The organism is Nocardioides aquaticus (assembly GCF_018459925.1).
GTDB classification, from domain to species: domain Bacteria; phylum Actinomycetota; class Actinomycetes; order Propionibacteriales; family Nocardioidaceae; genus Nocardioides; species Nocardioides aquaticus.
Genome location: NZ_CP075371.1, coordinates 2406777 through 2461845 on the forward strand (window position 1 = coordinate 2406777; position 55069 = coordinate 2461845).

At 73.5% G+C, this 55069-nt stretch carries 55 protein-coding genes and 2 pseudogenes (2 of these 57 only partly in view); 21 read left to right on the forward strand and 36 right to left on the reverse strand.

All coding sequences use genetic code 11. The features are described from left to right. On the forward strand, nucleotides 1-599 hold the 3' portion of the coding sequence (locus ENKNEFLB_RS11670; protein WP_214055594.1) for a class E sortase. The gene continues 130 nt to the left of window position 1, outside the view; the window shows 599 of its 729 coding nt (coding positions 131-729); its start codon lies beyond the left edge, outside the window; the stop codon is at nucleotides 597-599. A gap of 67 nt (nucleotides 600-666) precedes the next feature. Beyond that, complete coding sequence (galE, locus tag ENKNEFLB_RS11675) at nucleotides 667-1644, forward strand: UDP-glucose 4-epimerase GalE (RefSeq protein ID WP_214055595.1); 978 nt, start codon at nucleotides 667-669, stop codon at nucleotides 1642-1644. Here galE and ENKNEFLB_RS11680 read toward each other — a convergent pair. The 5 genes from ENKNEFLB_RS11680 to ENKNEFLB_RS11700 are packed head-to-tail and all read right to left on the reverse strand — an operon-like array spanning nucleotide 1632 to nucleotide 5398. Beyond that, nucleotides 1632-2366, reverse strand: a complete 735-nt coding sequence (locus ENKNEFLB_RS11680; protein ID WP_214055596.1) for an SGNH/GDSL hydrolase family protein — start codon at nucleotides 2364-2366, stop codon at nucleotides 1632-1634. The genes galE and ENKNEFLB_RS11680 overlap by 13 nt on opposite strands. A gap of 37 nt (nucleotides 2367-2403) precedes the next feature. Beyond that, entirely contained in the window at nucleotides 2404-3318 is a 915-nt protein-coding gene (locus ENKNEFLB_RS11685; RefSeq protein ID WP_246535490.1) for a phosphotransferase, read from the reverse strand. Then, nucleotides 3315-3962: a GNAT family N-acetyltransferase gene (locus ENKNEFLB_RS11690; RefSeq protein WP_214055597.1), complete on the reverse strand. Its 648-nt coding sequence runs from the start codon at nucleotides 3960-3962 to the stop codon at nucleotides 3315-3317. Before ENKNEFLB_RS11690 ends, ENKNEFLB_RS11685 begins: the two co-directional genes overlap by 4 nt. A 57-nt stretch (nucleotides 3963-4019) precedes the next feature. Continuing rightward, nucleotides 4020-4412 (reverse strand): HNH endonuclease signature motif containing protein, encoded by a 393-nt coding sequence (locus tag ENKNEFLB_RS11695; RefSeq protein WP_214055598.1) that lies wholly within the window; start codon nucleotides 4410-4412, stop codon nucleotides 4020-4022. A 20-nt stretch (nucleotides 4413-4432) separates the two neighbouring features. Beyond that, nucleotides 4433-5398: a hypothetical protein gene (locus ENKNEFLB_RS11700; protein WP_214055599.1), complete on the reverse strand. Its 966-nt coding sequence runs from the start codon at nucleotides 5396-5398 to the stop codon at nucleotides 4433-4435. A gap of 174 nt (nucleotides 5399-5572) precedes the next feature. On the opposite strand from ENKNEFLB_RS11700, the gene ENKNEFLB_RS11705 reads away from it, so the two are divergent. The 3 genes from ENKNEFLB_RS11705 (at nucleotide 5573) to ENKNEFLB_RS11715 (ending at nucleotide 9433) form a co-directional block, all read left to right on the forward strand. Then, nucleotides 5573-6232, forward strand: coding sequence for a DUF1684 domain-containing protein (locus tag ENKNEFLB_RS11705; RefSeq protein WP_214055600.1), 660 nt, complete (start codon nucleotides 5573-5575; stop codon nucleotides 6230-6232). Nucleotides 6233-6407: 175 nt separating this feature from the next. Next, a complete protein-coding gene (locus tag ENKNEFLB_RS11710) occupies nucleotides 6408-8252 on the forward strand; it encodes an L-lactate permease (RefSeq protein ID WP_214055601.1) in 1845 nt (614 codons plus the stop codon). Nucleotides 8253-8305: 53 nt separating this feature from the next. Next, complete coding sequence (locus ENKNEFLB_RS11715; protein WP_214055602.1) at nucleotides 8306-9433, forward strand: ATP-binding protein; 1128 nt, start codon at nucleotides 8306-8308, stop codon at nucleotides 9431-9433. Between the two features lie 10 nt (nucleotides 9434-9443). Here ENKNEFLB_RS11715 and ENKNEFLB_RS11720 read toward each other — a convergent pair whose 3' ends face one another. Then, nucleotides 9444-10061, reverse strand: a complete 618-nt coding sequence (locus ENKNEFLB_RS11720; RefSeq protein ID WP_246535491.1) for a hypothetical protein — start codon at nucleotides 10059-10061, stop codon at nucleotides 9444-9446. 10 nt (nucleotides 10062-10071) lie between these two features. After that, entirely contained in the window at nucleotides 10072-10599 is a 528-nt protein-coding gene (locus ENKNEFLB_RS11725; RefSeq protein ID WP_214055603.1) for a hypothetical protein, read from the reverse strand. A gap of 150 nt (nucleotides 10600-10749) precedes the next feature. On the opposite strand from ENKNEFLB_RS11725, the gene ENKNEFLB_RS11730 reads away from it, so the two are divergent. Beyond that, on the forward strand, nucleotides 10750-11016 hold the full coding sequence (locus tag ENKNEFLB_RS11730; RefSeq protein ID WP_420830501.1) for a VOC family protein: 267 nt from the start codon (nucleotides 10750-10752) through the stop codon (nucleotides 11014-11016). Between the two features lie 107 nt (nucleotides 11017-11123). On the opposite strand, the gene ENKNEFLB_RS11735 is transcribed toward ENKNEFLB_RS11730, so the two are convergent. Continuing rightward, nucleotides 11124-11297, reverse strand: a complete 174-nt coding sequence (locus ENKNEFLB_RS11735; protein ID WP_214055604.1) for a CsbD family protein — start codon at nucleotides 11295-11297, stop codon at nucleotides 11124-11126. 300 nt (nucleotides 11298-11597) lie between these two features. Here ENKNEFLB_RS11735 and ENKNEFLB_RS11740 point away from each other — a divergent pair, with 300 nt between their 5' ends. Together ENKNEFLB_RS11740 and ENKNEFLB_RS11745 are read left to right on the forward strand one after the other, a co-directional pair. Further along, nucleotides 11598-12089: a hypothetical protein gene (locus ENKNEFLB_RS11740; protein ID WP_214055605.1), complete on the forward strand. Its 492-nt coding sequence runs from the start codon at nucleotides 11598-11600 to the stop codon at nucleotides 12087-12089. A gap of 133 nt (nucleotides 12090-12222) precedes the next feature. Beyond that, nucleotides 12223-12624, forward strand: coding sequence for a hypothetical protein (locus ENKNEFLB_RS11745; protein ID WP_214055606.1), 402 nt, complete (start codon nucleotides 12223-12225; stop codon nucleotides 12622-12624). Nucleotides 12625-12829: 205 nt separating this feature from the next. On the opposite strand, the gene ENKNEFLB_RS11750 is transcribed toward ENKNEFLB_RS11745, so the two are convergent. The 4 genes from ENKNEFLB_RS11750 to ENKNEFLB_RS11765 all read right to left on the reverse strand — a co-directional run bounded on the left by ENKNEFLB_RS11750 (nucleotide 12830) and on the right by ENKNEFLB_RS11765 (nucleotide 15433). Beyond that, entirely contained in the window at nucleotides 12830-13018 is a 189-nt protein-coding gene (locus ENKNEFLB_RS11750) for a hypothetical protein (protein WP_214055607.1), read from the reverse strand. A gap of 117 nt (nucleotides 13019-13135) precedes the next feature. After that, complete coding sequence (locus tag ENKNEFLB_RS11755; RefSeq protein ID WP_214055608.1) at nucleotides 13136-13660, reverse strand: SGNH/GDSL hydrolase family protein; 525 nt, start codon at nucleotides 13658-13660, stop codon at nucleotides 13136-13138. A 25-nt stretch (nucleotides 13661-13685) separates the two neighbouring features. Beyond that, nucleotides 13686-14858, reverse strand: a complete 1173-nt coding sequence (locus ENKNEFLB_RS11760; RefSeq protein WP_214055609.1) for a GDSL-type esterase/lipase family protein — start codon at nucleotides 14856-14858, stop codon at nucleotides 13686-13688. Beyond that, the gene (locus ENKNEFLB_RS11765) at nucleotides 14855-15433 is read right to left on the reverse strand and encodes a TetR/AcrR family transcriptional regulator (RefSeq protein ID WP_214055610.1); all 579 of its coding nucleotides are present in this window, start codon (nucleotides 15431-15433) and stop codon (nucleotides 14855-14857) included. The genes ENKNEFLB_RS11760 and ENKNEFLB_RS11765 overlap by 4 nt, the downstream gene beginning before the upstream one ends. A gap of 67 nt (nucleotides 15434-15500) precedes the next feature. Here ENKNEFLB_RS11765 and ENKNEFLB_RS11770 point away from each other — a divergent pair, with 67 nt between their 5' ends. Further along, nucleotides 15501-16070 carry a GNAT family N-acetyltransferase gene (locus ENKNEFLB_RS11770; RefSeq protein WP_214055611.1) on the forward strand — a complete coding sequence of 190 codons (570 nt, stop codon included), beginning with the start codon at nucleotides 15501-15503 and terminating at the stop codon, nucleotides 16068-16070. Nucleotides 16071-16094: 24 nt separating this feature from the next. On the opposite strand, the pseudogene ENKNEFLB_RS23175 reads toward ENKNEFLB_RS11770, so the two are convergent. Beyond that, nucleotides 16095-16912: pseudogene (locus tag ENKNEFLB_RS23175) on the reverse strand (alpha/beta fold hydrolase). 59 nt (nucleotides 16913-16971) lie between these two features. Between ENKNEFLB_RS23175 and ENKNEFLB_RS11780 the strand changes: the two are divergent. Beyond that, nucleotides 16972-17805 carry a class I SAM-dependent methyltransferase gene (locus ENKNEFLB_RS11780; protein ID WP_214055612.1) on the forward strand — a complete coding sequence of 278 codons (834 nt, stop codon included), beginning with the start codon at nucleotides 16972-16974 and terminating at the stop codon, nucleotides 17803-17805. 15 nt (nucleotides 17806-17820) lie between these two features. Here ENKNEFLB_RS11780 and ENKNEFLB_RS11785 read toward each other — a convergent pair whose 3' ends face one another. Further along, nucleotides 17821-18702 carry an aldo/keto reductase gene (locus ENKNEFLB_RS11785; RefSeq protein WP_214055613.1) on the reverse strand — a complete coding sequence of 294 codons (882 nt, stop codon included), beginning with the start codon at nucleotides 18700-18702 and terminating at the stop codon, nucleotides 17821-17823. Between the two features lie 324 nt (nucleotides 18703-19026). Between ENKNEFLB_RS11785 and ENKNEFLB_RS11790 the strand changes: the two genes are divergently transcribed. The 3 genes from ENKNEFLB_RS11790 (at nucleotide 19027) to ENKNEFLB_RS11800 (ending at nucleotide 24045) form a co-directional block, all read left to right on the forward strand. Next, nucleotides 19027-21207, forward strand: coding sequence for an ATP-binding protein (locus ENKNEFLB_RS11790; RefSeq protein WP_214055614.1), 2181 nt, complete (start codon nucleotides 19027-19029; stop codon nucleotides 21205-21207). A gap of 130 nt (nucleotides 21208-21337) precedes the next feature. Next, on the forward strand, nucleotides 21338-22756 hold the full coding sequence (locus ENKNEFLB_RS11795; RefSeq protein WP_214055615.1) for a DUF1800 domain-containing protein: 1419 nt from the start codon (nucleotides 21338-21340) through the stop codon (nucleotides 22754-22756). Nucleotides 22757-22761: 5 nt separating this feature from the next. Beyond that, nucleotides 22762-24045: a DUF1501 domain-containing protein gene (locus ENKNEFLB_RS11800; RefSeq protein ID WP_214055616.1), complete on the forward strand. Its 1284-nt coding sequence runs from the start codon at nucleotides 22762-22764 to the stop codon at nucleotides 24043-24045. Nucleotides 24046-24077: 32 nt separating this feature from the next. Here ENKNEFLB_RS11800 and ENKNEFLB_RS11805 read toward each other — a convergent pair whose 3' ends face one another. Further along, nucleotides 24078-25106, reverse strand: a complete 1029-nt coding sequence (locus ENKNEFLB_RS11805) for a zinc-dependent alcohol dehydrogenase family protein (protein ID WP_214055617.1) — start codon at nucleotides 25104-25106, stop codon at nucleotides 24078-24080. 92 nt (nucleotides 25107-25198) lie between these two features. Between ENKNEFLB_RS11805 and ENKNEFLB_RS11810 the strand changes: the two are divergent. Then, nucleotides 25199-26724 (forward strand): annotated as a pseudogene (locus ENKNEFLB_RS11810) (helix-turn-helix domain-containing protein). A gap of 27 nt (nucleotides 26725-26751) precedes the next feature. Here the strand turns inward: ENKNEFLB_RS11810 and ENKNEFLB_RS11815 are convergent. Further along, on the reverse strand, nucleotides 26752-27651 hold the full coding sequence (locus tag ENKNEFLB_RS11815) for an alpha/beta fold hydrolase (RefSeq protein WP_214055618.1): 900 nt from the start codon (nucleotides 27649-27651) through the stop codon (nucleotides 26752-26754). Then, complete coding sequence (locus ENKNEFLB_RS11820) at nucleotides 27648-28397, reverse strand: 3-hydroxybutyrate dehydrogenase (RefSeq protein ID WP_214055619.1); 750 nt, start codon at nucleotides 28395-28397, stop codon at nucleotides 27648-27650. Before ENKNEFLB_RS11820 ends, ENKNEFLB_RS11815 begins: the two co-directional genes overlap by 4 nt. 136 nt (nucleotides 28398-28533) lie before the next feature. Between ENKNEFLB_RS11820 and ENKNEFLB_RS11825 the strand changes: the two genes are divergently transcribed. From ENKNEFLB_RS11825 to ENKNEFLB_RS11835, 3 genes are all read left to right on the forward strand, one after another. Next, complete coding sequence (locus ENKNEFLB_RS11825) at nucleotides 28534-29322, forward strand: glycerophosphodiester phosphodiesterase family protein (RefSeq protein ID WP_246535495.1); 789 nt, start codon at nucleotides 28534-28536, stop codon at nucleotides 29320-29322. Next, nucleotides 29319-30647, forward strand: coding sequence for an MFS transporter (locus tag ENKNEFLB_RS11830; protein ID WP_214055620.1), 1329 nt, complete (start codon nucleotides 29319-29321; stop codon nucleotides 30645-30647). The genes ENKNEFLB_RS11825 and ENKNEFLB_RS11830 overlap by 4 nt, the downstream gene beginning before the upstream one ends. 181 nt (nucleotides 30648-30828) lie before the next feature. Continuing rightward, nucleotides 30829-31215, forward strand: coding sequence for an RNA polymerase-binding protein RbpA (locus ENKNEFLB_RS11835; protein WP_214055621.1), 387 nt, complete (start codon nucleotides 30829-30831; stop codon nucleotides 31213-31215). Nucleotides 31216-31244: 29 nt separating this feature from the next. Here the strand turns inward: ENKNEFLB_RS11835 and ENKNEFLB_RS22900 are convergent, their stop codons facing one another. The 7 genes from ENKNEFLB_RS22900 to kdd all read right to left on the reverse strand — a co-directional run bounded on the left by ENKNEFLB_RS22900 (nucleotide 31245) and on the right by kdd (nucleotide 38678). After that, a complete protein-coding gene (locus tag ENKNEFLB_RS22900; RefSeq protein ID WP_214055622.1) occupies nucleotides 31245-31871 on the reverse strand; it encodes an FxsA family protein in 627 nt (208 codons plus the stop codon). Beyond that, nucleotides 31868-32695: a polyprenol monophosphomannose synthase gene (locus ENKNEFLB_RS11845; protein WP_246535496.1), complete on the reverse strand. Its 828-nt coding sequence runs from the start codon at nucleotides 32693-32695 to the stop codon at nucleotides 31868-31870. Before ENKNEFLB_RS11845 ends, ENKNEFLB_RS22900 begins: the two co-directional genes overlap by 4 nt. 11 nt (nucleotides 32696-32706) lie before the next feature. Beyond that, nucleotides 32707-34320 (reverse strand): apolipoprotein N-acyltransferase, encoded by a 1614-nt coding sequence (lnt, locus tag ENKNEFLB_RS11850; protein WP_214055623.1) that lies wholly within the window; start codon nucleotides 34318-34320, stop codon nucleotides 32707-32709. Nucleotides 34321-34781: 461 nt separating this feature from the next. Further along, nucleotides 34782-35189 (reverse strand): 3-aminobutyryl-CoA ammonia lyase, encoded by a 408-nt coding sequence (gene kal / locus ENKNEFLB_RS11855; RefSeq protein ID WP_214055624.1) that lies wholly within the window; start codon nucleotides 35187-35189, stop codon nucleotides 34782-34784. Continuing rightward, nucleotides 35186-35950: a lysine 5,6-aminomutase subunit beta gene (gene kamE, locus ENKNEFLB_RS11860; protein ID WP_214055625.1), complete on the reverse strand. Its 765-nt coding sequence runs from the start codon at nucleotides 35948-35950 to the stop codon at nucleotides 35186-35188. The genes kal and kamE overlap by 4 nt, the downstream gene beginning before the upstream one ends. Beyond that, complete coding sequence (gene kamD / locus ENKNEFLB_RS11865; RefSeq protein WP_214055626.1) at nucleotides 35947-37599, reverse strand: lysine 5,6-aminomutase subunit alpha; 1653 nt, start codon at nucleotides 37597-37599, stop codon at nucleotides 35947-35949. Before kamD ends, kamE begins: the two co-directional genes overlap by 4 nt. Next, nucleotides 37596-38678 (reverse strand): L-erythro-3,5-diaminohexanoate dehydrogenase, encoded by a 1083-nt coding sequence (gene kdd / locus ENKNEFLB_RS11870; protein ID WP_214055627.1) that lies wholly within the window; start codon nucleotides 38676-38678, stop codon nucleotides 37596-37598. The genes kamD and kdd overlap by 4 nt, the downstream gene beginning before the upstream one ends. Before the next feature lie 176 nt (nucleotides 38679-38854). Here kdd and ENKNEFLB_RS11875 point away from each other — a divergent pair, with 176 nt between their 5' ends. Further along, on the forward strand, nucleotides 38855-40309 hold the full coding sequence (locus ENKNEFLB_RS11875) for a KamA family radical SAM protein (protein WP_214055628.1): 1455 nt from the start codon (nucleotides 38855-38857) through the stop codon (nucleotides 40307-40309). Nucleotides 40310-40315: 6 nt separating this feature from the next. On the opposite strand, the gene ENKNEFLB_RS11880 is transcribed toward ENKNEFLB_RS11875, so the two are convergent. Next, a complete protein-coding gene (locus tag ENKNEFLB_RS11880) occupies nucleotides 40316-40774 on the reverse strand; it encodes an Lrp/AsnC family transcriptional regulator (protein ID WP_246535497.1) in 459 nt (152 codons plus the stop codon). 81 nt (nucleotides 40775-40855) lie between these two features. Between ENKNEFLB_RS11880 and ENKNEFLB_RS11885 the strand changes: the two genes are divergently transcribed. From ENKNEFLB_RS11885 to ENKNEFLB_RS11895, 3 genes are all read left to right on the forward strand, one after another. Further along, entirely contained in the window at nucleotides 40856-41131 is a 276-nt protein-coding gene (locus tag ENKNEFLB_RS11885) for a hypothetical protein (RefSeq protein WP_214055629.1), read from the forward strand. Then, nucleotides 41128-42057 carry a 5'-3' exonuclease gene (locus tag ENKNEFLB_RS11890; protein ID WP_246535498.1) on the forward strand — a complete coding sequence of 310 codons (930 nt, stop codon included), beginning with the start codon at nucleotides 41128-41130 and terminating at the stop codon, nucleotides 42055-42057. Before ENKNEFLB_RS11885 ends, ENKNEFLB_RS11890 begins: the two co-directional genes overlap by 4 nt. 179 nt (nucleotides 42058-42236) lie before the next feature. Next, nucleotides 42237-43781: an HNH endonuclease signature motif containing protein gene (locus ENKNEFLB_RS11895; protein ID WP_214055630.1), complete on the forward strand. Its 1545-nt coding sequence runs from the start codon at nucleotides 42237-42239 to the stop codon at nucleotides 43779-43781. 232 nt (nucleotides 43782-44013) lie between these two features. Here ENKNEFLB_RS11895 and ENKNEFLB_RS11900 read toward each other — a convergent pair whose 3' ends face one another. The 11 genes from ENKNEFLB_RS11900 to prcB all read right to left on the reverse strand — a co-directional run. Next, complete coding sequence (locus tag ENKNEFLB_RS11900) at nucleotides 44014-46848, reverse strand: DEAD/DEAH box helicase (RefSeq protein ID WP_214055631.1); 2835 nt, start codon at nucleotides 46846-46848, stop codon at nucleotides 44014-44016. After that, on the reverse strand, nucleotides 46845-47741 hold the full coding sequence (locus ENKNEFLB_RS11905; protein WP_214055632.1) for a YegS/Rv2252/BmrU family lipid kinase: 897 nt from the start codon (nucleotides 47739-47741) through the stop codon (nucleotides 46845-46847). The genes ENKNEFLB_RS11900 and ENKNEFLB_RS11905 overlap by 4 nt, the downstream gene beginning before the upstream one ends. A 51-nt stretch (nucleotides 47742-47792) precedes the next feature. Next, entirely contained in the window at nucleotides 47793-48209 is a 417-nt protein-coding gene (locus tag ENKNEFLB_RS11910; RefSeq protein ID WP_214055633.1) for a hypothetical protein, read from the reverse strand. Further along, the gene (tatC, locus tag ENKNEFLB_RS11915) at nucleotides 48206-49030 is read right to left on the reverse strand and encodes a twin-arginine translocase subunit TatC (protein WP_214055634.1); all 825 of its coding nucleotides are present in this window, start codon (nucleotides 49028-49030) and stop codon (nucleotides 48206-48208) included. Before tatC ends, ENKNEFLB_RS11910 begins: the two co-directional genes overlap by 4 nt. A gap of 14 nt (nucleotides 49031-49044) precedes the next feature. After that, a complete protein-coding gene (gene tatA, locus ENKNEFLB_RS11920; protein ID WP_214055635.1) occupies nucleotides 49045-49356 on the reverse strand; it encodes a Sec-independent protein translocase subunit TatA in 312 nt (103 codons plus the stop codon). A 132-nt stretch (nucleotides 49357-49488) separates the two neighbouring features. Next, on the reverse strand, nucleotides 49489-50523 hold the full coding sequence (locus ENKNEFLB_RS11925) for a helix-turn-helix transcriptional regulator (protein ID WP_214055636.1): 1035 nt from the start codon (nucleotides 50521-50523) through the stop codon (nucleotides 49489-49491). Beyond that, nucleotides 50520-51515 (reverse strand): helix-turn-helix transcriptional regulator, encoded by a 996-nt coding sequence (locus tag ENKNEFLB_RS11930; RefSeq protein ID WP_246535499.1) that lies wholly within the window; start codon nucleotides 51513-51515, stop codon nucleotides 50520-50522. Before ENKNEFLB_RS11930 ends, ENKNEFLB_RS11925 begins: the two co-directional genes overlap by 4 nt. An 18-nt stretch (nucleotides 51516-51533) precedes the next feature. Continuing rightward, nucleotides 51534-52526 carry an FKBP-type peptidyl-prolyl cis-trans isomerase gene (locus tag ENKNEFLB_RS11935; protein ID WP_246535500.1) on the reverse strand — a complete coding sequence of 331 codons (993 nt, stop codon included), beginning with the start codon at nucleotides 52524-52526 and terminating at the stop codon, nucleotides 51534-51536. 46 nt (nucleotides 52527-52572) lie between these two features. After that, nucleotides 52573-53934, reverse strand: a complete 1362-nt coding sequence (gene pafA, locus ENKNEFLB_RS11940) for a Pup--protein ligase (protein WP_214055637.1) — start codon at nucleotides 53932-53934, stop codon at nucleotides 52573-52575. Between the two features lie 48 nt (nucleotides 53935-53982). Then, on the reverse strand, nucleotides 53983-54786 hold the full coding sequence (gene prcA / locus ENKNEFLB_RS11945) for a proteasome subunit alpha (RefSeq protein ID WP_214055638.1): 804 nt from the start codon (nucleotides 54784-54786) through the stop codon (nucleotides 53983-53985). Then, nucleotides 54783-55069 carry the 3' end of a proteasome subunit beta gene (gene prcB, locus ENKNEFLB_RS11950; protein ID WP_214055639.1) on the reverse strand. The gene runs 586 nt beyond the window's last position, so the window shows 287 of its 873 coding nt (coding positions 587-873); its start codon lies beyond the right edge, outside the window; it ends in the stop codon at nucleotides 54783-54785. Before prcB ends, prcA begins: the two co-directional genes overlap by 4 nt.

The window sequence follows — 55069 nt, forward strand, 5'->3', positions numbered from 1 at the left end:
CCGGGGCGTCGACGCCACCGGCGCCGCAGGCGGACCCCGAGGCGGGGCAGCGCCTGGAGCCGACCGGCCCGGTCACCTCCGACGGCACCCCGCGCGCGGCGACGTTGAGCGTGCCCGACCTCGGGCTGCGTGACTTCCCGGTGCAGGCCTACCGGGGGACCACCGACGACGTGGCCGGCACGGTGATCCAGGACGCCGGCGACCTGGCCAGCCCGTACGGGCCCGACGGCGGCGTCGGGCCGGGCGGGGTCGGCAACTACCTGGTCACCGGGCACCGGTTGTCGTCGACCGAGCCGTTCCTGGAGCTGCCGTCGCTGGAGCGCGGGGACCGGGTGACGGTCACGGCCGACGGGACCGACTACGTCTACGAGGTGCGGACGACGCGCGAGACGTCGTTCCGGGAGCCGGCGTCGCTGGCGGCCCAGCGCGCCGCCGTCCCGGGGCGGCCGGGCGCCGAGCCGACGCGGGCGATGATCACGCTGTCGACCTGCGCGACGCCGGAGGACCACGCCGAAGGCAACTACTGGTCCGACGAGAACGGCAACCCCGAGCACCGGATCGACAAGATCGGCGTCCTCGTGGCGTCGCGCCCGGCCTGAGCGTCCGCCTCCGCTAGCGTCTGCGGGTCACACGCACGACGTCGACGAGGATGAGGGAGCAGGACGGATGACCTGGTTGGTGACCGGAGGGGCGGGCTACATCGGCTCGCACGTCGTACGGGCCTTCCAGGCCGCGGACATCCCGGTGGTGGTCCTCGACGACCTCTCCTCGGGCTTCGAGCAGTTCCTGCCGGCGGGGGTCCCCTTCGAGCACGGCAGCGTGCTGGACGCCAAGCTGGTCGACCACACGCTGCAGGAGCACCAGGTCGAGGGGGTCGTGCACGTCGCGGGCTTCAAGTACGCCGGGGTGTCGATGCAGCGGCCGCTGCACACCTACGAGCAGAACGTGTCGGCGATGGTGATCCTGATGCAGTGCATGGAGGCCGTGGGTGCCGACAAGCTCGTCTTCTCCTCCAGCGCGGCCACCTTCGGCACGCCCGACGTCGACCTGGTCACCGAGACGACCCCGACGATGCCGGAGTCGCCGTACGGCGAGACCAAGCTGATCGGGGAGTGGATGCTGCGCGCCGCCGGGCGCGCGACGGGGCTGAAGCACACCAGCCTGCGCTACTTCAACGTCGTCGGCTCCGGGTCGCCGGACCTGTTCGACACCAGCCCGCACAACCTGTTCCCGCTGGTCTTCGACATGCTCGTGCGCGGCGACAACCCGCGGATCAACGGCGACGACTACGCCACGCCGGACGGCACCTGCGTCCGCGACTACATCCACGTCGCCGACCTCGCCGAGGCCCACGTGGCGGCCGCGCGGCGGCTGGCGGCCGACGAGCCGGTGGAGCGGGTCTACAACCTCGGCAGCGGCGGCGGGACGTCGGTCCGCGAGATCATGGACACCATCCGCGAGGTGACCGGCATCGACTTCACGCCGGACGTCGCGCCGCGCCGCGCCGGCGACCCCGACCGCATCGTCGCCTCCGGCGAGCTGGCCGCGCGCGACCTCGACTGGCAGATGCGGCACACGCTGCACGAGATGGTCTCGTCGGCCTGGCAGGCCCGCCAGGCCGCGGGGGACGCCTACCCGCGCTGACCCGCCCGCAGCACCGCGCGCACCCCGGGCTCGAGGGCGTCGGCCATCGCGGCGTACCCGAGGTCGTTGGGGTGGAAGAAGTCCGGCGCGAGCCGGCCCCGCCACGAGGTCGGGCCGGTCTCGCGCAGGTCGACCAGCACGACCCGGCCCCGGGCAGCGGCGCGGACGACGTGCTCGTTGGCGAGGTCGGCGGCCGCCGACGGCTGGGGGAGCGTGGGCACCAGCGACCCCGCCGGCAGCCGGTCGACCAGCTCGGCCATCGCGCTCGGCAGCGCCGCGCGCGCCTCGCGTCCGCCGAAGAGGTCGTTGGAGCCGACCAGCACCGTGACCAGGGCGGCCGGGGTGCCGTCCGGCTGGGTGGGCAGGCTCTCCAGCACGGGCAGCTGGCGGTCGAGGACGTCGCGGGTGCGGGCGCCGGTCGCGGACAGGTTGAGCACGGCCAGGTCGTGGCCGTCCGCGCGCAGGCGCTGGTCGAGCTGTCCGACCCAGCCGGCGTCGTGCGCCGAGGCGCCGACGCCCTGCGACATCGAGTCGCCGAGCACGACCCAGCGCCGACGGGGCTCCCGGACGGCGCGAGCGTTGTGGTCGCGCCACGCGGCGGCGTACCGGTCCACCTGCGCCCGCACCCGGCGCACCCCGGGGACGACGGCGTTGAGCAGCCGCATCGCGGGCCCGGGCGTACGGCCGGTGCTGGTGTCCCAGTCGGGCTCGGTCGCGGTCACGGATCCCAGTGTGCCGACCGGGTGCACGGGCGTGGCCTCACCCGGCGAGCACGCGAGCGAGGGTCCGGCGCCCGACGCGGCTGATGGCCGGGTGCGACCCGGCGTAGTACCAGACCAGGCCGAGGGCCTGCTGGAGCGCCCAGGCGCGACCGCGGGCCCACTCGAGGTCCGTGCATCCGAGGCGTCCGCGGAGCACGGCACGGGCCGGGGCGCCGAGCAGGTGCCACGCCGCGACGAGGTCCAGGGCACGGTCGGCGGGTCCGAAACCGCCGGTGTCGAGCAGCCCGCCGAGGCGGCCGTCGGTGACGACGACGTTGCCGGGCATCAGGTCGCCGTGGGTCATCACGTCCGGGCCGGCGGGCGGCAGGTCGCGCAGGTCGTCCCAGAGCGCGCCGAGCGAGGCGGTGTCGAGGTCGTGACCCACGCTCTGCGCGAGACAGTGGTCCACCCACTCGTCGTGGTCGGGCAGGTGCCCGCCACGCCCGTCCCGCCGCTCACCGACGAAGGTCCGTCCGCCGGTGCCCGAGGCGCGGAAGGCGTCGATGACGACCCCCAGGTCCTCGGCGAACGCAGCCGACCCGGCCGGGTCCTCGACGAGGGCGTCGTGGCCGGGCACCCAGGTCTGGACCGACCAGGGGAGGGGGTAGCCGTGGCCGGGACGGCCGAGGACGACGGGCAGTGGTGCCGGGACCGGGCAGACGACCGCGAGCGCCGCCGACGCCCTCGCCTCGGCCTGGAGAGCGGCCCCGACCTGGACGGCGTCGTCGCCGGTGAGGGGAAGTCGGACCGTCAGGTCCTCGCCGAGCCGGAAGACGGCGCACACGGTCCCGCCGCCGGCCACCGGACGGAGGGGCAGGGAGCGGTGCTGCGGGAGCTGGTCCTCGACGAGTCGCCTGACGAGGCCGGCGGTCACCGGCAGCTGGCCCTCGTGCAGCGGCCCCTCGTCGGTCACGTCGCCCCGAGCAGCCCGCGGCAGGCGTCCAGCCCGGTGACGGTGACGCCGGGCTCGCGCACCTCGGCCCAGTCGGCGGCGTCGAGACGGAGCCGGTCGGAGACGAGCACCTCGTCACCGCGGGCGTCGCGGGTGGTGCCGTCCGGGCGGTAGCCGAGGCTCCGCGAGACGCCTTGGGAGGCTTGGTTGTCGGGGAAGACGAAGGAGAGCGCGGAGGCGGCGGCGAGGTGGTCGAAGGCCAGGGACAGCACCCCGCGTCGGGCCTCGGTCCCGAGGCCCCGGCCCTGGTGCTCCAACCCCAGCCAGGTGTAGGTCGTGACCTCGCGGACGACGCCGAAGTCGCGGGCCGCCAGCCTGATGGCGCCGACCGGTTCGCCGTCGGTGGTGAAGACGCCGAGGCCCAGACGCCAGTCGTCGGGTGACCACGAGGCGAGGCGGTCCCAGTGCTCGAGCAGCACGAAGCGCGCCCGTTCCTCCGGCGTGCCCTCGGCCCAGGGCGTCAGGAACGGTCGTTCGTCGGGAGGGTGCACGCCGCGCGCGGCGAGGTCGGCCAGTGCGCCCAGCTCGTGCTCCCGGGGCAGGCGCAGGCGTAGTGAGGGGGTCGACACCTCGAGGCCGAACAGGGGCCAGTGGTCGTCGATCACGGGTGGAGCCTGCCAGCAGCGAGGGCCGGGGTCATCGGGTTATCCGGGCGGGCCGGCCTACCGCCTGATCTTCTTCAGGACGTACTCGCGTCCTCGGTGCCTGCGCATCTCGTAGGCGGGGTCGTGGGCCTTGCGGTGGTGGTGTCCGCACAGCGGGAGGGCGTTGGCCAGGTCGGTGGGTCCGCCCTTGGACCACTCGGTGAGGTGGTGCAGCTCGCACCACGCGAAGGGCCTCTCGCAGCCCGCGATACCGCAGGTGTCGTGCAGGACCGCGAGGGCGTGGGACTGGTGGCGGGTGAACCTGCGCCGGGACTTTCCGACGTCGACGGGCATCGACTCGCCACCGAGGACCACCGGCAGGTGGCCGGCGTTGCAGGCCAGGCGCCGGATCGAGCGGATGCTGATCGCTTCGCCGGTGGCCAGGGTCCCGGTCCCGAGGCCGGCGGCCATCTGGTCCAGGGCTGCGGTGATCAGCAGGCCGATGGTGTTGCCGTGGTCGAAACCTTGGGTGGGCAGGTGCTCGATGAGCTCGCAGAACCCCGCCCCGATCTTCTCCCCGTAGGAGGTGCCGTGCTGGGCGGGCTCATCAGTGATCGGGGCCCCGGTCGAGTCCTTGGTGTGGCGCCGGGGGCGGTGAGGCGCTCGAGGGCTGCTTGCAGGATCCGGCCGTGCAGGGTCGGGATCACGAACGTCCCACGGAAGGTCCCATCACCCCGGTCGTTGAGGGAGAGGTAGCACTCCCGGGCCGCGTCGTCCTCCTCAGCAGCCAGATCGTCGCCTTCCGCGGCGTCCGCTTCCTCCTTCGCCGGGAGCATGTTCGCGAAGACCCGCCGAGCCTCGTCACGCAGCCGTGCCGCGGTCATGGGTCGGCCCTTGGTGTTCGTGGGTGACGACTCGCCGGTCGCGGTGAGGACGAGGGATTCCTCGGCTGCGGTGATCTGCTCGGCCGTCAGGGCTTTGGGGGCGCGTTCGGCGGCACGGACGAGGACCTTGGCCTGCGAGAGACGCAGGGTTCCGGCCTCCAGCGCACGGCGGGTGTGGTGGTACTTGGTCTGGAGGAGTCGGGCGATCCAGAGCCCGCCGCGCAGGACCTCGGTGGGGTCGCCGGTCAGCTTCGCCAACCACGCCGCGGGGTCGGGGTCTGCCTCATCGCCCACGGGCCCGTGCTGGCCGCGGTCGCGCGCCTCGGCGAGGACCGCGAGCTTGTAGGCAGCGACCTGCGACTCCAGGGCGGTGATCTCGTGGGCGGCGGTGGTCAGGTCGGCGTTCGACAACGCCGTGGTCGACACCCCCGCCGCGGCCGAGACCGCACCCCGGGCGTCGAGCAGGGCACCGGTGACACGGACCCCGGGACGTACCGGCGCCGGGGCCGGCTCCCACGGTCCCTCGCACCCGAGGTCGGCGGCCTCGGTGTGGGTGTCGTGGGTGGTGGTCATGGGTCTACTCAAGCACTCGCCGCCGACATCGGTGCTGCTGAAACGGGGTTATCCACCCACGCCAGAGCAACAGTAGAACAAAGGTTCGCCTACAGTCGTGGGAGGGTGGTGGTGGGTGTCCGCGAGCGTCACCTCGAGGCGCCGCAAGCGTCATCTCGGCGTAGCGTGCCGGCGGTGACCAGCCCCACCGACGAGCCCACCGACGAGCCCACCGACCAGCACGCCGACCAGCACCTCGAGCTGGTCGACTGGCGCCACCGGATGGGCGCCGCCTTCGGGCTCGCCCGTGACGCCGCGGCGGCGGGGGAGGCGGCCCGCGGCCACGCCGCCTGGCGGGCAGCGCGCGACGAGCTGTTCCGCAGCCACCCCCAGTCGCCGCTGCCGGTCGACGACCCGCTGCGCGAGACCGGCCTGCCCTGGTTCGACTACGACCCGACGTACCGCTTCTCGGTCCCGGTCCGGCCGGCGCCCCAGGAGGTGCGGCCGGTCGTGGTGGGGGAGGACGGGACCCTCGAGCTGCGACGGATCGGGGTCGTCGACCTGCCGGACCCGGCCGGGGCGAGCCTCGACGTCTGGAGCCTCGCGCAGTACGGCGGGGGACTGTTCGTGCCGCTGCGCGACGGGACGGCGGGGCAGGAGACGTACGGCGGGGGCCGTTACCTGCTCGACACCGCCAAGGGTGCGTGGCTGGGCGGGCACGGCGACGAGATCGTGCTGGACCTGAACTTCGCCTACCACCCGTCGTGCCGCTACGACCCACGCTGGCAGTGCCCGCTGGCGCCGGAGGGAAACACCGTCAGCGCACGCGTCGAGGCGGGCGAGCGGCTGTCCTGAGGCACGCCCCGGTCGGCCGGACGCACCTCAGATGTGTCGCTTGACACATACCGGGCCGTTCGGCACCCTGTGGGCTCTACGCCGCACGTTTCCGCACTACGGAAACCTGTTCTCGCACGCCGGTACGACCTGCCGGCCGGTCCAACCAGCCTCCTCCCGCAACGAAGGATCCTCGATGGACAGCCTCCTCGTGCTCAGCCTGTTCGCCCTCGCCCCGATCGCGGTCATCGGCGTGCTGATCGCCGGCCTGCGATGGCCGGCCAAGCACGCGATGCCGATCGGCTTCGTCGTGGTCGTGGTGATCGCCCTGACGGTGTGGGACATGGACTCTGTCGCCGTCGCCGCGGCGAGCGTCCAGGGGCTGATCATCGCGCTGACGCTGCTCTGGATCGTCTTCGGGGCGCTGCTGCTGCTCGAGACGCTGACCAAGAGCGGCGCGATGTCCACCATCCGCGCCGGCTTCACCACCATCAGCCCGGACCGTCGCGTCCAGGCGATCATCATCGGCTGGCTCTTCGGCAGCTTCATCGAGGGCGCCTCCGGCTTCGGCACCCCGGCCGCCGTCGTGGCGCCGCTGCTGCTGGCTCTGGGCTTCCCGGCCATGGCTGCGGTGATGGTCGGTCTGATCATCCAGAGCACCCCGGTGAGCTTCGGGGCCGTCGGCACGCCGATGGTCGTGGGCATCGGCGAGGGTCTCGCCGGCGCCCCCGGGGTCGAGGACCGGATCTCGGTGCTCGGCGTGACCATGCCCGACTACGTCTCCCGGGTCGCTCTCGAGGTCGCCTCGATGCACGCGATCATCGGGTTCCTGATCCCGATGTTCCTGGTCTGCCTGCTGTGCGGCTTCTTCGGGGAGAACAAGCGCTTCGCGGACGGGCTGAAGGTCTGGAAGTTCGCCCTCTACGCGGCGCTGGCGATGACCGTCCCGTACGTCCTGGTCGCCGCGACGCTCGGCCCGGAGTTCCCCTCCCTCATCGGTGGGGCGGTCGGCCTGGCGCTGGTCATGTTCACCTCCAGCAGGGGCTTCCTGATGCCCGAGGAGACGTGGGACTTCCCGGCGCGCGAGCGCTGGGACTCCCGCTGGACCGGGAACATCGAGCCCGACGCCACGGTCCGCGCCGGCGGCAAGATGTCGATCGTGATGGCCTGGACCCCGTACGCCGTGGTCGCGGTGCTGCTCGTGATGACCCGCACCGTGCCGCCGCTGACCACCTTCTTGGACACCACCACCGCGATCCCGATCGAGAACATCTTCGGCACCGCGATCAGCCAGACCGTCCAGCCGCTCTTCCTGCCCGGCACGGTGTTCCTGGTGGTCTGCCTGCTGACCAACGTCCTCCACCGGATGTCGGTCGACCAGGTCAAGCAGTCCTGGAAGGTCGCCGGCAGCCAGATCGCCGGCGCCGGGGTCGCGCTGCTCTTCGCACTGCCGCTGGTGCGGGTGTTCATCAACTCCGGCGCCGACTTCAACGCCTCGGGCATGGCGAGCATGCCGCTGGTCCTCGCCGAGGGCGCCGCGGCGCTGACCGGTCAGGGATGGCCGATCATCGCACCCTGGATCGGCGCGCTCGGCGCCTTCGTGGCCGGCAGCAACACCGTCAGCAACCTGACCTTCTCGCTCTTCCAGTTCTCCACCGCGACGGAGATCGGAGTGAGCCCGGAGACCGTCGTGGCCACCCAGGCCGTCGGTGGCGCTGCGGGCAACATGATCACGATCCACAACATCGTGGCCGCCTCCGCGACGGTCGGGCTGCTCGGGCGCGAGGGCGACCTGATCCGCAAGACGATCATCCCGACCGTCTACTACTGCCTGGCCGCCGGTGCGATCTCGTTCGTCTGGATCAACGGGTTCGGCCTGAACGCCGGGTCGTTCCTGCTGGTCGCCGTGCTCCTCGGACTCGCGGCCCTGGTCGTGCTGATGCGTCGCCAGCCCGTCCGGTCGCACGCGGACGGTGCCGGCCGGGCCGGGGGAGACGGGCCCGCCGCGGGTTCCGGGGCAGGCGGTCGGCGTCGATCTTGATGAAGGTCGATGAAAGCATCGACGTTTGATGAACGTTGATGAAGGATGGGCGGATGGCCCCGCCGCGTAGCCCGTTCCGCCCGTCCTTCGGCACCAGCCCCCCGCTGGTGTCGGGGCGCGACGCGATCCTGGCCGAGCTCGGTGACGCGCTCGACGCCGGTCCCGGCGCGGCCGGGCGGGCGGCGCTGCTGACCGGCAACCGCGGCATCGGCAAGACGGTCGTGCTCAACGAGGCCGAGGCGCTGGCCCGCGAGCGCGGCTGGCTGGTGGTCTCGGAGACTGCGACGGCCGGGCTGCTGGACCGGTTGACCCACGACGGTCTGCCCGAGCTGGCCGACCTGATGCGCCAGGCACCGTCCTCGCGCCGTCGCGTCCGCGGCTTCTCGCTGCCCTCGGGCCTCGGCGGGCTCGAGTTCGAGCTGCCGGCCGAGACCGGCCCCGGCGGCCTGCGCCGCCAGCTCAACGCCCTCACCGACGTCCTCGACGAGCACGGGACCGGGGTGCTCGTCACGCTCGACGAGGTGCACGCCCGTGACGGCCGCGCCGACGTCGCCCAGCTCTGCGCCGTGGTCCAGCACGCGTTCCGCGAGGAGCGCCCGGTCGCCTTCGCCGCCGCCGGGCTGCCGGCCGCGGTCCAGGACCTGCTGGCCTCCGACGTCTCCACCTTCCTGCGCCGCGCCCGCCGGTTCGTCCTCGAACCACTGACGCCCGTCGCCGCCGAGGAGGCGCTGCGGGTGCCGATCCTGCAGGCGGGTCGCGAGGTCGCCGAGGCCGAGGTGGCGGCGATGGCGCTGGCCACGCACGGGTACCCGTACCTCGTCCAGGTGATCGGCGACCAGGTCTGGCGCCAGGACCCGGCGGCGCCGCGGATCACCGCGGACCACGTACGCGCCGGGGTCGCCGCCGCGGTCCGCGAGGCCGGGTTCGCGCTCCACGAACCCGCGATCAACGACCTCTCCGAGGGCGACCGGGCGTTCGTCCGGGCGATGGCCGAGGACGACACGGGGGAGTCCTCGATCGCCGACGTCGAGCGGCGGATGGGGCGCGACCACGGGTACGTCTCCCGCTACCGCGCCCGGCTGATCGTCGCCGGACTCGTCGAGCCGAGCCGGCGCGGCTACCTGCGGTTCACCATCCCGTACCTGCGCGAGTTCCTGCAGTCGCGACCCGACCACTTCTGACAGGGTCTCCTCACGCGCGGAGCCGGGCGATCCACGGGTGCCCGGGATGGGCGAGGGCGAGCGCGTCGACCAGCCATGCGCGGGGCTCGGCGTCCAGCAGCGGCAGGCAGGCCGCCAGGTCCTGGTCGTCCTTCGGCCGCCGACCGCGCGCCTTGTGGAGCAGCTGCACCTCGGGGCGCAGGTAGTCGATGCCGTCCCGGGCGACCAGGATCTCCTCCAGCGGGCGGGTGATGCGGCCGTCGCGCTTGAACGTCCAGGTCTCCTCGGTGGCGTCCATCAGGATCACGTCGTACTCCCACGGAGCTGCCCCGCCGTCCCTCAGCCACAGGTTCTCGCAGGAGCGGGGGAGCACGTCGTCGGTGGCGCTCAGCAGCGGCCACATCGTCCCGCTGTCCGCCGCCCAGACGTCGAGGCGGCCCCGCAGGTGCTCGCGCAGGAGACCGACGTCGGCGCGGGGGATGCTCGGATCGACGTCACCGTGCTCCCGGAGGACTCCCGTGTACGTCTCGATCGCCCACCCTCCGGCGATCCACCACCGCCCCGGGTAGTCGGCGAGGAGTGCCGCGGCATCGGCGGGCGTGCGAGGCGCCCAGGGCCCGAACAGGCGGACGGACTCGTCATGGTCCACGGCCGGCCGGTCAGCCGCGGGGGATCCAGCCCGAGGTGCCACGGTCGGGGGCGATGTCGGAGTCGGCTCCGTTCTCGGTGAGGACCGAGAACCGGACCGCCCCGTAGTCACCGTCGTGCAGGCAGGCCGACGGCATCGCCAGCCGGGCGACGTCCTCGGCCCACCGCACCCGCAGCCCGCGGCACGGGGTGGGCCGATCGATGTCACCGCGGTCGGTGAACGCACCGGGGAGGATCTGCTCGCGGACCGAGCCGTCGGCCTTCTTCGTGGCGATCAACCGCAGGCCCGAGTCGCCGCGCGGGTCGAGGCTCACGATGATGTCGCCCTTCTCGTCCTCAGCGAGGTTGACCCGGGCTACGACAAGACGGTCCTTGTTGTGCACCGTGGCGCGGGTGACGTCGAGGCGCTGAGGACCACCGGCGTCACCGACCGGGTCGCTCACCACCCCCGTCGCGGCGTGGACGGGAGGAGCGAGGCCCAGGGGAGCGGCCACGCCGAGGACCAGGGTGGCGGCGACGGCCGCCTTCGAGATGCGCATGCCCCTTGATCCCACACTGTGTGCGCCACGTCACGCGACCCGCCGTGAGGTGGGGTACAACGGAGTGGTGGAGCACCCGCGCCTGATGCACACCGCCCTGGACGCCAACGACGCCCGCGGACTCGCCGAGTTCTACCGCGAGCTCATGGGTTGGGGGTACCGACCGGGCGTCGTACGGTCGCCGTGCAGCGCGTCGACGAGCCCCTTGCCCGACCGACCTGGCCGACCCACCAGGTGCCGATGCAGCTTCACCTGGACTTCTCGGTGGGCGGCCGCGCGGAGCTCGAGCGGCACAAGGACCGGGCCGTCTCGCTCGGCGCTGCGGTGCTGCTCGACCGCTCCCACGATCAGGACGAGGCGCTCTACGTGCTGGCCGACCCGGCGGGCCACCCGTTCTGCCTGCTGACGACCGCGTGACGACGAACGCCTGACGACGACCGTCGGCCGGGGGAGCCGGGACGACGACGACCCGCCCCGGCGATCCGGGACGGGTCGTACGGATGCGGGCCGGAGCCCGTGATGCGTCAGTTCTTGAAGACGTCCTTGACGTCCTCGCCGGTCTGCTTCGCCGACGCCTTCGTCTGGTCGGACTTGCCCTCGGCCTTGAGCTTGTCGTTGTCGGTCACGTCGCCGGCGACCTCCTTGGCCTTGCCGAGCGCGTCCTGAGCGGCGTTCTTGGCCTTGTCAGCGATACCCATGGTGATTCCTCCTTGAATCGATGTGGTGACTGCTTCGAACACTGGGTAGTCGTGTGCTCACGCAGTGTCGTCACACCATTCGTGGGTGACCTGCACCACGTGGATCCAGTGGCTTCCGCACCGGCGCCCGGCCGCGGCCACGCACGCTGCCGAAGAATGGCGGTCGTTCTGCAGCCTCCAGGAGGCGGCGTCTAGTAGGAATGCGCCAACGCTCCTCGGACACCCGGGTGACGAGCACCGATTCCAGACGGAGGACCAGGAATGTCGCGGAGAGCCGCCCTCCGATCCAGGGGGTTGGCCGTGGGCGTGGTCCTCACCGGCCTCGTGGCCGCGGGCTGCACAGTCGCCACGCTGGGCGACGCCGATCCCGGTCCCTTGGCAGTCACGGAGGGCAGCGGCGAGTGGTGCCTGCCCGATTTCGAGACCGCCGGTGATGTCGTGCATGGAAGCGAGGTGCTCTACAACGAATCTGATGCCGTCCTGCAGATCACGGACGTGTCGCTCGTCGATGCCCGGAACCTCGAGATCAAAGGCAGCTATCAGGGCCCACTGAGAAACCTACTGGTGGGCACACTGCTGGGATGGCCCTCCGCCGAGCGCTTGCAGAAGCGGGGTTTCGAGCCTGTCGGGAGGATCGACCCGAACTCGCAGGCCAACCTCGTCGTTCTCCTTCGCTCCGGGGATGACGCGGATTCAGCAGACATCTCGGGTGTCCGGATCGAGTACGAGGCGGACGGTGAGACCTTCTGGGTCACGACCGGCTACTCGGTGATCTGGCGAAAGCGGTGCTGAGCTGTCACTCGGCAGTGGTGGAGGTCCGTGATCGAGGCGAGTCGCAGGCCACTCGACGTGGCACTGCCGCACGGCGCTTGGCGTCGGTCGTGACGACATCATCGGTCGTTGCACCGTACGTAGAGTGCGCGCCGTGGAGTCGATCGCGCGAAACCGACACCGTTGGGCCGCCGGGCTCTGGGTGGTCGTGGTCCTGCTGAACCTCGAGGCCCTCGCGAACGGTTGGCGCGGCGCGGTGTCGTTCGTCGGCAGCGCCATGGTCTACGGGGTCATCGCGTACATGGTGGGCTCGCGGCAGGACCGCGACCACGTGACGTTCTGGCGGCCACTGCTGGTGGTGTGGGTGTTCATCGTGGCCGCGACCGTCGCATGGACGATCTATCTCTCGGTCGCCGACGGCGAGATCGCGTGGCGCGCGGCCGAGTCGCTGATCCTCCAGGGGCTGCTGATGGCTCTGGTCATCTCTGCCTACCGACGGACCAATGCGGGTCGGCCCTGGCGGTCGACGCCGAACGGGGCTCCGACCGGAGCCTGAGTGACGACACCGTTGTCATTCACGGTCGGGGCCCAAGAGGAGTGCCAGCCTGACCTGATCTGACATAATGTCACTTATCGGCACTGCGGGTCGTCAGGTCAGGGCGCCTGGGCCGGGCGTCCGCGGGACCAGAGGTAGGCGACGTACGCCGCAGCTCCGAGTGCTCCGAAGCCGGTGACAGCCGCGACGAGCTCCTGGCCGCCTCTCACTGCCCGGACAGCAGCCACGACGAGGCTGACGAGCGCCAGCGCGACCGGGACAACCCGGGCTCGTGTGCTGACCTCCACCGGCGGGTCGGTGTTCTCGGCCTGCCCTTCCTGCCCTGGACGACCAGGACCAGGACGGCGACCACCACCAGGGCGGTGGTCACAGCAATGAAGGTCGGCTCGATCATCGCTCAGGCCTGGTCCTCTCTCGTAGGGCGTATGAGGCGGCGCGCCGGGTCAGTGATGACATAACGTGCACGCAGGGTCGGGGTCATGGAGCCCGCCGCGGACCTGCCACCGCCGGCTCAGCCGACGGCATCCTCGACCGCGTCCGCGATCGCCGGCACCAGCAGCGCGTACCCGGCCGCGGACAAGTGGACGCCGTCGTCGACGAACGCCTCCGACCCCAGCCGCGAGAGCACCCGCGGGGTGTCCACCAGCTCCGCACCCGCGTCGCCGAGGACGACTCCCCCGATCCGCTGGTAGCGCGCGACCAGCTCGTTGGTGCGGTCCACCTCGCGCTCCATCCGCAGCTCGTCGACCCCGGGCGGCGCGACGTGCACCCAGCGGTACGGCTGCACCTGCTCGACCAGCCGCTCCAGCTGCGCCCGGAAGTCGTCCGGGTCCACCTGCTTCCAGGGAGCGGCGTCGTTGGTGCCGACCGAGACCACCGCGACGTCGCGCGGGCCGACCCCGACCGCGTCGGCCTGGGCGAGCACGTCCGCAGCCACCGAGCCGCCCACTGCGGCGTTCACGACGTCGTCACCGATCCGGTCGAGGTCGTCGGTGATCCGGGCGAGGTGGCTGTCGCCGAGCAGCACGATGCGCATCGCCGGACCGTACCGACCCCGGGCCTCAGGGCGCGAACGCGCCGCCGTCGCCGAAGGCCAGCGCCGCGAACCGCTCACCGATCGTCCGGTGCGCCTCCGGGCCGGGGTGCAGTCCGTCGGCCAGCGGCATCGCGTCGTGCTCGGCAGGTCCGTAGAGGTCGAGCCCGCTGACCAGGTGGAGGTGCGGGTCCTCGCGCCGGCGCTGGGCGACGACCGCCGCCAGCTCCTCGCGCACGACCCGCAGCGTCAACCGGCCCGAGGCGACGTCGGCCGGGTCACCGGTGGCCACGAAGCCCGCCCGGCCCTCCGCGAAGGCGGCCGGGTCCGGCGCCGCCGGACCGGGGGTGTCCTCGTGGATCGGCGCCAGCACCGGCGTGACGACGACCAGCGGCACGTCGGGGTGCCCGTCGCGGATCGTGTCCAGGAACCCGTGGACCGCCGGGCCGAACGCCCGCCGTCGCATCAGGTCGAGGTTCACCACGTTGATGCCGAGCTTCACGCTGAGCAGGTCCGCCGGGGTGTCGCGCATCGCCCGGGCCGTGAACGGGTCCAGCAGCGCGCTCCCGCCGAGCCCCAGGTTGACCAGCTCCACGCCACCGCGCCGCGCGGCGACCACCGGCCAGGTCCCCATCGGGCTGGTGGCGTTCGACCCGTGGCTGATCGAGCTGCCGTGGTGCAGCCAGGTCCGCCGACCCGACGGCGACAGCGGCGCGACCGGGGCGTCGGAGCGCAGCGTCCCGACGACCGTGGTCTCGTCGTGGGGCAGCCAGATCTCGACGTCCTTCTCCCCCGCGCCCAGCCCGTCGATGCGCAGCGTGCCGGCCGGTCCTTCCCGCAGCGCGACCTGGCCCGTCCTCATGTCGATCTCGAGGACGTCACCCCCGCTCACGCTCCCCTGCACGACGAGCCGCCCGTCGACCACCACGTCGTAGACGCCGTCCGGACGAGGCGGCAGCCCCGTGTAGACACGCTTGGTCGGCACCGTGTCGAGCTCGAGGACGGTCGCGGTCGTCCGCAGCGCCAGGCGTACGCCGGCCGGCTGGCTCTCGGCCAGCGCCAGCTGCGGGTCCGCGCACTGCGCCCGGGCCCGAGCCGGCAACCGGTGCGGGAGGATCCCTCGCGGCGTCTGCTCGACCTCGAGCGCACCGCGGAGCAGCGCGGCGGTGACCGGGGTCGTCACCCACGTCTGGTCCGTCATCGCTGCTCCTCCCCCGGCCAGGTCCGCAGCAGGTGGTCGACCGCGTCGACGACCCGCTCCCAGCTGGTGCCGGCGTCGGGCGCGCTGTGGTCGAACCCGCCGGCCAGCTCCAGGCTGCTCCACCCGTGGAACAGGCTGCCGAGCAGGCGTACGGCGTGCGTGGAGTCCGGCTCCGTGAGGTCGTAGCCGCGCAGCAGCGCGCGCGTCATCGCGGCGTGCCGCGGCCCGGCACTGGCCGCGGCGGTGGTGGTGTCCATCGGCAGCCGGGCGGCGGCGTACCGGCCGGGGTGCTCCCGGGCGTAGGTCCGGTAGCTGCTGCCCAGCGCGGCCAGGGCCTCCCGGCCCGACCTGCCCGCCAGCGCCTCCGCCGACCGGTCGGCCATCTCCTCCAGCGCCAGCAGCGCGATCTGCGTGCGGAGCCCGGTCGACCCGGCCACGTGGGAGTACAGGCTCGGGGTCGCCACCTCAAGCCGTCGGGCCAGGTCCGAGACGGTGACCCGGTCGAAGCCCACCTCGTCGGCCAGCTCCGCCCCCGCCTCGGCCACCCGTCGGGTGCTCAGTCCTGCTCGCTCCATGCCGCGATCCTAACACCCTTAGGTGATTGCCGATGACCCTGAGGAACGCCCGGGTTACGGTCGCTCGATGGAGGTCACGATCCGTCCCGCCCAACGCTTCCCCGACGTGGCGGCCGTCCTCGGCCCCCGCAACCCGACGTCCTCGGTGTGCTGGTGCCTCAGCCACCGCCTCGACTCCCGGACGAACAACGCCCTCGTCGGACCCGAGCGTGGGGCGTACGTCGAGCGGCTGCTCGAGCAGGTCGTGGCGCCCGGGGTGCTGGCCTACGACGGGGACGAGGTCGTCGGCTGGGCGGCGGTCGCGCCCCGCTCGACCCTGCCGTTCGCCCGCTCCCGCACGATCCCCCACGTCGACGACCTCCCCGCCTGGTCCCTGTGGTGCGTGAAGGTGCGGGCCGGGTTCCGTGGCCGCGGCATCGCGCCCCACCTGGTGACCGGGGCGGCCGACTACGCCGAGAGCCAGGGCGCCCCCGCCGTCGAGGGCTACCCGGTGGACAACCGGGGGGCGAAGGTCGACCTGACCATGGCCTACGTCGGCACGCTCGCGCTGTTCGAGTCGGCCGGCTTCACCAAGGTGGCCGACACCGACGCCGTCTCGGGCGGCTTCCCCCGGGTGGTCGTGCGGCGACCCGCCTGAGCGCCGAGGCGGGACCGACCGGGTTCAGCGGTCGCCGGCCGTGAGGAAGACCCGCAGCGCCGACACGAACGCCTCCGGCTTCTCCGAGTGCACCCAGTGCCCGGCGCCCTTGATGGTGACCTGGGTGGTGCGGGGGAACAGGCGCCGCATCGCCGGCTCGTGCTCGGGCAGCACGTAGCGCGACCGCTCCCCCGCCATCCACAGCACCGGGTGGTCGAAGGCCGCCTCCAGGTCGGGGAAGCCCCCGATGTCGGCCAGCTCGCGGCGGAGCAGGTCCAGGTTCGCCTGCCAGCGGAAGCCGCCGCCCTCCGAGCCGGAGCCGGAGCGCAGGTTCTGCAGCAGGAAGCCGCGGACCCGCTCGTCGTCGATCGCCTCCCGCAGCTGCTCGTCGGCGTCACCGCGCCGCTCCAGCGTCGTCAGGTCGACGCCGGCCAGCGCCCCGAGCAGGTGCTCGAACTCGCCCGCGCCGTCGCTGGTCGCCGGCGAGATGTCCACCACGACCAGCCGGTCGACGAGGTCGGGGTGGCTCAGCGCCAGCACCATCGCCACCTTGCCCCCATCGAGTGGCCCACGAGGTGCACCGGCTCCCCGCCGTACGTCGTCCGCAGCCAGGTGGCGACCACCTCGGCGACCACGACGTAGTCGGCCTCCTCCGTCCACGCGGAGCGGCCGTGGTTGGGCAGGTCGACCAGCACCGAGCGCAGGTCGGGCACCAGCGCCTTCGCGGCCTGGGTGAAGTTGCGGCCCTGGCCGAAGAGACCGTGCAGGAAGACCACCCGCGGGCCGGTGTCGCCGACCTCGGTGGCGTGGATGGTCGGCGTCTGGTCCTCGGCGCTGCTCACCGGCCCAGCCTAGTGAGACGCCACCCGTCGCCCCGGACCCGCGGTCCTAGCCTCGACGCATGACCCCGGAGCACGTCTACACCCACGGCCACCACGAGTCCGTCCTGCGCTCGCACCGCTGGCGCACCGCCGAGAACTCCGCCGGCCACCTCCTGGCGGTGCTGCCGGAGCTCGCGCAGCGGGTCGCCGGCACCGACGGTCTGCACCTGCTCGACGTCGGCAGCGGGCCGGGCACGATCACCGCCGACCTGGCGCGGGCGGTGGCTCCGGGCCGGGTCACCGCGCTCGAGGTCGGCGAGGACGCCCTCGACCTGACCCGCCGCGAGCTCACGGCCCAGGGCGTCACCGGGGTGGAGCTCGTCGTCGGCGACGTCCACGCCCTCGACCTGCCCGACGACAGCGTCGACGTCGTCCACGCCCACCAGGTGCTGCAGCACGTCGCCGACCCCGTGCAGGCGCTGCGCGAGATGCGTCGGGTCACGCGGCCCGGTGGCCTGGTCGCCGTGCGGGACAGCGACTACGCCGCCTTCACCTGGTGGCCGCGCGTGCCCGAGCTCGACGAGTGGCTGGTCCTGTACCGCGACGCGGCGCGGGCCAACGGCGGCGAGCCGGACGCGGGCCGCCGGCTGCTGTCATGGGCCCGCGCCGCGGGACTCACCGACCTGCGCCCGTCCTCGAGCACCTGGTGCTTCGCCACCCCCGAGGACCGGGCCTGGTGGGGCGGGCTGTGGGCCGACCGGATCACCGCCTCGGCGCTGGCCGAGCAGCTGGTCTCCGAGGGCCGGGCCACCCGCGACGACCTCGAGCGGGTCGCCGCGGGCTGGCGCACCTGGGCGGCCGACCCGGACGGGTGGCTGTCCCTGCTGCACGGCGAGCTGCTGGCCGTGGTCTGAGCCCCGGGGACGGGCTCAGTCGGCGTCGAGACGGCGCAGCTCGTCGGCGCTCAGGACCAGGTCGGCCGCCGCGGCCGAGCTCTTCACCGACTGCGGGCGCTTGGCGCCGGGGATCGGGATGACGCAGTCGGACTGCGCCAGGGACCAGGCCAGCGCCACCTGCTGGGCGCTCGCCCCGCGCTCCTCGGCGACCTCGGCGAAGGCCGGGTGCTTCTGCGCGAGCTCCTTGGCGTCGTTGAGCCCGCCCAGCGGGCTCCACGGCAGGAAGGCCAGCCCGAGCTCCTCGCAGACCGTGATCTCGGGTCGGCTGCTGCGGAACTTCGGCGAGAACTGGTTCTGCACGCTCACCAGGCCGCTGCCGACGACCTCGTGCGCCAGCCGGATCTGGTCGGGGTCGGCGTTCGAGAGGCCGACCATCGCGACCTTGCCGGACTCGTGGATCTCCCGCAGGGTGCCCACGACCTCCTCGTAGGGCACGTCCGGGTCGGGCCGGTGGTGCTGCCACAGCGCGATCTGCTCCACCCCGAGGCGCTGCAGGCTCGCGTCGACGGCCGCGCGCAGGTGCTCCGGCGAGGAGTCGAGACCCCAGTCGCCGCCCTCCGTGCGCACGTGGCCGCCCTTGGTGGCCAGGAGGACCCGGTCGCGCACGCCGAGCTCGTCGAGCAGGCCCGCGACCAGGGTCTCGTTCTGGCCCTGGGCGTCGGCGCCCGCGTCACCGTGGCCGTAGGCGTCGGCGGTGTCGAAGAGGGTCACGCCGTGGTCGAGGGCGGTACGGACCGTGTCGAGCAGCTGCTCACGCGGAGCGGCCCCGGACTGGTCGAAGGTCATCAGGCCCAGCCCGATCGCGCCCACCTCGACCCGGCCGACGGAGTCGTTGCCGATGTGTCGTGTCTTCATGCCCCCGTCCTACCGCGCGACCCCCGGTGCCGCCTCACCCGGGTGCCGGCTCCACGAGGGGCGGTCGACCCTGGTCGGGAGGACCCCCCGTGCGTCATGATGTCGCCGTCCCGGCGCCGTGGCACCCCTCCCAGCGACAGGCAGTCCATGACGATCCTCAGTGCACGCCCGCGGTGGCGTGGCAGGCCCCCCGACCCGGGGTCGACGACGGGGTCGAGCACGGGGTCGACCGCGGCGCCCCCCGGGCGCCAGGCGGAGGTCCCCGGTCTCACCGACCCCGCGCAGCCGGCACCGGCGTACGCCGCCGGAGGGCCCGCGGCGGCCGTGCCCGCGGCCCCGTCGACGTCCTCGGCGGAGTCCCCGTCGACCGGCGCGGGCCAGGCCGCAGCGGCCTGGCCACCGCGGAGCGGCCCCGGTCGGTGGGCCGTCACCGCGGCCGGTGCGCTCGGCTACCTGTTCTTCGCCTACCTCGGCCGTCTCACCGTGCCGGAGGGCGGGTCGCTGGCCCTGATCTGGCCGGCCAACGGCGTCATCGCGGTCTGGTTCGCGATGCTCGGGTGGCGACGCTCCCTGGTCGTCGACTCGGCCGTCCTCTTCGCCGCCGCCGCCGGCGTCAACCTCGCCACGGGCGCACCCTGGGCCCTCGCCCGCGACCTGGGTCTGGTCGCGGTGGCGCTCGGCCTGGTGTTCGGGGGCGTGCTCGGGCTGGTCGCACCCCGGTTGCGGGGCCCGCGCTCGGCCGCCGACGGACCGACCCTGCGGGCCGGCCGGGACGTCGCCTACGTCCTGCTCGCCGGGGTCTCGGCCTGCCTGGTCTCGGCCCTGGTGGCCGTCGAGATCACCTGGGTGCCGCTGCTGCGCGGGAGCACGGCCCCCGGGCTCGAGCTCGCCGTCCGCAACCTCGCGGGCGTCATCGCGATCGTCCCGGTGGTGCTGCTCGCCCGTGACCGCTGGCAGCAGCACCGCGCGGGACGGGGTGCGGAGGGCGGCCACGACGACCCGCGGGGCGCCGTGCGCGACAGCCCCGTCGAGGTGCTCGCCCTGTACGCCGTCACGGCGCTGGCGGTCCTGGTGGTCCTCACCACCCACGACCGGCTGTCGCTGTCGTTCCTGGTGCTGGCGACCAGCGTCTGGGCCGGGCTGCGGCTCAGCCCGCTCGGGGCGAACGTCCACGCCGTGCTCCTCGCCAGCACGGTCGTCGTCACGGCGGTCCTCGGGCTCGGCGGCTTCGTCCCGCAGGGCGCGGCACGCGACGCCGCCTCGGTCACCCAGCTCTGGGTGGCGTTCGTGGTCGCACTGACGATGGTCCTGGCCCTGGACGCCGCCGAGCGACGTCGTCTCCACGCCGACCTCGACCTCGCCCGGTCCGGCGCCTCGGACCAGGCCGAGACCCTGACCCGGGTGCTGGGGGCGATGGCGGAGGGCGTCGTGCTGATCGGCGACGACGGGACCGTGCTGCTGCGCAACGACGCCGGCGCGAGGCTGACCGGGGGCGGCGCGGCCGCGGTCGGCACCCACGTCGACCACCGCCGGATGAAGGTGCTGCGACCCGACGGGCAGGAGACGACCGTCGACAGCCTGCTGCGCGGCCGGGCCGCGCGGGACGCCGACGAGCCCGACGGCGTCTCGCCGCCCCGGGACCTCCTCGTGGTCCCGGCCGACGGCGGGGAGGCACGCCGCCTGGAGGTCCGGGCCAGCGCGGTCCGCGTCGGCGGCGGTCGCCCGGCCACGCTCGTCGTCTACCACGACGTGACGGCCGAGCGCCGCGAGCGCGACGGCCTGGCCTCCTTCGCCGGGGTCGTGGCGCACGACCTCGTCAGCCCCCTGAGCACGGTCTCGGGCTGGACCGAGGTGCTGGCCACCCAGGTCGCCACGATGGCCGGTGACGGCCCCGTGCCGCCGACCGCGTCGCGCGCGCTGGCCCGGATCGGGGTGGCGACCACCGGGATGCGCGACCTGATCGACGACCTGCTGACGTTCGTCACCGCGCGCGACGCCACCCTGGCCCACGACGCGGTGGACCTCGGCGCGATCGCCGTCGAGGTCGCGGCCCGGTGGTCGGAGGAGCCGGTGGGCGGCGGCCGGCCCCGGATCGAGGTCGGGGCGCTCCCCCCGGTCGCCGGGGACGCCGGCCAGCTGCGGCAGGTCCTCGACAACCTCGTCGGGAACGCGGTCAAGTACGTCGCCCCCGGCGTGGTCCCGGTCGTCACGGTCCAGGGACGCCGCACCGAGGACGTGGTCGTCGTCGAGGTCACCGACAACGGCATCGGCATCCCCCACGACCAGCTCGACGCCGTCTTCGACTCCTTCCACCGCGCCCACCGCGGCGACTACCGCGGCACGGGCCTCGGGCTGTCCATCGTCCGCAGCACCGTGGAGCGGCACGGCGGGACGGTCGTGGCCGACCGGGTCCCGGGCGGTGGCACCGTCTTCCGGCTGACGCTTCCCGCGGCCCCCGACGGTGTCACCCCCACAGGTGAGGGCTCCCGCGCGCACCCCGCCTGACCTGGACCGCGACCGGTCCCACCTCGGGCACGCCCGGGCTCAACATGGGCCCTCGCGGTGCCGATGACTCCTGCGTCCCCCCGTCAGCGGTCCCCACCCGCCACCCCCCGCCGGAGTCCCCGTGAAATTGTTGCCTCCTGAGCAGCGTCTGCTCGCCGCCCGGTTCTCCTACGGGCTGACCCCGGCCCTCGCCAAGCAGGTCCGCCGAGCCGGGGGCGCGCGGTCCTGGTTCGACCGGCAGCTCGCCACCCCGGTCGGGGACCCCGCCGCCGACGAGTGCGCCGGCTGGTGGCCCCACCTGTCCTGGGACCCGGTCAAGCTGTGGCGCGACAGCAGCAGCCACGAGTTCGCCAACGACTACCAGCGCTACACGCTCGCCCGCCGGGTGCGCGCGGACCGCCAGGTCCGCGAGGTGATGACGGAGTTCTGGGAGCAGCTGCTCAACGTCCCCACCGTCGGCGGCGAGAGCGCCTACGTCCACCGTCGCGACTACGGCGAGACGCTGCGGTCGCTGGCGTTCTCGTCGTTCGGGGAGATCCTGAGGGCCGCGGTCCTGCACCCCGCGATGCTGGTGTTCCTCGACAACGCCCGCTCCACGGCCCGGCAGCCCAACGAGAACCTGGGCCGCGAGCTGCTGGAGCTGCACACCGTCGGGCTGGGCGCCTACACCGAGGCCGAGGTCAAGGACTCCGCCCGCATCCTCACCGGCTGGGCGGTCGACACGATCGAGGGCAACTCCAAGCCCAGCTGGTCCGCCTCCTACCGCACCGACTACCACGCGACCGGCGCGGTGTCCGTGCTCGGGTTCACCCACCCCAACCGCAGCGCCGACGGCCGTGCGATGACCGAGCTGTACCTCGCCCACCTGGCCCGGCACCCGCTCACGGCCCGCCGGCTGGCCCGCCGGCTGGCGGTCAAGTTCGTGCGCGACGACCCCTCCGAGGCGCTCGTCGCTCGGCTGGCCCAGGTCTACCTGGAGCACGACACCGCGATCGTGCCGGTCCTCCAGGCCCTGGTCGACTCCGCCGAGTTCCTCGGTTCCGCCGGCCGCAAGGTGCGCGACCCCGCCGAGGACCTGGTCGCGACGTACCGGGTCACGCGGGCCCGGATCGCCCGGCCGACCCAGCAGAAGTCGGCCGCGAACGCCATGCTCTACCAGTCCCGCCAGATGGGCCTGATGCCGCTGGGCTGGCCGCGGCCGGACGGCGCCCCGATCACCAACGACGCGTGGTGCAACCCGGCCCGGATGCTGGCCTCCTACCGGATCCACCACGTCGTCGGCGGCGGTCACTACCCCGACGTCGACGTCACCTACCGACGCGAGCTGGCCTGGCTGCCCCCGTTGCCCGCCACCTTCGCGCAGGTGGTGGACCACATCGCCCACCAGCTCCTGCACCGGGACGCCTCCCCGGCGCTGGTCCGGGCCTGCTGCCAGGTGATGAGCTCGACCCCCGACGAGAGGGTCACCCGTGACCACAAGCTCCTGCGCTACGGCATGCCCCGCGTGCTGCTGACCGTCCTCGACTCCCCCGACCACTTCCTCCGGTGACCCCCATGACGACGACCGCTTCCTTCCCCTCCACCCCCGGCGAGTGCGGCTGCCCGGAGTACGCCGGGCTCTCGCGCCGCGGCGTGCTCGGCCTCGGCGCCGGCCTGATCGGGGCCACCACCGCCACGACGATGGTCGGGGACGCCGTCCTGCAGACCGCGCGCGCCGCCAGCGGCACCGCCCGCAGCACCCTGGTCGTGCTGTCCCTGCGCGGTGCCGCGGACGGCCTGTCGATGGTGGTGCCCCACGGTGACCCCGCCTACTACCGGGCGCGACCCAAGATCGGGATCCCGGCGAACACGCTCTGGGGCAGCGACGGGTTCTTCGGGTGGCACCCGGCCCTCAGACCGCTCCAGGGCCTGTGGAACCAGGGTCGCCTCGCCGCGGTCCAGGCCGTCGGCCTGCCCGCCCCCAACCGGTCGCACTTCTCGGCCATGGAGGAGGTCGAGGACGCCGCTCCCGGCTCGACCACCCGGGCCGGCTGGCTGAACCGGCTGGTGGGGCTGGAGGACCGGACCACCCCGCTGCGGGCGATCAACCTCGACGCCGGCGCCCTCCCCTCGAGCCTGGTCGGCCCGACCCCTGCGATGAGCACCTCCTCGGTCGACAGCGTCGTGGTGGCGGGCGGCGTGAACCCCCGCGAGCGCGAGGCCTCGCTGCGGACGCTGTGGGGCGGCCGGGACGACGGCCTGGGCCGTGCGGCCCAGATGGCGCTGGGTGCGGTCGCCGACTTCGCCCCGGCCCGTCGTACCTCGGCGAAGCCGCTGAACGGCGCGCGCTACCCCTCCGGCGACCTCGGCGGCGCGATGGCCACCGCGGCGCGCATCATCCGGGGCGACGTCGGCACCGAGGTGCTCACCGTCGACCACGGCAGCTGGGACATGCACTCCGGGATGGGCAACATCGAGTCCGGTCTGATGCAGCGTAGCTGCACCGAGCTGGCCCAGTCCATCGCGGCGTTCTTCACCGACCTCGGCCCGCGGGCCGACACGGTGACCCTGGTGACGCTGACCGAGTTCGGTCGCCGCATCGTGGAGAACCCCAACCGGGGCCTGGACCACGGCTTCGGCAGCATGATGATGCTGGCCGGCGCGGGCGTGCGCGGCGGCCGGTTCTACGGCCGCTTCCCCGACCTCGGCGTCCAGGGCGACTCCGACCTCACCGTCACCACGGACTACCGCAGCGTCCTGGCCGAGGTCGTCTCCACCCGCTTCGGCGCCAGCACGGCCTCGGTGTTCCCCGGGTTCAGCGGTCCCTCGCTGGGCGCGATGAGCAGCATGCCGGGCTGAACCGGCAGGGGTCAGGGGTCAGGGGTCAGGGGTCAGGGGCGGAGCATGACCTTGACCGCGCGGCGCTCGTCCATCGCGCGGTAGCCCTCGGCGACGTCGGCCAGCGGCAGGGTCAGGTCGAAGACCAGGCCCGGGTCGATCTCGCGGGAGCCGACCAGGTCGAGCAGCTGCGGCAGGTAGCGCCGCACGGGCGCCATCCCGCCGGCCAGGCCGACGTTCTTGGAGAACATCCGGCGTATGGGCAGCTCCACGCCGTGGGGCACCCCGACGAACCCGACGGTCGAGCCCGGTCGGGCCACGTCGAAGGCCGTGCGCATCGCCTGGTCGGTGCCGACGCACTCGAGCACCGCGTCGGCGCCGACGCCGCCGGTGATCTCCCGCACCGCCTCGAGCGCCTCGTCGCCGCGCCCGGCGACCACGTGGGTCGCGCCGAAGGCGCGGGCGATGTCCTGGCGGGGCTGGTGCCGCGACAGCGCGACCACCTGCTCCGCACCCATCACCGAGGCCGCCAGCACCCCGCACAGGCCGACCGCGCCGTCGCCGACGACGACGGCCGTACCGCCCTGCGTGACGCCCGCGCTGACCGCGGCGTGCCACCCGGTCGGCATCACGTCGGACAGCGCGAGCAGCGAGGGCAGCAGCTCCTCGTCGACGTCGCCGTCGGAGGCGCCGGGCACGGCGACCAGGCTGCCGTCGGCCTGGGTGACACGGGCCAGCTCGGCCTGGCCGCTGCGGGTGACCCCGAGGTTGGTGCACGCCGACTGGACGCCGGCCCGGCAGTGCACGCAGGTGTTGTCGCAGTGGCAGAACGGCACGACCACCACGTCACCGACGCCGAACGACCGCACGTCCGCGCCGACCTCCTCGACCACGCCCACGCACTCGTGGCCGATGGTGGCGCCCTCGGTGATGTCGTTCTCGCCGCGGTAGGGCCACAGGTCGGAGCCGCAGATGCACCCGGCGAGGACCCGCACCACCGCGTCGGTGGGCAGCTCGACCGCCGCGTCGGGCACCTCGGAGAGCCGGATGTCGCGGGGGGCGTGGAGCGTGGTGGCGCGCATGGCGACCACGATGCCACCACCGGTGCGGGGTGACGATGCGCACCCCTGCGTGCCTCCTTGCCCTATCTCACATGTGAGTTAGCGTGGTCGGCATGCCTCTCGACTACAAGGGCCGCATCGGCAACCTGATCCGTGACGCCCGCCAGCACCGCGGGCTCACGCAGCAGCAGCTCGCCGAGCTCCTGTCCACCAGCCAGAGCGCCATCAACCGGATCGAGAAGGGTCACCAGAACCTCTCCCTGGAGATGCTCGCCCGGATCGGCGAGGCCCTGGACTCCGAGATCGTCGCCCTCGGCGGCGGCCCGGTGCACCTGCGCGTCACCGGCCCGACCACGCTCTCGGGCACGATCGCGGTGAAGACCTCGAAGAACGCCGGCGTGGCGCTGCTGTGCGCCTCCCTGCTCAACCGTGGCCGCACCACCCTGCGCAAGGTCGCCCGGATCGAGGAGGTCAACCGGCTGCTCGAGGTGCTCTCCAGCCTCGGCGTGCAGACGCGCTGGCTCGGCGACTCCGGCGACCTGGAGATCATCCCGCCCCACGACCTGGACCTCGAGCACATCGACGAGGCCGCGGCCCGTCGTACCCGCTCGGTGATCATGTTCCTCGGCCCGCTGCTGCACCGCTCCGACAGCTTCGACCTGCCGTACGCCGGCGGCTGCAACCTCGGCACCCGCACCGTCGAGCCCCACATGTCGGCCCTGCGGCCCTTCGGCCTGGAGGTCAAGGCGACCGACGGGTCGTACCACGCCAGCGTCGACCGCAGGATCGAGCCGGGCCGCCCGATCGTGCTCACCGAGCGCGGCGACACCGTCACCGAGAACGCGCTGATGGCCGCCGCCCTGCACCCCGGCGAGACCGTGATCCGCAACGCCTCGTCGAACTACATGGTCCAGGACCTCTGCTTCTTCCTGCAGCGCCTCGGCGTGCAGATCGACGGCGTCGGCACCACCACGCTGCGGGTGACCGGCTGCGAGTCGATCGACGTCGACGTCGACTATTCCCCAGCGAGGACCCGATCGAGGCCATGTCGCTGCTGGCCGCCGCGATCGTGACGAGGTCCGAGATCACCATCGAGCGGTGCCCGATCGAGTTCCTGGAGATCGAGCTGGCGCTGCTGGAGGAGATGGGCTTCCTCTACGACCGCACCGAGGAGTACCCCGCCGCCAACGGCCACACGCGCCTGGTCGACCTCACCACGAAGCCGTCGGCGCTGCACGCCCCGCTGGACAAGATCCACCCGATGCCGTTCCCGGGCCTCAACATCGACAACCTGCCGTTCTTCGCCGTGATCGCGGCGGTGGCCGAGGGCCAGACCTTCCTGCACGACTGGGTCTACGAGAACCGGGCGATCTACCTGACCGACCTCAACAAGCTCGGCGGCAACGTCAAGCTGCTGGACCCGCACCGGGTGATGATCGAGGGCCCGACCAGCTTCACCGGCTCGGAGCTGGTCTGTCCGCCGGCGCTGCGGCCGGCCGTGGTGATCCTGCTGGCGATGCTGGCCTCGAAGGGCACCTCGGTGCTGCGCAGCACCTACGTCATCGCCCGCGGCTACGAGGACCTCGCCGAGCGGCTCAACCAGCTCGGCGCGAACATCGAGCCGTTCCGCGACATCTGACGGGCCGGTCGCTCACCGGCCGGTCGCTCACCGGTCGAGCAGGGCGCGGGTCTCGGCGGCCACCGCCTCCGCGCCCCGCTCGCCGAGCAGCACGGTGTAGTGGTTGACGTCGTCGACCTCGGTCGCACGCAGCTGCGGGACCTGCGCGACGAGGTCGGCGGCCGCGTCCGGCGGGTAGAGCCCGTCCGGCTCGTCCATCAGCCCGCGCGGGGCGCGCAGGAACGTCACCGGCGTGCCCCGCTCGCGCAGCGCGGCGAGGCCGGCGTCGTGCCTGGGCCCGCCGGCCAGCTGCTGGATGTCGGTGGCCAGCGCCTCGACCCGCGTCGACGGGGTCAGGTGCGGCTCCTCGCCCTCCAGGTCGTGGTCGACGTAGGCCTCCACCCCCGGGCCCCACGCGCCCGAGAAGGCCGGGTGGGCGCGCCAGAAGTCGTGGTACGCAGACCGGTCGGCGAAGGTCATCGTCAGGCGCTGCGCCGCCGGACCGAGGACGTCCTCGGGCCGCGCCCCGGGCGCCGGTGCCGGCATCGGGGGCAGCGCGATGCCGCCGTCGACGAGCACCAGCGCCGCGACCCGGTCGGGCGCGAGCCCGACCAGCCGGACGCCCACGAAGGCCCCCATCGAGTGGCCCACGACGACGACCCGGTCGAGGCCCAGCCCGTCGAGCAGCTGCTCGAGGTCGGCCGCGTGGCGGTCCAGGCCGTACGGCCCGGGCAGGACGTTGCTGCGCCCGCGGCCCCGCAGGTCCGGGGCGACCAGGCGGACCTCCGGCAGGGCGGCCGCGAGCAGCGACCACCCGGCCAGCGAGGCGGTGATCCCGTGCACCGCGAGCACCGGGGTGCCGTCCTCGGGCCCCCACTCCCCCACGGTCATCGGGCCGCCGTCGACCTCGACCGTTCGCAGCCGCGGGGCCGGCGAGCCGCTGCTCATCGGGCGGTCCATCCGCCGTCCATCGTGTAGGACGCGCCGTTGACCATGCCCGCGGAGGCGCCGCAGAGCCAGGTGACGAGGTCCGCGACGTCGTCGGCCTCGACCAGGCGCTTGACGGCGCTCTCGGTCAGCATGATCTTCTCGACGACCTGGTCCTCCGGGATGCCGTGGGTACGGGCCTGGTCGGCGATCTGCTTCTCCACCAGCGGGGTCCGGACGTAGCCGGGGTTCACGCAGTTGCTGGTGACCCCGTGCCCGCCGCCCTCGAGGGCGGTGACCTTGGAGAGCCCCTCGAGCCCGTGCTTGGCCGAGACGTAGGCCGACTTGTACGGGCTGGCCCGCAGGCCGTGGACGCTGCTGAGGTTCACCACCCGACCGAACCCGCGCTCGTACATCCCCGGCAGCACCGCGCGGGTCAGGAGGAACGGGGCGTTCAGCATCAGGTCGACGATCAGGCGGAAGCGGGCGGGCTCGAAGTCGGTGAGCGGGCTGACGGTCTGGATGCCGGCGTTGTTGACCAGCACGTCGGCGTCCAGGGTGACCTCGGCCAGGGCGTCGAGGTCGGACAGGTCGACGGTCCAGGCCCGTCCCCCCACCTCCGCGGCGACCGCGGCGGCGCCGTCGGCGTCGACGTCGGCCACCACGACCTCGGCCCCCACCGCGGCGAGCGCGCGGGCGCAGGCCGCCCCGATCCCGCTGGCGGCTCCGGTGACGACGGCGGTGCGTCCGGACAGGTCGGTGGTCATCGCGGGGGTCCTCCTGCGGGTCGGTGGCCCGTGCGGTGGGGGCCACCGCCGGGATCGGGTCCACCCTGCCCGCTGCGGCGCGCGCCGTCGAGCGCGCCCCGGCCGGCGGGCGCCCGCCCTGGGGGATACTGCACCCGTGCCTGCCCGTCCGCGTCCCCTCGGCCCGGTGCTGGCCTTCGCGCACCGCGGCGGCGCCGCCCATCCCGACCTGCTCGGCCTGGAGAACACCCTCGCCGCCTTCCAGCACGCGTGGGACCTCGGCTACACCCACCTCGAGACCGACGTGCACGCCACCGCCGACGGGGTGCTGCTGGCCTTCCACGACGCGGTCCTCGACCGGGTCACCGACCGGACCGGTCGGGTGGACCGCACGCCGTACGACGTCGTGCGCCAGGCCCGTGTCGGTGGGCGCGAACCCGTCCCGACCTTCGCCGCCCTCCTGCACGCGCTGCCGGGTGCGACGTTCAACGTCGACCTCAAGAGCGCGCGTGCCGGCGCGCTCCTGGCCGACCTGCTCGACGCCGAGCAGGCCTGGGACCGCGTGCTGGTCGGGTCGTTCAGCATCACCCGCACCGCCGCCTTCCGCCGGCGCACCCGCGGCCGGGTCCGGACGGCGGCCACCCCGCCCGAGGCGGCCGCCTTCCGGATGCTGCCCAGCGGCCGGCTGGCCCGCCTGCTGACCCGGGGCCGGGTGGCGGCGGTCCAGGTGCCGCGTCGCCGCGGCCCGCTCACCGTGGTCACCCCCGGGCTGGTCCGGCGCGCCCACGCCGCCGGTGTCCCGGTCCACGTGTGGACCGTCGACGACCCCGACGAGATGCGCACGCTGCTCGACCTCGGCGTCGACGGGCTCTTCACCGACCGCACCGACGTGCTCCGCGACGTGCTGCACGAGCGCGGCGCCTGGCCGACCGGTGCCGTGCGGTGAGCCGCCGCTTCGGCTGGCCCGTGTGGGCCTGGGGCCTGTGGGACTGGGGCTCGGCGGCCTTCAACGCGGTGATCACGACCTTCGTCTTCAGCGTCTACATCACCTCCGACTCCTTCGGGCCCGAGGCCGACACCTCGTTGGGCTGGGCCCTGGCCGGCGCCGGCGTCCTGGTGGCCGTGCTGGCCCCGGTCAGCGGTCAGCGCGCCGACCGCTCGGGCCGTCCCGGGCGCTGGCTGGGCCTGAACACCCTGGTGGTGGTCGTGCTCTCGGCCGCGCTGTTCCTGGTCGAGCCCCGCGAGGACCTGCTCTGGCTCGGGCTGCTGCTGCTGGCCGCCGGCAACGTCTTCTTCGAGCTGGCCTCGGTCAACTACAACGCGCTGCTGCACCGCGTCTCGACGCCGGCCACCGTGGGCCGGGTCTCCGGGCTCGGCTGGGGCCTGGGCTACCTGGGCGGGATCGTCCTGCTGCTGGTGGTCTACCTCGGCCTGATCAGCCCCGAGGTGGGGCTCTTCGGCGTCACCGACGCCGACGGTCTCGACGTCCGGGTCACGATGCTGTTCTGCGCCGGGTGGACGCTGGTGTTCTCCCTGCCCGTGCTGCTGACGCTGCGCGACGCGCCGCAGCAGGCGCCCGGCCGGGCGCCCCGCGTCGGCGTGGTGGAGTCGTACCGCCGGCTGTTCGCGAGCGTCCGCGAGCTGTGGCGCGAGGACCCGCGCCTGGTCCGGTTCCTCGGCGCGTCCGCGGTCTTCCGCGACGGCCTGGCAGGGGTGTTCACCTTCGGCGGCGTGCTCGCCGCGGGCACCTTCGGCTTCTCCGACGGCGACGTCATCGTCTTCGGCATCGCCGCCAACGTCGTGGCCGGCGTCTCCACCATCGCGGCGGGCTGGCTCGACGACCGGCTCGGACCCAAGCGTGTCATCGTCGGCTCCCTCGTCGCGCTGGTCGTGTCCGGCACGGCCGTCTTCGTCCTCCACGACGGTGGGCGCGGCGTGTTCTGGGGCTTCGGGCTGCTCCTGTCGGCCTTCGTGGGTCCCGCGCAGTCGGCGTCGCGGACCTTCCTGGCCCGGATCATCCCGGCCGGTCGCGAGGGTCAGGTGTTCGGGCTCTACGCCACCACCGGCCGTGCGGTCAGCTTCCTGGCCCCGGCCGCCTTCTCGCTGTCGATCCTCGCCGGCGCGGCGCTGACCGGCGCCGCACGCACTGACGACGCGCAGTACTTCGGGGTCCTGGGCGTGGTGGCGGTGCTGCTGCTCGGGCTGCTGCTGATGCTCCCGGTGCACGCCGGACCGGTGGCGGAGGAGCGGACGAGCCCGGCCCCGGGGTGAGCCACCCGGACGGGGAGGTCGGAATGTTGGGGGCATCGGTAGCGTTGACCCGTCAACACCCCGGTACACGACCGTTCACCATCTCGGTCGTCGACGACGTCCACCCGACGTTCGGGGGTCACGCGGACACGATCCGTGCCACCCCTGGTCAGCCGGGCCCAACTGTTTGTGGAGGTGCCCCATGGCGGAGCGTACGTTGCGCGGAGCCCGGCTCGGCGGCCAGAGCTTCGAGGACGAGCGAGGGATCGAGTTCGCCGCTCGTCAACAGGTCGGCTACCGCTGCGACCAGGCCCACGAGTTCGAGATCACGATGTCGGTCGAGGCCGACGTGCCCGCGGTGTGGGAGTGCCCGCGCTGCGGCGCCGAGGGCCTGAGCATCTCGGGCATCGTGAAGGAGCAGAAGGCCGAGAAGCCGGTCCGCACCCACTGGGACATGCTGCTGGAGCGTCGCTCGGAGAAGGAGCTCGAGGACATCCTCAAGGAGCGCCTGGACCTGCTGCGCGGAGGCGAGATCGGCCCGGCCCACCTGCACCGGGCCAACGCGCGCAAGCGCAAGGCCTCGGCCTGACCGCTGCCGCCCGAGCAGGGGCGTGAGCCCTACTGCTCGTCGTCGACGACCTCACCCCGGACCACCGGCCCCGAGCCGGCTGGTCCGGGGTTCGTCGTCCCCGGACCCGGCCGGCGCGGTCCAGGCCGGCTCGGACCGCCGCCGGGGCCACCGGGTCCACCGGGTCCGCCGGGGAAGCCGGGGAACCCCGGGAACCCGGCCGGGCCGGGCGGCGGCCCGGCGACGAGCAGGCGGCGGGTGATGGCCTGGCCCAGGAGCCGCCGCCACAGCGGCCGGGTGAGCGGCAGCACCAGCAGCACCCCGAGGGCGTCGGTCACGAAGCCCGGCGTCAGCAGCAGCGTCCCTCCGACCAGCACGAGCGCCCCGTCGGCGATCTCGCGGCCGGGCACGGCTCCCCGGCGCAGCGCCTCCTGGAGGGCCCGCCAGGCCCGGGCGCCCTCGCGGCGCACCAGCCAGGACCCCACGACGCCGCCGAGGAGCAGCAGCAGGACCGTCCACCAGCCACCGATGACCTGGCCGACCTGGATCAGGACGTAGATCTCGACGATCGGCATCACCACGAACGCCACGACGAGGGCGAGGGGCAGCCACCGGCGTCGTCGGGGCGCCGTGCCGGGTCGGGTGCCGGGGCGGGGGCCGGGGCTGGGGCCGCTCATCGTCGACCCACCGCGGACCGGTCGTGCGGGACGGCCGGGGCCGCGGTCCCGGGGCGACCGAAGGCGCGACGCAGCTGCGCCCGTCGCTCCGCGACGCCCCAGCGGGTGATCATCCGCAGCGACTCCGTGGCCACCGAGCCGTTCATCTTCGACTCCCCGCGCTGCCGCTCCACGAAGTCGATCGGCACCTCGCGCACCCGCAGCCCGGCCCGCACCGCCCGCGCCGCGAGGTCGGTCTGGAAGACGTAGCCGACCGAGCGCACGGCCTCGAGGTCGATCCGCTCCAGGGCGCTGCTGCGGAAGAGCCGGTAGCCGGCGGTGGCGTCGTGGACCGGGAGGCCGAGCAGCAGGCGTACGTAGGCGTTGCCGCCGCGCGAGAGCGCCTGGCGGTACAGCGGCCAGTTGTGCACCGCTCCCCCGCGCACGTAGCGCGAGCCGATCACCAGGTCGGCGTCCGCGAGCGCCGACCGGAGCCGGTCGAGCTGCTCGGGGGCGTGGGAGCCGTCGGCGTCCATCTCGCCGACGACGTCGTACCCGCGGTCGAGCGCCCAGCGGAACCCGGCGAGGTACGCCGCCCCCAGCCCGGCCTTGCCGGTGCGGTGCAGGACGTTCACGCGCCCGTCGGCGGCCGCGAGGTCGTCGGCGATCCGGCCGGTGCCGTCGGGGGAGCCGTCGTCGACCACGAGGACGTCGACGTCGGGGTGCGCCCGGTGCAGCCGCTGCACGATCCAGGCCAGGTTGGCGGCCTCGTCGTAGGTCGGCACGACGATCACGGTGCGTCCGACGGGCGTGGGGGTGGGGCCGGGACCGGTGGCGGTGCTCACCTCGGTGCTCCTCAGCTCGGGTGGGGCGGGGCGGGGGACGTCGGGTCGTGCTCCTCCATCGTGCCAGGCACCCGGCGGCGACCTGCCCGGAGACCGAGGGCGAGCCCGGCGGCGGTCAGGGCCAGCGCCCCCCACCCGGCGTACCGCCCGACCCGGACGCCCGGGGTGACGCCCTCGACGAGGTCGACCTCCTCGAGCAGCGTCGCGGTGGACCGGCGGGGCACCTCGGCCACCACGGAGCCGTCCGGGGCGATCACGCCGGTGATCCCGTTGGTGGAGGCGACCACGAGCCAGCGGCCGGCCTCGACGGCCCGGGCACGGGTGATGGCGAACTGCTGGTCGACCTGGTCGGTGGCGATGAAGGTGGCGTTGCTGGTCTGGACCGCGAGCAGCTCGGCGCCGCCCAGGACCTGGTCGTGGAGGACGTCGTCGTAGCCGACGTCGAAGCAGATCGCGTCGGCCATCGCGATCCCGGCGACCTGCAGGGGCGTGGTCCGCTCCCCTGCCACCATGTCGCGGGGGATCAGCGCGAGGTCACCGAAGTTCCCGATCGGGACCCCGAGGTCCTCCAGGAGGTCCCGGGCGGGGATGTACTCGCCGTACGGCACCGGGTGCCGCTTGGTGTAGCGCTCGGTGACGTCCTCGGCGGTGCGGTCCCCCGGCTCCCAGACCAGCCCCTGGTTGAGCACCTCCCCCGGCCCGCCGTCGACGATGGCGCCGACCACGACCGGGACGCCGATCGCCTCGGAGGCGCGCCGGATGCCGGCGTTGGTCTCGGCGTCCGCGAACGGGTCGACGGCGGTGGAGTTCTCCGGCCACAGCACGAGGTCGGGTCGAGGGACCTGGCCGGCGTCCACGGCCGCGGCGAGGGCGACGGTCTCCCGGACCGTGCTGGCGGTGACCTCCCGGAAGCCGGCGAGGATGTCGTTCCCGGCGCCGGGCACGTCGGGCTGGACCGCGGCCACGGTCGCCTGCCCGGACACGGCGAGGCGGACCGGGAAGACCGCCGCGAGGCCGGTGAGGGCGACCAGCACCACGACGGTCGCCAGCGGGGCCACCACCGCCCGGGGCCCGGTGGCCGGCGCCCGGGCACCGGTGGCCGTCGTCCGGGTGCCGGCGCGGAGCCGCAGGAGCGCCGCGGCCAGGCAGAACGAGGCGAGCGCCAGTCCGAAGCCGACCCCGGTGGCACCGACGTAGGCCAGCGCGGGGGCGACCGGGGTGTCCATCACCCCGAAACCCAGCCGGCCCCACGGCATCCCGCTGAACGGCCAGGACGAGCGGACCGTCTCGGCCAGCGCCCAGGCGCCGGCGCCCCACAGCGGCCAGGCGCGGTGCCGCATGAGGACGACCAGCACCGGCCCGAGGGCGGCGTAGAACAGGGCCTCGATCCCGGCCAGGGCGAGCCAGGCGCCGGTGGACACGGCCCGCATCCACACGATGTGCGGGAAGTAGAAGGCCACCGCGAAGACGAGCGCCGGCCACCAGGCGCGGCGCGGGGTCAGCCCGGCGACGGAGACGGCGAGACCGGCGACGCAGAACGGGGTGACCCACCACCAGGTCAGCGGCTCGAAGGACGCGGCGAGCAACCCTCCCGAGACCAGGGCCACGAGCATCCGGACGAGCACGCGGCGAACCTACCGGGGCGGTGCTCACGCGGTGCCGGCACCCGTGGGTGCCGGGTCGGGCGGGACCGTGCCGGACACGGAGAGGATCCGGGTGCCTTCGGTCCGAGGCGCGCACGACCGGTTGTCGTGAGCGGCCCGTTGTCTAGGGACCCCAGATCCCCCCCGTCGCGCTCGCGCGGAATGGACCGGATCCGTGGACCGCGCGGAGGAGTGCTCGGCACCAGCACCCCCCGGTCACGGCCACTCGGACGCCGGTCCACGACCACGGCCTGCATGAGCGGTGGCCCTACCCTCATCGCGGCGCCCCGACCGTGTCAACCGAGCGCTGACCTGCGCGTACCGGTGTCGGTGCAGGTCAGGACGGGGTCCTGGGAGCCCGAATCGGACGTGATGTTGTGCGCTCCCCCGGCGTGTCGCGCTCGACACGCCGGTGGCCGGCGGTGCGGCCGGTGCGACCGGGCTCAGCCCGGGACGACCACGGTGCCGGTCGCGGTGGTCGCCACCAGCGGCTCGGCGAGCACGCGGGCCGCCCCGGGCCGCTCGGCGGTGGGCTCGCCCCGCGCGACCACGCGTACCTCGAGCTCGAGGCGGCGCGACCGGGTGCCGGCGCGCACGAGGACGGCCTCGACCTCGAGCACGTCGCCGGCCCGGACCGGCGCCTTGAACTGGACGTCGTCGTAGGAGGCGAAGAGCCCCTCGTCGCCGTCGACCCGGATCGACAGCTCGGTGGCGACGTCGCCGAAGAGCCCGAGGCTGTAGGCCCCGTCGACCAGGTTGCCGGCGTAGTGGGCGTGGCTGTAGGGCACGTAGCGGCGGTGCACGACGCGGGTGCCGACCGGCGACCCGTCCGGTGCGGGGTGCTGGCTCATGCGGGGCTCTCCTGGCTCTCCCGGTCCGCGGCGTCGGTCCGAGCGAGGCGGTGGACCAGGAACGAGGCCACCTCCCCCGGCGTGGTCCCCCGCGCGAAGACGCGGTCGACCCCGAGCTCGGCGGCCATCGACTCGTCGAAGCGCGGGCCGCCGACCACGAGCAGCGGGCGCCGCTCCTCGGGGTAGGCCTCCCGGAAGGCCGCGGACATCTCACGGGTGTTCAGCAGGTGCGCGTCGCGCTGGGTGACGACCTGGGAGACCAGCACGGCGTCGGCCTGCTCCTCCTGGGCGCGGGCGACCAGCTCGGGCACCGAGACCTGCGCGCCCAGGTTCACCGTGCGCAGCTCGCGGTAGTACTCCAGCCCCTTCTCGCCGGCGAAGCCCTTGATGTTCAGGATCGCGTCGATCCCGACGGTGTGCGCGTCGGTGCCGATGCAGGCACCGACGACGACCAGCCGCCGCTGGAGCGACTCCTTGACCGCGGCGTTGACCTCCTTCGGCGTCAGCAGCGGGAAGTCGCGCTCGACGACCACGACGGCGTCGGTGTCGACGAGGTGGTGGGTGCGGCCGTAGACGACGAAGAAGGTGAAGTCCGGGCCCATCGGCCGCGAGTGCGCGACCAGGACGGCGTCGAGGCCCATCTTCGTGGCCAGCTGCGCGGCCGCGCCCTCGGCGACCTTGGAGTGCGGCACGGGCAGGGTGAAGCTCAGCTGGACCATCCCGTCGCCGGTGGTGTCCCCGTAGGGACGCACGATGCTCATGCGCCGACCCCCGTCCCGGTCTCGAGCAGCTCCCGCGCGGGGTTGCAGTAGCCCGGGGCCGTCTCGGCGACGCCGTCCAGGCCCCGCCCCGCGTCGGCCGGGCGCTTCATCAGCCCGAAGGTCCCGTCGGCGATCGCGGCGAGCAGGCCGCCGGTCGACCCCGTGCCGTCGTGCGCCACGATCCTGCCCAGCAGGTCGATCGACTCCCCCAGTACGTGGCGGGCGCGGTTGGCGATCACGCCGTCGGGTGCCGGGTGGAAGTCCTCGTGCAGCGACCCGGCGGCCTCCATCACGTAGCGCACGTTCTGCAGCGCCAGGTCGCGGTCGGAGAGCCACGGCGTCACCACGGCCTCCGTCATCATCCCGACCAGCAGGATGCCCTGCCCGGTCAGCGCGCCGGCGAGGTTGAAGAAGCCGTCGAGCAGGTAGCCGCGGAAGATGTCGCCGGTCATGTGCCGCGTGGGCGGCATCCACTTCAGCGGCGCGGTCGGGAACAGCTCACGCGCGAGCAGGGCGTGCGCGAGCTCGAGCCGGAAGGAGTCGGGCACGGCGGGGTCGATCTCGAAGGCGTGGCCCAGTCCGAGCTGCCAGTCCTCCAGGCCGGCCTCCCGGGCGAAGTACTCGTTGAGCAGCTGGCTGGTGGTGACCGTGTGCGCGGCCTCGATGGCGTCGGCGGTGGTGAGGTAGTTGTCCTCGCCGGTGTTGATGATGATCCCGGCCCGGGCGTGGACCTGGCGGCTGAACCGCTGGTCGACGAAGGTCCGCACCGGGTTGATGTCGCGGAACAGGATCCCGTACATCGAGTCGTTGAGCATCATGTCGAGCCGCTCGAGGCCGGCCAGGACGGCGATCTCGGGCATGCAGAGCCCGGAGGCGTAGTTGGTCAGCCGGATGTAGCGGCCCAGCTCGCGGCCGGTCTCGTCGAGCGCGGCCCGCATCAGCCGGAAGTTCTCCTGCGTGGCGTAGGTGCCCGCGAAGCCCTCCCGGGTCGCGCCCTCCGGCACGAAGTCCAGCAGGCTCTGCCCGGTGGAGCGGATCACGGCGATCACGTCGGCGCCCTCGCGGGCGGCCTGCTGGGCCTGGGGGATGTCCTCGTAGATGTCGCCGGTCGCCACGATCAGGTAGATCCAGGGCTGCCGGGGTGCGTCGCCGACGGTGGCGACGAGGTGGTCGCGCTCGTTGCGACGGGCGTCCATCCGGGCCACGCCGACGGCCACCGCGTCCGTGGCCGCGGTCCGGGCGCGGGTGGCGTCGGCCCCGGTGGGCAGCCGGAACCGGACGGACCCCGCGGAGGCCCGGGCGGCCAGCGTGGCGAGGTCGTCGGCCTCGCCGCGGACCAGCGCGTCCCAGACCGGGAGGGCCACGCCGTGCGACAGGGCCTCCTCCCCCAGGTCGGCCCGCACGACGTCGAGCAGCCGGTTCGCCCAGGGCGTGCCCTCCGGGTCGGCGCCGGCCAGCCCGGCCAGGCGCAGCGTGGCACGCTCGACCGAGACGGTGGTGTGGCTCCGGGCGAGGTCCACGATCGGTTCCCCGGCCTCGGCGGCCAGGCCGCGGGCCCGCGCGACCAGGTCCGGGTCGAGGTGCAGCTTGCTGGCGCGGGGCGCCGTGGTCGTCCTCGTGGTGGTCGTGGTGGTCGTGGTGGTGCTCATCCGCGCTCCTCGAAGAGACGTCGTACGCCGTCGTGGCGTCGCAGCAGGTCCAGGGCCAGGTCGGCGTGGCCGGGGGCGTAGCCGTTGCCGACCAGCATCCGCACGTCGGCGGCCAGGCCCTCGGCGCCCAGGGCCGCGGCGGGGAACGAGGTCGCCATCGAGAAGAAGACCACCGTGCCGCCGTCGGCGGTGGCCAGCACGGCCCCGCCCTCGCAGCCGGGCACGTCGACGCACACGACCGTGACGTCGGCCGGTCCACCGGCGTCGGCGACGGCGTCGCGCAGCGCGACGGGGTCGCGGGCGTCGGCGACCGCGACGACGTCGGCAAGACCGGCGGCGCGCAGCCGGGCGGCCTCCTGCTCGTGGGGCACCACCCCGATCGTGCGGGTGGCGCCGGCCTCGCGGGCCGCGGCCAGGCTCAGCGACCCGGACTTGCCGGCCCCGCCGACGACCGCGACGACCGGACCGGTGCCGGTGCGGGCGAGGTGCTCGGCGCAGACCCGGGTGGTCAGGGCGGGGGCGCCGCAGACGTCCATCACCGACAGGCTCAGCGCGGCGGGGAGGTCGTCGGGCAGCCGGGCGGCCACGGAGCGGCCGAACAGCACGGCGTAGCCGTCGCAGGGCACCTGCTCGCCCTCGCCGTCCCAGCGGGCCAGGCCGTCCTCGACGACCAGCGGCGTCAGGGTCAGGGAGACCAGCGTGGCGACCCGGTCGCCCACCTCCAGCCCGAGGGTCGAGCCGAGCCCGACCTCCTCGACGGTGCCGACCAGCATGCCGCCCGACCCGGTGACCGGGTTCTGCATCTTGCCGCGCTCCTGCACGATCGCGAGCACGGCGGCGCGGACCGCCTCCCCGGTGCCGTGCTCCTCGCGCAGCTGGCGGAAGGACGCGGCGTCCAGGTTGAGCCGCTCCACGCGCACCCGGACCTCGTCGTCCCAGAGCACGGGACGGGTGTCCAGCCGCCAGGCGGCCTGCGGCAGCACCCGGGTCGTCGCGGGGTCGGGGTCGAGGACGCGGTGGAGGCCGACGGGGTCGCCCACGCGCTCCGGGGTCGTCGTGCCGCTCGTCGCGCTGGTCATCGCCACCTCCGTCGAAGGACACCGTCGGCGGCGTCCTGGTCGAGAGATCTTCCGGCGCGGGAGTGGATATGCCGGAGGATCTTCGCTTATCGTGGCACGACGGCGCACCAGCCGCCACCGCGACGCGCCTGCGCGCACACCCCCTGCTTGGCCGACCCGGATCCACGAGGAGCCCCATGAGCATCGAGACCTCCATCGGCCTGGAGACCGGCCAGCCGTACCCGTACCGCGCCCCGGAGCTCGTCGAGCCCGACTGGACCCGCTTCCCGGGGTGGCGCGACGTCACGGTCGCGGAGTGGGAGTCGGTGCAGTGGCAGCGCTCGCACTGCGTGAAGAACCCCGCCCAGCTGAAGGCGGTGCTGGGCGACCTCGTGGCGGACTCCTTCTACGCCGACCTCGAGCGCGACCAGGCCGAGCGGGCCACGATGTCGATGCTGCTGCCGCCGCAGATGCTCAACACGATGGCGCCGCACCAGACCCCTGGCCGGCCCGGGTCGCTGACCGAGGCCTTCCACGCCGACCCGGTGCGGCACTACATGCTGCCGGTCTTCTCCGACCGGCGCACGGACTGGCCCTCGCACCCGTACTCGACGCGCGACTCCCTGCACGAGCACGACATGTGGGTGACCGAGGGCCTCACCCACCGCTACCCGACCAAGGTGCTGGCCGAGCTGCTGCCGACCTGCCCGCAGTACTGCGGGCACTGCACGCGGATGGACCTCGTCGGGAACTCCACCCCGACGGTCGAGAAGCTGAAGCTCACCGGCAAGCCGAACGACCGCCTGGTCGCGATGCTGGACTACCTGCGCCGCACCCCGGGCGTCCGCGACGTCGTCGTCTCCGGCGGCGACGTCGCCAACATGCCGTGGCCCCGGCTCGAGGCGTTCCTGACCTCGCTGCTCGAGATCGAGTCGGTCCGGGACGTCCGGATGGCCACCAAGGCGCTGGTCGGGCTCCCCCAGCACTGGCTGCAGCCCGAGGTGATCGCCGGCGTCGAGCGCGTCTCGACCCTGGCCCGCGAGCGGGGCGTCTCCCTGGCGATGCACACCCACGCCAACCACGCCGCGTCGGTGACCCCGCTGGTGGCCCGGGCGACCCGGGCGATGCTGGACGCCGGCCTGCGCGACGTGCGCAACCAGGGCGTCATCCTCGACGGCGTCAACGCCGACCCGCACGCGCTGCTCGACCTGTGCTTCGCCCTGCTCGACGGCGCGCAGATCATGCCGTACTACTTCTACCTCTGCGACATGATCCCGTTCGCCGAGCACTGGCGGACCTCGGTCGCCGACGCCCAGCGGCTGCAGACCGCGATCATGGGCTACCTGCCCGGGTTCGCCACCCCGCGACTGGTCTGCGACGTGCCGTTCGTCGGCAAGCGCTGGGTGCACCAGCTGGCGTCGTACGACACCGTGCACGGCGTCTCGCGGTGGACCAAGAACTACCGCACCTCGATCGAGGCCAGCGACCCCGAGGCGCTGACGCGCACCTACCCCTACTACGACCCGATCCACACGCTGCCCGAGGACGGCCAGCGCTGGTGGGCCGAGAACGTCGCGCCCGACTCGGGGTCGATGACGCCCGCGCAGGCGGCCGCCATGTCGCGGCGTGCGGCCGCGCTGCAGGCGACCTGAGCCGGCTCAGTCGACGGGGCGGTTCTCGTAGGCCGTCGAGAGCACGATCGTGGTGCGGGTGGAGACGTTGGCCGCGGCGCGGATCAGGGCCAGCAGGTCCTCGAGGTCGGCCGGCGTCGCGACCCGGATCTTGAGGATGTAGGACTCCTGGCCGGCCACCGACCAGCAGGACTCGATCTCCTCGACGTGCTCGAGGCGCTGCGGGACGTCGTCCGGCGAGGCCGGGTCGATCGGGCGGATCGAGATGAAGGCGGTCAACGGCCGGCCCATCTCGGCGTGGTTGACCGTGGCGCCGTAGCCGAGGATCAGCCCGCGCTGCTCGAGCCGCTTGACCCGCTGGTGCACCGCCGAGGTGGACAGCCCGGTCGCCTTCCCCAGGTCGGTGAAGGACATCCGGCCGTCGCGGGCCAGGAGCTGGAGGATCTTGCGGTCGGTGGGCTCCACACCGGAAGGATCTGCGCTCACGCGGGCCAGCGTAGGGCTCCGTGCGGGTAGGCGCGGGGGATGCTCAGCACGCGGGCGCGGGGTGCCCCTAGGCTGGCGCTCGTGGGTGGAGGTCGCGAGGTCTGGCTCCGCCGGGTGCCGTCGGCCGACGCGCCGCACCGCGGCCTGGTCGGCGCCGTCCGCCGCCTGGCCCGCCGGGCGCCGCGGGCGACCTACGACCTCGAGGTCTGGGACGACGCCCGCCTCACCTTCGCCTGCCGCACCCCACGCCCCGTACGGCCCCTCGTCCGCCGCGCCGGGACGGGCCGTCCGGTCGCTGCGACCGCCGTGCGGAGTGCGGACGCGTCCCCGACGGACTGGGTTACGGTGCCGCGATGACCGCCCCTGCGCCGCGCCTGATGCTGCTCGACACCGCCTCGATGTACTTCCGCGCCTTCTTCGGCGTGCCCGACATCGCCGGCCCCGACGGCACCCCGGTCAACGCCGTGCGAGGGCTGCTGGACTTCGTCTCCCGGCTGGTCACCGACTACCAGCCGACCCACCTGGTCTGCTGCTGGGACGACGACTGGCGTCCGCAGTGGCGGGTCGACCTGCTGCCGACCTACAAGGCGCACCGCGTGGTCGAGGAGGTCGAGACCGCCCCCGACGTCGAGGAGGTCCCGGACCCGCTCGGGGTGCAGGTGCCGATCATCCAGCAGGTGCTGGCGGCCTTCGGCATCACCGTGATCGGCGCCCCGGGCTACGAGGCCGACGACGTGATCGGCACGCTCGCCACCGGCGCCGGGATGCCGGTGGACGTGGTCACCGGCGACCGCGACCTGTTCCAGCTCGTCGACGACGACGCGGAGGTCCGGGTGCTCTACATCGCCCGCGGCGTCGGGCGCCACGAGCGCGTCGACGACGCCTGGGTGGTCGCGAAGTACGACGTCCACGCCCGTCAGTACGCCGACTTCGCCACCCTGCGCGGTGACGCCTCCGACGGTCTGCCCGGCGTCTCCGGCGTCGGCGACAAGACCGCCGCCTCCCTGCTCGGCCGCCACGGCGACCTGGCCGGCATCGTCGCCGCCGCCCACGACCCCGACTCGGGCATGGCCGCCGGGCCCCGTCGCAAGGTCAAGGACGCCGCCGACTACCTCGCGGTCGCCCCGCGCGTGGTCGCGGTGGCCCGGGAGCTGGACCTCGACCGCTCCCACCTGGAGCTGCCACGGTCCCCGGCCGACCCGGACCGCCTGGCCGCCCTGTCGGAGCAGTACGGCCTCGACTCCCCCGTCGCGCGCCTCACCGCCGCCCTCGCCCGCGACTGACCGATCGTCGGCTGGGCGCCCACGCCGGTGGTCCGAGGAGGGGCGCCAGGCCCCGGTGGTCGAGGAGGGAGCTCCCGACCCGGTGGTCGATCAGCGAGCGCCAGCGACCGTCTCGAGACCCCCTCCACAACCACCACACCGGCCTTGCGTTCGAACGCGTGTTCGACTATACTAGATGCATGACCACCACCGCCGACGACGACAGCACCGGGCCCGACCCGACGCTCGACGTCCCGGTCGAGGCTGCGGTGCAGGTGGAGGCGGTGATGTCGCCCGACCCGTCGTTCTGGGAATGGGTCCACGCACTCGACACCACCCGAGAGACCACCCGCGTCGAGGCGCTGGCGGTGGTCAAGAACGCCAAGGCCGTGCAGGCCGCAGCCGACGTCGCGGTCCTGCAGTCGATCGTGGACTGGTGCGTGATCAACGAGGCCCTCACCGACGACGAAGCGATGTGGATCGCCGGGTACGGCGATTACGGCCTCGCCCTCGGCGGCATCGGGTGCCCGCTGGTCCGCGAGTCCGCGGTCATCGAGCTGTCCGCCGTCCTCGGGGTGTCCACCCGGTCCGGTGCAAACCAGGTCGCTGTGACGTTGGAGCTGCGCTACCGGCTACCCCGGTTGTGGGAACGCGTCCTCTCCGGGGCCTGCCCGGTGTGGCGTGCCCGCCAGGTCGCGGAGAAGACCATGGGCCTGTGCGAGGACGGCGCCGCCGAGGTCGACCGGCTCGTCGCCCCCTTCGCGCACTCGATCTCCTACGCCCAGCTGTCCCGGATCACCGACGAAGCACTCCTACGCTGGGACCCCCAGGCAGCCGAGGAGAAACGCCGCGCAGCCGCTGACGGGCGGCACTGCCACATCAACCTCGCCCAGCACCCCGACGGTGTCGTCGACCTCGACGCCGGACTCGACCTCGCCGACGCGATCGCCCTCGAAGCAGCCGTCAGCGACCGGGCGAAGACCCTCGCCGCCGACGGGTCCACCGAGTCGTTGGACGTCCGCCGCTCGAAGGCCCTCGGCTCCCTCGCCCTCGGCGAACAGACCCTCCCCGACGGCCAGGAGCAGGCCTCACCGGCGACCGGCAAGCACCTGGTGCTCTACGCCCACATCCCCGGCGCCGTCTTCAACCCCCTGTTCTGCACCACCAGCCCCACCAGCGCGACCCAGCTCTCCCGCCTGGACAACCGCCACCCCGCGAAAGGCCCGATCACCACCGCCCAGGTCCGCCAGTGGGCCCACACCGCCGCCAGCATCACCATCCGGCCCGTCATCGATCTGGCCGAGTCCATCCACTGCGACTCCTACGAGTGCTCCGACCGCCTCAAGGAACAGACCGCCCTACGCGACCTCACCTGCGTGTTCCCCTGGTGCACCAACCCGGCGGTGTTCGCCGACATGGACCACGTCATCCCGCACCCCGACGGCCCCACCGAGACAGGGAACGTCGCCCCCGCCTGCCGCCAGCACCACCGCGCCAAGACCCACATGGGATGGAACTACAACCTCCTCGGACCCGGGCTCTACCTGTGGACCAGCCCGATCGGACAGCGGTACCTCAGATCCCACGCCGGCACCCACCCCATCGACGAGCTCCCACCAGGGCCACCACCCGACCCACTGCCCGAGCAACCCGACACCACCCCGTACCAGGCACCGCCCCCGGCACCGGACGATCCCGACGGCGCCGCCGAGCCTCCACCCCGAAACGACCCCCCACCCTTCTGACCCCGCTGACACCCCAGCAGCAGCCGTACCGCCGGACCGGCCACGCCCACCGGCGGTACCGGCACGCCCAGGCCCCCTCACCCCCGTCGATGGGTGATCTACACGCACCAGATGCGTGCAGATCACACGTCGACCACCGGCCCTGGTCTCGAGACGCTCGCTGCGCTCGCTCCTCGACCACCGGACCACCGAGGGCCGACCCTCGACCACCGGTCCCGCCGCCGGCGACGACCTACTCGGCGAGCCCCGAGTACGCCACCACGCCGCGCTTGAGCTGCTTGACCGTCGCCCGCGCGGTGTCGCGGAGCGGGCCGGGGCCCGCGGCGGTGGCGACCTGCCCCGAGAGGTCGACCAGCTGCTTCATCCAGCGCACGAAGTCACCCGCGGTGAGGTCGGTGGTGCCGAGGACGTCGTCGAGGTCGTCGCCCTCGGCCCACCGGAAGGCGCACCAGGCGAAGCCGGCGTCGGGGCGCCTCAGGAAGTCCAGGTGGTGCTGCTTCTCGAGGCCGTCGAGGTCGCCCCACAGCTGCATCATCGCGTCGATGGCGGCCCCGGTGTTTCCTCCGGGCACCCGCGGCGAGCGCGCGTCGTCGGGGCGGCGCGCCTCGAAGACCAGCACCGACAGCGCCGCGGCCAGGCCCGAGGACGTGAGGCCGTCCCAGAGGCCCTGGCGCAGGGACTCCGCGGCCACCAGGTCCATCTCGGAGTAGAGGCGCCGCAGCCGGGCGCCCTCGGTGGTGACCTCGTCGCCCTCGAGGTAGCCCAGCGCCGTGAGCACCTCGCAGACCCGGTCGAACTGGCGCGCGACGGTGTTCGTGCGGTTCTCCACCCGCCGGCGCAGGGTCGCGGAGTCGCGCTCGAGCTTGAAGTGCCGCTCGGCCCAGCGGGCGTGGTCCTCACGGTCGCTGCACCCGTGGCACGGGTGCGCCTTCATCCGGGCCCGCAGGTCCGAGACCCGGGCCGCCGTACGGTCCGGTCCGCCGTCCCGGCCGTCGCCGCCGGACTCGCGCGCCGACGCCCGCAGGTGCGGCGGCGGGATGTCTGCGGCGCGCTTGTGGAGCGCGTCCGCCAGGTCGCGGCGCTGCTGGGGGTTGCGGCCGTTGAAGCTCTTGGGCACCCGCATCCGGGCCAGCGCCTCGACCGGCTCGGGGAAGTCCATCGGCCCGAGCCGGCGGGCCTGGCGCTGCTGGGTCAGGACGTACGGCCGCGGGTTGTCGGGGTCCCAGCCCGGGTCGAGCACGAGGGCCGTACCGGCGAACTTCCCGCCGGGCACCTCGATGACGTCACCGATCCTGAGCTTCTGCAACGAGCCCAGGGCCAGGTCGCGGCGATCGGCGCGACGGCTGCGGCCGGCGTCCTTCTCGACCTCGTTGACCTGGCGGCGCAGGGAGGCGTACTCCATGAAGTCGCCGAGGTGGCAGGTCGCCGCCTCCGCGTACCCCTCCAGCGCGTCCTCGGCCTTGTGCAGCTGGCGGGCGAGGCTGACGACGGCCTTGTCGGCCTGGAACTGCGCGAAGGACTGCTCCAGCAGCTCGCGCGAGCGGGTGCGCCCGAACTGGTGCACCAGGTTGACGGCCATGTTGTAGGACGGCCGGAAGGAGGAGCGCAGCGGGTAGGTCCGGGTGGAGGCCAGGCCGGCGACCTCCCGGGGGTTCATCCCCGGCTGCCACAGCACCACCCCGTGGCCCTCGACGTCGAGGCCGCGCCGGCCGGCGCGACCGGTGAGCTGGGTGTACTCCCCCGGCGTTATGTCGGCGTGCGTCTCGCCGTTCCACTTGCTGAGCTTCTCGATGACCACGGTGCGCGCCGGCATGTTCACGCCGAGCGCCAGGGTCTCGGTCGCGAAGACCGCCTTGCAGAGCCCGCGCAGGTAGAGCTCCTCCACCACGTGCTTGAACGCCGGCAGCATCCCGGCGTGGTGCGCGGCGACGCCACGGACCAGCCCGTCGAGGAAGTCGTGGTAGCCGAGCACCTGCAGGTCGTCGGCGGGCAGGTCGCGGCAGGACGCCTCGACGAAGGTCCGGATCTCCTCGCGCTCGGCCGGTGTCGTCAGCCGGACGTTGGAGTCCAGGCACTGCTGCACCGCCGCCGCGCACCCGGCCCGGCTGAAGATGAACGTGATCGCGGGCAGCAGGCCCTCGCGGTCGAGCGCGGTGAGCACGTCGACGCGGCTCGGGATCCACACCCGCCGGCCGTTGCCGACCGGACGCGCGCCCTGTCCGCCCCCGGCGCCGCCACCGCCGCCGGAGGGCCGGGGCGTCTTGCCACGCCCCTTCTTCGGCGTGCGGCGGTCCTTGATCCGGGTCGCGGCCCAGTCGTCGCGGGCCAGCTTGACCAGCTCGTCGTTGACCGGCGCGCCCTCCTGGACGAACCCGGCGGAGGCGTCGACGTCGGAGGAGGCGAAGAGGTCGAGCAGCCGGCGTCCGACCAGGACGTGCTGGTAGAGCGGGACCGGGCGGCGCTCCTCGACGATCGTGGTCGTCTCCCCGCGCACGGTGGCCAGCCACTCGCCGAACTCCTCGGCGTTCGAGACCGTCGCGGACAGCGAGATCACGCTGACCGACTCCGGCAGGTGGATGATCACCTCCTCCCACACCGCGCCGCGGGAGCGGTCGGCGAGGTAGTGCACCTCGTCCATCACCACGAAGCCGAGCCCGATCAGGGTGCTGGACCCGGCGTAGAGCATGTTGCGCAGGACCTCGGTCGTCATCACGACGACCGGCGCGTCGCCGTTGACGACGTCGTCGCCGGTCAGCAGGCCGACGTTCTCCGGGCCATAGCGGGCCACCAGGTCGTGGTACTTCTGGTTGGACAGCGCCTTGATCGGGGTAGTGTAGAAGGTCTTGCGCCCGGTCTGCAGGGCCAGGTGGACGCCGAACTCGCCGACGATGGTCTTGCCCGACCCCGTCGGCGCCGCGACGAGCACGCCGCGACCGTCCTCGATCGCGCGGCAGGCGCGCAGCTGGAAGTCGTCGAGCGCGAACTCGTAGTGCGCGGCGAAGTCGCGCAGCACGGGGTACTCACGTTCTGCTCGGTAGGACGCGTAGCGCTCGGCAGGCGTGGTCATGCGGCACCTCCAGGGGCCAGGACCGCCAACGCCCCCGGGGCGGCCTCGATCGTGGTGGGCAGCGGTCCGAACCGCTCCCCGTCGGCGTAGGCGACGATGCCGGGGGCGGCGACCGTCACGCGTCGGGCACGGTGGTGGGTGTACTGCGGCAGGCTGGTGTGCGAGCCGTCGAGCAGGCGCGGGTAGGCCCGGACCAGCTCGGCGCGGCTCATCGGGGCGATCACGACCACGTCGAGCATCCCGTCGTCGAGCCGGGCGCCCTCGGCGATGCGGAGGCCGCCGCCGAAGGACGGTCCGTTGCCCACGGCCACCAGCACCGCGTCCGTACGCACGACCCGCCCGTCCAGGTCGAGGGTGTAGGACCGGGGCGCGACCCGCCGCAGCTCGACCAGGGTGGCGAGGTGGTAGCGCGCCCGGCCGCGCAGCCGGTGCATCCGGTTCGCCCGCTCGCTGACGAGGGCGTCGAAGCCCGCGGCGAAGACGGTGGAGTAGTAGCGGCCTCCGGTCACCGCGAGGTCGACGATCCGGATCGAGCCGCGGGCCACGAGGTCGGCCGCGGCGGGCGGGTCGTCGCGGGGGATGCCGAGGGCACGGGCGGTGTCGTTCCCGGTGCCGGCCGGCACGATCCCCAGCGGGGTGCCGGTGCCGGCCACCGCCTGCAGCCCGACGTTGACCATCCCGTCCCCGCCGCAGACGACCAGCGCGTCCACCCCGTCGGCGACCGCCGCGCGGGCGACGTCGGTCGCGCCGACCTGGTCGCGGCCCTCGAGCGAGCGCACCCGCACACCCAGCGAGCGCAACCTGTTCACCGCGGCGTCACGGGCGCCGGCCGAACGGCCCCTGCCGGCGGCCGGGTTGGTGATCAGCGCGACCTCGCGCTTGGGGACAACCACGCCTCGACCCTACCGAGGGGGGCGGTCACCCCCGGACGGCTGCCGGTGTGGCTAGCGGTCGTCGCCGATGCGCAGGTGCACCGCGAAGTGCTCCGGCGAGGCACCGACGGCCCGGGCCAGCCGCGACATCGCGTCGAGCACGCCCTCGGAGGTCCAGCGGGTCCCCGGGGCGGCCAGGGTCACGCGGTCGCCGTGGAGCACCACCAGGACCTGGCCGTGGCGCCACGCGCGGTGGGCGCGTACCCGGGTGTCGTCGGTGGCCACGATCGTCGGGTACGCCTCGTCGACCGCGAGCAGGTCGCACGGCGTCTCCTGGCCGGGACCGCCGGACAGCGCCCCCTCGACGAGGTGGGCCGTCCGCAGGCCCGAGCCCCCGGACCACACCACGTCGGTCTCGCCGAGCCACTCGGGCAGGTCGAACGGGTCGACCTCGACCAGCAGGGGCGCGCCGGTCTCCGCGGCGCTCACGCCTCGGCGGCCGCGACGAGGGCGGCCCGCCGCTTGGCCCGCCGCTTGTCGTTGCTCCGGGCGATGACCTCGGAGACGAGGAACAGCACGACCATCGGCATCGCCATGATCGTCATCGTGAACGGGTCGGCCGACGGCGTCGCGATCGCGGCGAAGACGAAGGTGCCCACGATGATCCAGGGCCGGTAGGCGGCGAGCGCCTTGCCCGAGATGATCCCGGCGAGGTTGAGCAGCACCACGAAGAGGGGGATCTCGAAGGAGATGCCGAAGACCAGCAGGGTGCGGCTGAAGAACTGCAGGTACTCGTTGAACTCCACCAGGTTCGTCAGCCCCGGCGGGTTGAGCCCGATCAGGATCTCCAGGCCCTTGGCCAGCGTGAGGTATCCCAGCGCGACACCGGCCAGGAAGAGCGGCCCGGCGATCGCGGCGAAGACCCGCGTCCACTTCTTCTCCCGCGCGTGCAGCCCGGGGACGATGAACGCCCAGATCTGGTAGAGCCAGAGCGGGCTGGTGGCCACGACCGAGGCGAACCCGCACAGCTTGAGGTAGAGCATCAGGCCGCCGGCAGGACCCTGCGTCGTGTCCAGCCCGCTGTTGTCGGGCAGGTTGGCGCGGGCGTCCTTGAGCGGGCCGTAGACGATGTCGTAGACCTGCTGGAAGAACAGCAGGGACACCAGCAGCCCGGCCAGCAGGATGATGGCGACCTTGAGGATGCGGGCGCGAAGCTCGCGCAGGTGGTCCGAGAGGGCCATCCGGCCGTCGTCGCCCACGGGGTGGACGGGGCGACCGACGAAGATGCGGGCGACGCCGGTGATCGACACAGGGAGCGGCAGGGTCAGCCGGGGTGACGCTCGGTGGAGGTCGTCGACGCGTCGGTCGTCGCCTCACCGCTGGCCGGGGGCAGCTCGCCCGCGACCGTCACGTCGGTGCCGTCGGTGCTCGAGACCGGCTTCGAGGTGTCCTTGGCCTTGTCCTTGTCCTTGTCGTCGTCGATCAGGCCCTTGGTCTCGGACTTGAAGATCTTCAGTGCCTGACCGGTGCTGCGCGCGAGGTCGGGCAGCTTGGCTGCACCGAAGACCAGGATCACGATCGCGAGGATGATGAACCACTCGGCGCCCTGGGGCATCCCGAGCATGGGGTAGGACATGGCGACCTCACAGACGACCCGGTCGCAGGACCGGGGCTTGGACGGCGGACGAGGCCATCCTACGTCGCTCCCGGTCGGTCGCGGACCCGAACCACGCCGCGAGCCCGCCGCCGACGCACCGTTCGGGCGCCGTCAGGGTGCTGTTGGCCGGTCGTTCGCCTGGTCGTAGAGCGCCAGCGTCTCCGCTGCGGCCCGGGCCACCGCGTCGGCGTAGGGCTCGGGACCGACGACCTCGGCGTGCGGGGCCAGGCGGAGCAGGAGCCTGGTCAGCCACCGCTCGTCGGCCACCGGGACCTCGAGGTCGACGGTGCCCTCCGGTCCGACCGGGGCCGGCCGGACGTCCTCGACGGGGTGGTAGTCGGTGACCCAGGAGGCCTCCGGGCGCAGCCGCAGCGTCACCCGGGGCGTGTCGCGGGCGGTCCCGAGCAGCGACCCGGTCAGCCGGCGGGGGCGGGCCGGGGCGGTGGTCACCTCGGCGTCGAGCACCTCGGCATGCTGCACCCGGTCCAGCCGGAAGAGCCGCGGCGCCTCGGCGCTGTGGCAGTAGGCGTCGAGGTAGGCGTGGCCGTCGTGCTCCACGACCGCACGGGGGTCGACGACCCGGTCGGAGATCTCGTCGCGCGTCGGGACCCAGTAGCGCAGCCGCACCTGGCGGCCGCGGGCCACGGCGTCGCCGAGCTCGCCGGCCAGGCGGGACAGGGCGTCACCGGCCTCGTCGGCGCCGGTCTCCACGGCGGCCGGGTCCGGTCCCCCGGCGGCTGCGGCCTCGAGCTTGCCCAGCACCCGGTCGACGACCGCGCGGGTGTCGTCCTGGGTGCCGGCGCGCAGCGCGCGCAGGGCGACGATGACCGCGGAGGCCTCGGTCGGGCTCAGCCGCAGCGGCCGGTCGAGGTAGTCGGCGTTGGCGACGCGGATGACGCCGTCGCCGTCCTCGCCCTCCAGGGCGTCGATGTCGACGTCGATCAGGTCGTCGGGGTAGCCGCCGGGCAGGCCGCACATGAAGAGGACCTTCAGGTCGGAGACGACCTGGTCACGGGACACGCCGAGCAGGTCGGCGGCCGCGGCGAGGTCGACGCTGCCGCGGGCGTGCAGGAACGGCACGAGGGTCAGCAGCCGGGTGACCTGCTCCCCCGCACCGGCGGGGGCCTTGCGCGTCGTCGGGCTCACGGGAGGTCTCCTACGGGGTCGGGCAGCGCCCGCAGGCGGGTGACCACGGCCTCGCGCAGCGTCGCCGGCTCCTCGACGAAGGCGGCCGGGCCGTGCCCGAGGACCTCGTCGGCCAGCCCGACCGTGCCGCGGGTCAGCACCAGGCGGTCCCAGTCGTCGCGACCGTCGGGGCCGGTGACGCCGACCTCGAGGTCGACGGCGTCGCGGCGCAGCGTGTGGCCGGCTCCCTGGCGGACCAGCAGCACCGACCGCTCGTGGCTGGGTGCGGGGGCGAGGCGCCGGGCGACCTCGCGCAGGTCGGTGCCGGGCGGCACGTCGTACGACCCGGGGTCGCCGTCGGTGTGCGCGCGCCCGCGCACGCGGGAGAGCCGGAACACCCGCTCGGCGCTGCGGTCGGTGTCCTGGCCCACGACGTACCAGCGTCCGGCGTAGCGGGTCACGCCCCACGGCTGCAGGTGCCGCGTCTGCGGGGCCGCGCCGGCCCGCGCGTAGTCGAAGCGGACCGGCACCCGGTCGCGGACCGCCTCGAGGAAGACCTCGAAGGACGGCTCGTCGGCGCGCAGCCGCGGCTGGACGATGTCGAGCCGGCTGGTGTCGACGTCGACGCCGGCGGCGGTCAGCTTGCGGACGGCGTCGCTGGCGGCGGTGGCGAAGCGGGCGTGGTCCCAGACCTTGGCGGCCAGGCCGACCACGGCGGCCTCCTCGGGGTCGAGGTCGATCTCGGGGAGCGCGAACTGGTCGCGACGGACCCGGTAGCCGGGCTCGTCGTCGAAGAGCGCGTCTATCGCCCCGACCTCGATCGGCACGCCGAGGCTGCGCAGCTCCTCCTTGTCGCGGTCGAACTTGCGCTCGAAGGCGTCGTCGGAGTGGTCGGGGTAGAGGATCGCGCGGATCCGCGCCTTGGGCACGAGGTGACGCTGGACCAGCAGCATGATCAGCAGGTTGAGCAGGCGCTCGGACTTCGCCTCCGTCTGCGCCTCGGGTGTCACCACGTCAGTCTCGCAGCCGGCTCATGCGGCCCCGAGGACGTCCACCACGAAGTAGAGCGTGTCGTCGCCCTCGATGCCGGCCTGCGGGCTGCCCTGCTCGCCGTAGCCCTGGGCGGGCGGGATCGCGAGCACGACGCGGCTGCCGACGGTCTGACCGACCAGCGCCTCGTCCCAACCCTCGATGACCTGCCCGAGCCCGATCCCGAAGCCGACGGGCTCGCCGCTGTAGCTCTCGTCGAACGGCTCGTCGCCGCCGTAGACCTGGCCGAGGTAGTTCGCGACCAGCAGGTCGCCCTTCTCCACCTCGGGGCCCTCGCCCTCGACCAGGGTCGCGCTGCGCAGCTGGTCGGTGGGCTCGGGCGTGCCCTGGAAGTCCCACCCGGTGGGGACGCCGTCGCGCTCCACCAGCTCGGGCACCCACGACGGGACGTCCTGCACGTCCTGGCCCTCGGGGCCCTCGAGGGGCTGCTCGACGAGGTCGACCACGAGGACGACCGGGTCGAGGTTGCCGATCCCGAGCTCGGGCACGCCGGGAAGGCCGAGGACCTCGGGGGCGGTGCCGACGGTGGCGATCCGGGACCCGACGGTCGTGCCGGCCTCGACGAGGCGGCTGGCGGCGGCCGAGGCGACCTGGTCGATGGTCTGCGGCTGCTGCGGCTCGGCACCCAGGGTGACCAGCGCGCCGGAGGTCTTGTCGTCGAAGGAGTCGTCGACCGGCTCACCGGTGAAGCCGTTGCCGATCCAGTAGTTCACGATCACCGAGTCGCCCGCGGCCAGCTCGGCCCCGTCGCCCTCGGCCAGGGTCTCGGTCTCGGTGCCGTCGACGTTCATCTCGCCGTCGAAGGCCACCTCGGGCGCGGACCCGACCTCGCCGGAGATCTCCACGGCGTCGAACCCGGTCGCCCCGCCCTCCCCCTCGTCGGACCCGCAGGCAGCGAGCGAGACGCTCAGCAGGAGCGCGGCGGAGACCGCCGCGGTACGACGGCCGGGACGCAGGAAGAGAGGCGTAGACACGTGGACAGACCCTACCGGGGCTTCCTGACCGGCCCGGAGGCTCCGGTCACATCCCGTCGATCAGCCGCTGGACCCGCTCGTCGTAGGCGCGGAAGGGGTCCTTGCACAGCACCGTGCGCTGGGCCTGGTCGTTGAGCTTGAGGTGGACCCAGTCGACGGTGAAGTCGCGGCGCTTCTCCTGGGCGGTGCGGATGAACTCGCCCCGCAGGCGGGCGCGGGTGGACTGCGGCGGGACCGTCTTGGCCTCGAAGATCTTCAGGTCGGTGGTCGCCCGGGCGACCATGCCGCGCTTCTCGAGCAGGTAGTAGAGCCCCCGCCCGCGGTGGATGTCGTGGTAGGCGAGGTCCAGCTGGGCGATCCGCGGGTGGCTCAGCGGCAGGCCGTGCTTGGCGCGGTAGCTCTCGATCAGCTTCCACTTGATGACCCAGTCGATCTCGGTGTCGACCAGGCCGAGGTCGTCGGACTCGACGGCCTTCAGCCCGCGCTCCCACAGGTCGAGGGCCTGCTCGATCACCGGCGTCGAGATCTGGCGGCGGTCCACGAAGTCGCGCGCCTTCGAGAGGTACTCCTGCTGGATGTCGAGCGCGCTGGCCTCGCGGCCGTTGGCCAGCCGGATCTTGCGGCGCCCGGTGACGTCGTTGGAGATCTCGCGGATGGCCCGGATCGGGTTCTCCATGGTGAGGTCGCGCATCACCACGCCCTCCTCGATCATCCGCAGCACGAGGTCGCAGCTGGCCACCTTGAGCAGCGTGGTCGTCTCGCTCATGTTCGAGTCGCCGACGATGACGTGCAGCCGCCGGTACTTCTCGGCGTCCGCGTGCGGCTCGTCGCGGGTGTTGATGATCGGCCGGCTGCGGGTCGTGGCGCTCGAGACGCCCTCCCAGATGTGCTCGGCGCGCTGGCTCACCGCGTACGACGCCCCGCGCGGCGTCTGCGTGATCTTGCCGGCCCCGACCACGATCTGGCGGGTGACCAGGAACGGGATCAGGATGTCGGCCAGCCGGCTGAACTCCCCCGCCCGCCCCACGAGGTAGTTCTCGTGGCAGCCGTAGGAGTTGCCGGCGGAGTCGGTGTTGTTCTTGAACAGGTAGATCTCGCCGGCGATGCCCTCGTCGTGCAGCCGGTCCTCGGCGTCGAGGAGCAGCCCCTCGAGGACCCGCTCCCCCGCCTTGTCGTGGGTCACCAGGTCGACGATGTCGTCGCACTCCGGGGTGGCGTACTCCGGGTGGCTGCCGACGTCGAGGTAGAGCCGGGCGCCGTTGCGGAGGAAGACGTTGCTGCTGCGTCCCCAGCTGACGACCTTGCGGAACAGGTAGCGGGCGACCTCGTCCGGGCTGAGCCGCCGCTGCCCCTTGAACGTGCACGTGACGCCGTACTCGTTCTCGATACCGAAGATCCGCCGGTCCATGCCCGAACAGTACGGGGGGACCGGCGGATCCGGGGGTGACCTGCCCGCCTAGCTGATCGGCGGGGCGACGGGCGCGTCCGGCGGAGCGGCGTCCGGACCCCCGGACGACCCACCCGAGGACACCTCCGCGGGCACCTCCGACGGCACCTCGGCGGACGGCAGCACCGACTCGATCCAGTCCGGGCGCAGCCGGCGGAACTTGCGCGTCTGGGTGCGGGTGCGGTCGAGCACGGCCGCCTCGAGGTCGGCCACGGGCAGCACCCGGTCGGGCGCCTCGCCCTCGACCGCGCCGAGCGCCGCGACGGCGGTCGCCAGCGCGGTCGGCAGGTCGGCGCCCTCGGTGTAGTGCTCGCGCAGGTGCGCGGTGACGGTCTCGGCGGCGCCGCCCATCACGGCGTACCCGTGCTCGTCGGCCACCTGGCCGTCGTAGGTCAGCCGGTAGACCTGGTCCGCGGCCGGCGAGTCGCCCACCTCGGCGACGAAGAGCTCCACCTCGTACGGCTTCTCGCCGCCGCTGGAGAAGATCGAGCCCAGGGTCTGGGCGTAGGCGTTGGCCAGGGCCCGGCCGGTGACGTCGCGCCGGTCGTAGGAGTACCCGCGCATGTCGGCCAGGCGCACCCCGGCGATGCGGAGGTTCTCGAACTCGTTGTAGCGGCCGACGGCCGCGAAGGCGATCCGGTCGTAGATCTCGGAGACCTTGTGCAGCGCCTGCGAGGGGTTCTCCGAGACGAACAGCACCCCGTCGGCGTACTGCACGACCACCACGGAGCGTCCGCGCGAGATGCCCTTGCGGGCGAAGTCCGCGCGGTCCTTCATCAGCTGCTCGGGCGAGACGTAGTAGGGCATGCTCATCGCGCGCCACCCCCGTACGACCGGCCGTCGAGCGGCGCGGCCGGTCCGTCGGGCCGGATCATCCGACCGGCGATCATCCGGTCGGCCACCTCGGCCACCTCGGCGTCGGGCAGGCGTACCCCGCCCTCGGCGGTGATCACGTGCACGACCGGGAAGATCCGGCGCGTGAGGTCGGGCCCGCCGGTCGCGGAGTCGTCGTCGGCGGCGTCGTAGAGCGCCTGCACCACGGCCAGCACGCAGTCCTCGCGGCCCAGGTCCTCGCGGTAGAGCTTCTTCAACGAGC

What these genes read in the sequence shown, in the direction of transcription:
- galE (WP_214055595.1), top strand. Translation starts at nt 667, where the DNA reads ATGACCTGGTTGGTGACCGGAGGGGCGGGCTACATCGGCTCGCACGTC.
- ENKNEFLB_RS11695 (WP_214055598.1), bottom strand. Translation starts at nt 4,412, where the DNA reads ATGGCCGCCGGCCTCGGGACCGGGACCCTGGCCACCGGCGAAGCGATC.
- ENKNEFLB_RS11700 (WP_214055599.1), bottom strand. Translation starts at nt 5,398, where the DNA reads ATGACCACCACCCACGACACCCACACCGAGGCCGCCGACCTCGGGTGC.
- ENKNEFLB_RS11710 (WP_214055601.1), top strand. Translation starts at nt 6,408, where the DNA reads ATGGACAGCCTCCTCGTGCTCAGCCTGTTCGCCCTCGCCCCGATCGCG.
- ENKNEFLB_RS11715 (WP_214055602.1), top strand. Translation starts at nt 8,306, where the DNA reads ATGGCCCCGCCGCGTAGCCCGTTCCGCCCGTCCTTCGGCACCAGCCCC.
- ENKNEFLB_RS11725 (WP_214055603.1), bottom strand. Translation starts at nt 10,599, where the DNA reads ATGCGCATCTCGAAGGCGGCCGTCGCCGCCACCCTGGTCCTCGGCGTG.
- ENKNEFLB_RS11735 (WP_214055604.1), bottom strand. Translation starts at nt 11,297, where the DNA reads ATGGGTATCGCTGACAAGGCCAAGAACGCCGCTCAGGACGCGCTCGGC.
- ENKNEFLB_RS11750 (WP_214055607.1), bottom strand. Translation starts at nt 13,018, where the DNA reads ATGATCGAGCCGACCTTCATTGCTGTGACCACCGCCCTGGTGGTGGTC.
- ENKNEFLB_RS11755 (WP_214055608.1), bottom strand. Translation starts at nt 13,660, where the DNA reads ATGCGCATCGTGCTGCTCGGCGACAGCCACCTCGCCCGGATCACCGAC.
- ENKNEFLB_RS11760 (WP_214055609.1), bottom strand. Translation starts at nt 14,858, where the DNA reads ATGACGGACCAGACGTGGGTGACGACCCCGGTCACCGCCGCGCTGCTC.
- ENKNEFLB_RS11765 (WP_214055610.1), bottom strand. Translation starts at nt 15,433, where the DNA reads ATGGAGCGAGCAGGACTGAGCACCCGACGGGTGGCCGAGGCGGGGGCG.
- ENKNEFLB_RS11770 (WP_214055611.1), top strand. Translation starts at nt 15,501, where the DNA reads ATGGAGGTCACGATCCGTCCCGCCCAACGCTTCCCCGACGTGGCGGCC.
- ENKNEFLB_RS11780 (WP_214055612.1), top strand. Translation starts at nt 16,972, where the DNA reads ATGACCCCGGAGCACGTCTACACCCACGGCCACCACGAGTCCGTCCTG.
- ENKNEFLB_RS11785 (WP_214055613.1), bottom strand. Translation starts at nt 18,702, where the DNA reads ATGAAGACACGACACATCGGCAACGACTCCGTCGGCCGGGTCGAGGTG.
- ENKNEFLB_RS11800 (WP_214055616.1), top strand. Translation starts at nt 22,762, where the DNA reads ATGACGACGACCGCTTCCTTCCCCTCCACCCCCGGCGAGTGCGGCTGC.
- ENKNEFLB_RS11805 (WP_214055617.1), bottom strand. Translation starts at nt 25,106, where the DNA reads ATGCGCGCCACCACGCTCCACGCCCCCCGCGACATCCGGCTCTCCGAG.
- ENKNEFLB_RS11815 (WP_214055618.1), bottom strand. Translation starts at nt 27,651, where the DNA reads ATGAGCAGCGGCTCGCCGGCCCCGCGGCTGCGAACGGTCGAGGTCGAC.
- ENKNEFLB_RS11820 (WP_214055619.1), bottom strand. Translation starts at nt 28,397, where the DNA reads ATGACCACCGACCTGTCCGGACGCACCGCCGTCGTCACCGGAGCCGCC.
- ENKNEFLB_RS11835 (WP_214055621.1), top strand. Translation starts at nt 30,829, where the DNA reads ATGGCGGAGCGTACGTTGCGCGGAGCCCGGCTCGGCGGCCAGAGCTTC.
- ENKNEFLB_RS22900 (WP_214055622.1), bottom strand. Translation starts at nt 31,871, where the DNA reads ATGAGCGGCCCCAGCCCCGGCCCCCGCCCCGGCACCCGACCCGGCACG.
- kal (WP_214055624.1), bottom strand. Translation starts at nt 35,189, where the DNA reads ATGAGCCAGCACCCCGCACCGGACGGGTCGCCGGTCGGCACCCGCGTC.
- kamE (WP_214055625.1), bottom strand. Translation starts at nt 35,950, where the DNA reads ATGAGCATCGTGCGTCCCTACGGGGACACCACCGGCGACGGGATGGTC.
- kamD (WP_214055626.1), bottom strand. Translation starts at nt 37,599, where the DNA reads ATGAGCACCACCACGACCACCACGACCACCACGAGGACGACCACGGCG.
- kdd (WP_214055627.1), bottom strand. Translation starts at nt 38,678, where the DNA reads ATGACCAGCGCGACGAGCGGCACGACGACCCCGGAGCGCGTGGGCGAC.
- ENKNEFLB_RS11875 (WP_214055628.1), top strand. Translation starts at nt 38,855, where the DNA reads ATGAGCATCGAGACCTCCATCGGCCTGGAGACCGGCCAGCCGTACCCG.
- ENKNEFLB_RS11890 (WP_246535498.1), top strand. Translation starts at nt 41,128, where the DNA reads ATGACCGCCCCTGCGCCGCGCCTGATGCTGCTCGACACCGCCTCGATG.
- ENKNEFLB_RS11895 (WP_214055630.1), top strand. Translation starts at nt 42,237, where the DNA reads ATGACCACCACCGCCGACGACGACAGCACCGGGCCCGACCCGACGCTC.
- ENKNEFLB_RS11900 (WP_214055631.1), bottom strand. Translation starts at nt 46,848, where the DNA reads ATGACCACGCCTGCCGAGCGCTACGCGTCCTACCGAGCAGAACGTGAG.
- tatA (WP_214055635.1), bottom strand. Translation starts at nt 49,356, where the DNA reads ATGTCCTACCCCATGCTCGGGATGCCCCAGGGCGCCGAGTGGTTCATC.
- pafA (WP_214055637.1), bottom strand. Translation starts at nt 53,934, where the DNA reads ATGGACCGGCGGATCTTCGGTATCGAGAACGAGTACGGCGTCACGTGC.
- prcA (WP_214055638.1), bottom strand. Translation starts at nt 54,786, where the DNA reads ATGAGCATGCCCTACTACGTCTCGCCCGAGCAGCTGATGAAGGACCGC.